General features: G+C 60.1%; 44 protein-coding genes and 1 other RNA gene (2 of these 45 cut by a window edge). 36 read left to right on the top strand and 9 right to left on the bottom strand.

Features of this window, described 5'->3' with window-relative positions; all coding sequences use genetic code 11:
• From PSDT_RS00475 to PSDT_RS00485, 3 genes are all read left to right on the top strand, one after another.
• Positions 1–203: the final stretch of a fluoride efflux transporter FluC gene (locus tag PSDT_RS00475; protein WP_006289438.1), read on the top strand. The gene continues 214 nt to the left of window position 1, outside the view; the window shows 203 of its 417 coding nt (coding positions 215–417); its start codon lies beyond the left edge, outside the window; the stop codon is at positions 201–203.
• Between the two features lie 104 nt (positions 204–307).
• Entirely contained in the window at positions 308–2776 is a 2469-nt protein-coding gene (locus tag PSDT_RS00480; RefSeq protein WP_006289439.1) for an acyltransferase family protein, read from the top strand.
• A complete protein-coding gene (locus tag PSDT_RS00485; protein ID WP_006291418.1) occupies positions 2776–3042 on the top strand; it encodes a hypothetical protein in 267 nt (88 codons plus the stop codon). Before PSDT_RS00480 ends, PSDT_RS00485 begins: the two co-directional genes overlap by 1 nt.
• 71 nt (positions 3043–3113) lie before the next feature.
• Here the strand turns inward: PSDT_RS00485 and PSDT_RS00490 are convergent, their stop codons facing one another.
• Positions 3114–3716: a DUF4235 domain-containing protein gene (locus tag PSDT_RS00490; RefSeq protein ID WP_006289440.1), complete on the bottom strand. Its 603-nt coding sequence runs from the start codon at positions 3714–3716 to the stop codon at positions 3114–3116.
• Positions 3717–3993: 277 nt separating this feature from the next.
• Here PSDT_RS00490 and PSDT_RS00495 point away from each other — a divergent pair, with 277 nt between their 5' ends.
• The 7 genes from PSDT_RS00495 to PSDT_RS00525 all read left to right on the top strand — a co-directional run bounded on the left by PSDT_RS00495 (position 3994) and on the right by PSDT_RS00525 (position 13265).
• Positions 3994–4689 carry a histidine phosphatase family protein gene (locus tag PSDT_RS00495; RefSeq protein ID WP_006291416.1) on the top strand — a complete coding sequence of 232 codons (696 nt, stop codon included), beginning with the start codon at positions 3994–3996 and terminating at the stop codon, positions 4687–4689.
• Between the two features lie 264 nt (positions 4690–4953).
• The gene (dnaK, locus tag PSDT_RS00500) at positions 4954–6840 is read left to right on the top strand and encodes a molecular chaperone DnaK (RefSeq protein WP_006289442.1); all 1887 of its coding nucleotides are present in this window, start codon (positions 4954–4956) and stop codon (positions 6838–6840) included.
• Entirely contained in the window at positions 6840–7565 is a 726-nt protein-coding gene (gene grpE, locus PSDT_RS00505) for a nucleotide exchange factor GrpE (RefSeq protein WP_006289443.1), read from the top strand. Before dnaK ends, grpE begins: the two co-directional genes overlap by 1 nt.
• 94 nt (positions 7566–7659) lie before the next feature.
• Positions 7660–8760 (top strand): DnaJ C-terminal domain-containing protein, encoded by a 1101-nt coding sequence (locus PSDT_RS00510; protein WP_006289444.1) that lies wholly within the window; start codon positions 7660–7662, stop codon positions 8758–8760.
• Between the two features lie 112 nt (positions 8761–8872).
• The gene (locus tag PSDT_RS00515; RefSeq protein ID WP_006289445.1) at positions 8873–9469 is read left to right on the top strand and encodes a heat shock protein transcriptional repressor HspR; all 597 of its coding nucleotides are present in this window, start codon (positions 8873–8875) and stop codon (positions 9467–9469) included.
• A gap of 139 nt (positions 9470–9608) precedes the next feature.
• The gene (gene mgtA, locus PSDT_RS00520) at positions 9609–12293 is read left to right on the top strand and encodes a magnesium-translocating P-type ATPase (protein WP_036737490.1); all 2685 of its coding nucleotides are present in this window, start codon (positions 9609–9611) and stop codon (positions 12291–12293) included.
• 111 nt (positions 12294–12404) lie between these two features.
• On the top strand, positions 12405–13265 hold the full coding sequence (locus tag PSDT_RS00525; protein ID WP_171820996.1) for an aldo/keto reductase: 861 nt from the start codon (positions 12405–12407) through the stop codon (positions 13263–13265).
• A 282-nt stretch (positions 13266–13547) separates the two neighbouring features.
• Here PSDT_RS00525 and PSDT_RS00530 read toward each other — a convergent pair whose 3' ends face one another.
• Genes PSDT_RS00530 through PSDT_RS00545 form a run of 4 tightly spaced genes read right to left on the bottom strand, consistent with a single transcriptional unit; the run spans position 13548 to position 18146 of the window.
• Positions 13548–14234, bottom strand: a complete 687-nt coding sequence (locus PSDT_RS00530; protein WP_006289448.1) for a hypothetical protein — start codon at positions 14232–14234, stop codon at positions 13548–13550.
• A 10-nt stretch (positions 14235–14244) separates the two neighbouring features.
• A complete protein-coding gene (locus PSDT_RS00535; RefSeq protein WP_006290795.1) occupies positions 14245–15411 on the bottom strand; it encodes an NUDIX hydrolase in 1167 nt (388 codons plus the stop codon).
• 19 nt (positions 15412–15430) lie between these two features.
• Entirely contained in the window at positions 15431–17674 is a 2244-nt protein-coding gene (locus tag PSDT_RS00540; protein ID WP_006289450.1) for an RNA degradosome polyphosphate kinase, read from the bottom strand.
• 34 nt (positions 17675–17708) lie between these two features.
• Entirely contained in the window at positions 17709–18146 is a 438-nt protein-coding gene (locus PSDT_RS00545) for a cupin domain-containing protein (protein ID WP_197540482.1), read from the bottom strand.
• A gap of 165 nt (positions 18147–18311) precedes the next feature.
• Here PSDT_RS00545 and PSDT_RS00550 point away from each other — a divergent pair, with 165 nt between their 5' ends.
• From PSDT_RS00550 to PSDT_RS00560, 3 genes are read left to right on the top strand one after another with little or no spacing between them, the layout of a single operon-like run.
• A complete protein-coding gene (locus tag PSDT_RS00550; protein WP_006289452.1) occupies positions 18312–19727 on the top strand; it encodes a M20/M25/M40 family metallo-hydrolase in 1416 nt (471 codons plus the stop codon).
• Positions 19728–19766: 39 nt separating this feature from the next.
• Complete coding sequence (locus PSDT_RS00555; RefSeq protein WP_006289454.1) at positions 19767–20195, top strand: (deoxy)nucleoside triphosphate pyrophosphohydrolase; 429 nt, start codon at positions 19767–19769, stop codon at positions 20193–20195.
• Positions 20192–23572: a DUF3427 domain-containing protein gene (locus PSDT_RS00560; protein ID WP_006290793.1), complete on the top strand. Its 3381-nt coding sequence runs from the start codon at positions 20192–20194 to the stop codon at positions 23570–23572. Before PSDT_RS00555 ends, PSDT_RS00560 begins: the two co-directional genes overlap by 4 nt.
• 252 nt (positions 23573–23824) lie before the next feature.
• Here the strand turns inward: PSDT_RS00560 and PSDT_RS00565 are convergent, their stop codons facing one another.
• Positions 23825–24358 (bottom strand): YiiX/YebB-like N1pC/P60 family cysteine hydrolase, encoded by a 534-nt coding sequence (locus tag PSDT_RS00565; RefSeq protein ID WP_006290792.1) that lies wholly within the window; start codon positions 24356–24358, stop codon positions 23825–23827.
• Positions 24359–24877: 519 nt separating this feature from the next.
• On the opposite strand from PSDT_RS00565, the gene PSDT_RS00570 reads away from it, so the two are divergent.
• The 10 genes from PSDT_RS00570 to PSDT_RS00615 all read left to right on the top strand — a co-directional run bounded on the left by PSDT_RS00570 (position 24878) and on the right by PSDT_RS00615 (position 34192).
• Positions 24878–25933 (top strand): hypothetical protein, encoded by a 1056-nt coding sequence (locus tag PSDT_RS00570; RefSeq protein WP_006289457.1) that lies wholly within the window; start codon positions 24878–24880, stop codon positions 25931–25933.
• Positions 25908–27104, top strand: coding sequence for a CpaF family protein (locus PSDT_RS00575; RefSeq protein ID WP_006289458.1), 1197 nt, complete (start codon positions 25908–25910; stop codon positions 27102–27104). Before PSDT_RS00570 ends, PSDT_RS00575 begins: the two co-directional genes overlap by 26 nt.
• 173 nt (positions 27105–27277) lie before the next feature.
• Positions 27278–28018 carry a hypothetical protein gene (locus PSDT_RS00580; protein WP_223293585.1) on the top strand — a complete coding sequence of 247 codons (741 nt, stop codon included), beginning with the start codon at positions 27278–27280 and terminating at the stop codon, positions 28016–28018.
• The gene (locus PSDT_RS00585) at positions 28009–28644 is read left to right on the top strand and encodes a type II secretion system F family protein (RefSeq protein ID WP_223293586.1); all 636 of its coding nucleotides are present in this window, start codon (positions 28009–28011) and stop codon (positions 28642–28644) included. The genes PSDT_RS00580 and PSDT_RS00585 overlap by 10 nt, the downstream gene beginning before the upstream one ends.
• A 218-nt stretch (positions 28645–28862) precedes the next feature.
• The gene (locus PSDT_RS00590) at positions 28863–29156 is read left to right on the top strand and encodes a DUF4244 domain-containing protein (RefSeq protein ID WP_006291396.1); all 294 of its coding nucleotides are present in this window, start codon (positions 28863–28865) and stop codon (positions 29154–29156) included.
• Positions 29157–29211: 55 nt separating this feature from the next.
• Entirely contained in the window at positions 29212–29583 is a 372-nt protein-coding gene (locus tag PSDT_RS00595; protein ID WP_223293587.1) for a TadE family protein, read from the top strand.
• Positions 29576–30061: an Rv3654c family TadE-like protein gene (locus PSDT_RS00600; protein WP_006290785.1), complete on the top strand. Its 486-nt coding sequence runs from the start codon at positions 29576–29578 to the stop codon at positions 30059–30061. Before PSDT_RS00595 ends, PSDT_RS00600 begins: the two co-directional genes overlap by 8 nt.
• A 9-nt stretch (positions 30062–30070) precedes the next feature.
• Positions 30071–32773 (top strand): DNA polymerase III subunit gamma and tau, encoded by a 2703-nt coding sequence (locus PSDT_RS00605; RefSeq protein WP_006289464.1) that lies wholly within the window; start codon positions 30071–30073, stop codon positions 32771–32773.
• Between the two features lie 156 nt (positions 32774–32929).
• Positions 32930–33541: a recombination mediator RecR gene (recR, locus tag PSDT_RS00610; protein WP_006289465.1), complete on the top strand. Its 612-nt coding sequence runs from the start codon at positions 32930–32932 to the stop codon at positions 33539–33541.
• Positions 33542–33553: 12 nt separating this feature from the next.
• Positions 33554–34192 (top strand): DUF5701 family protein, encoded by a 639-nt coding sequence (locus PSDT_RS00615; protein WP_006290783.1) that lies wholly within the window; start codon positions 33554–33556, stop codon positions 34190–34192.
• A gap of 96 nt (positions 34193–34288) precedes the next feature.
• On the opposite strand, the gene PSDT_RS00620 is transcribed toward PSDT_RS00615, so the two are convergent.
• Both PSDT_RS00620 and PSDT_RS00625 read right to left on the bottom strand, forming a co-directional pair.
• Positions 34289–34951 carry a hypothetical protein gene (locus PSDT_RS00620; RefSeq protein ID WP_006289467.1) on the bottom strand — a complete coding sequence of 221 codons (663 nt, stop codon included), beginning with the start codon at positions 34949–34951 and terminating at the stop codon, positions 34289–34291.
• A gap of 167 nt (positions 34952–35118) precedes the next feature.
• On the bottom strand, positions 35119–36798 hold the full coding sequence (locus tag PSDT_RS00625; protein ID WP_006289468.1) for a PspC domain-containing protein: 1680 nt from the start codon (positions 36796–36798) through the stop codon (positions 35119–35121).
• A gap of 238 nt (positions 36799–37036) precedes the next feature.
• On the opposite strand from PSDT_RS00625, the gene PSDT_RS00630 reads away from it, so the two are divergent.
• The 3 genes from PSDT_RS00630 (at position 37037) to PSDT_RS00640 (ending at position 41711) form a co-directional block, all read left to right on the top strand.
• Complete coding sequence (locus tag PSDT_RS00630) at positions 37037–38386, top strand: ATP-binding protein (protein ID WP_006289469.1); 1350 nt, start codon at positions 37037–37039, stop codon at positions 38384–38386.
• A gap of 237 nt (positions 38387–38623) precedes the next feature.
• Positions 38624–39475 carry a LuxR C-terminal-related transcriptional regulator gene (locus PSDT_RS00635; RefSeq protein WP_006289470.1) on the top strand — a complete coding sequence of 284 codons (852 nt, stop codon included), beginning with the start codon at positions 38624–38626 and terminating at the stop codon, positions 39473–39475.
• Between the two features lie 277 nt (positions 39476–39752).
• Positions 39753–41711 carry a S1C family serine protease gene (locus PSDT_RS00640; protein ID WP_006290781.1) on the top strand — a complete coding sequence of 653 codons (1959 nt, stop codon included), beginning with the start codon at positions 39753–39755 and terminating at the stop codon, positions 41709–41711.
• A 38-nt stretch (positions 41712–41749) separates the two neighbouring features.
• Here the strand turns inward: PSDT_RS00640 and PSDT_RS00645 are convergent, their stop codons facing one another.
• Entirely contained in the window at positions 41750–43846 is a 2097-nt protein-coding gene (locus tag PSDT_RS00645; protein ID WP_006290780.1) for a transglycosylase domain-containing protein, read from the bottom strand.
• A 119-nt stretch (positions 43847–43965) separates the two neighbouring features.
• On the opposite strand from PSDT_RS00645, the gene PSDT_RS00650 reads away from it, so the two are divergent.
• From PSDT_RS00650 to PSDT_RS00690, 10 genes are all read left to right on the top strand, one after another.
• The gene (locus PSDT_RS00650; protein ID WP_006289472.1) at positions 43966–45108 is read left to right on the top strand and encodes an inositol-3-phosphate synthase; all 1143 of its coding nucleotides are present in this window, start codon (positions 43966–43968) and stop codon (positions 45106–45108) included.
• Between the two features lie 237 nt (positions 45109–45345).
• Positions 45346–47538: an LTA synthase family protein gene (locus PSDT_RS00655; protein WP_006290779.1), complete on the top strand. Its 2193-nt coding sequence runs from the start codon at positions 45346–45348 to the stop codon at positions 47536–47538.
• Between the two features lie 37 nt (positions 47539–47575).
• Positions 47576–47672, top strand: an RNA gene (ffs, locus tag PSDT_RS07875) — signal recognition particle sRNA small type.
• Positions 47673–47703: 31 nt separating this feature from the next.
• Complete coding sequence (locus tag PSDT_RS00660; RefSeq protein WP_006290778.1) at positions 47704–48708, top strand: phosphatase PAP2 family protein; 1005 nt, start codon at positions 47704–47706, stop codon at positions 48706–48708.
• A gap of 194 nt (positions 48709–48902) precedes the next feature.
• Positions 48903–51740, top strand: a complete 2838-nt coding sequence (topA, locus tag PSDT_RS00665) for a type I DNA topoisomerase (RefSeq protein ID WP_006290777.1) — start codon at positions 48903–48905, stop codon at positions 51738–51740.
• A complete protein-coding gene (tmk, locus tag PSDT_RS00670) occupies positions 51740–52420 on the top strand; it encodes a dTMP kinase (protein ID WP_006289476.1) in 681 nt (226 codons plus the stop codon). Before topA ends, tmk begins: the two co-directional genes overlap by 1 nt.
• Positions 52417–53613, top strand: coding sequence for a DNA polymerase III subunit delta' (locus PSDT_RS00675; RefSeq protein WP_006290776.1), 1197 nt, complete (start codon positions 52417–52419; stop codon positions 53611–53613). Before tmk ends, PSDT_RS00675 begins: the two co-directional genes overlap by 4 nt.
• 176 nt (positions 53614–53789) lie before the next feature.
• A complete protein-coding gene (locus PSDT_RS00680; protein ID WP_006289478.1) occupies positions 53790–54341 on the top strand; it encodes a YbhB/YbcL family Raf kinase inhibitor-like protein in 552 nt (183 codons plus the stop codon).
• A 153-nt stretch (positions 54342–54494) separates the two neighbouring features.
• Positions 54495–56033 carry a C69 family dipeptidase gene (locus PSDT_RS00685; protein ID WP_006289479.1) on the top strand — a complete coding sequence of 513 codons (1539 nt, stop codon included), beginning with the start codon at positions 54495–54497 and terminating at the stop codon, positions 56031–56033.
• Positions 56034–56153: 120 nt separating this feature from the next.
• Positions 56154–57671, top strand: the 5' portion of a protein-coding gene (locus PSDT_RS00690) for a formate--tetrahydrofolate ligase (RefSeq protein ID WP_006289480.1). The gene runs 51 nt beyond the window's last position; the window shows 1518 of its 1569 coding nt (coding positions 1–1518); its start codon is at positions 56154–56156; its stop codon lies beyond the right edge, outside the window.

Genomic DNA, 57671 nt, shown 5'->3' on the forward strand with positions numbered 1-57671 from the left:
TTGGCCTGGTCGTCTTCAAGACGGTCGCCACCAGCGGCTTCCTGGGCGGGTTCTCCACCTTTTCGACCGCGATCAACGAGTCAAGGGAGCTCCTGCAAAAGGGGAAGAAGGGAACCGGGGCCGCCTATCTGGCTGTGTCCATGATCGGTCCCGCCTTGTGCGCTTGGGCCGGCTACGCTTTGGGGATGGTCCTCAGACTGTAGTTTATTCGAAACGGAAACCGGTCATGCCAAAAGAAAGAAGCCGGAAGAACGACAATCATGGCTGGAGGTGACAGGTCACTGAAGCCGAACGGATATGAGAGCAAATGAGCAAGCACAAGAAACGTAACCTGGCCCTGGATGGCATCAAAGGCGTCGGAATCATCGCCATCATCCTCTACCACTATTTCCGACCGATCTTCCCCGGAGGTTTCATGGGGGTGGAGATTTTCTTCACTCTGACCGGATTCCTCATCGCCAGCTCGATCCTGAGGGACCTGACCGTGCGGTATTCCAGCGACCTGAACCTCGATCTGGGCGATAGCCGCAAGGCTGAAGGCGGATGGAAAGGCGTCCTCTTCTTTTATCTAAAACGCTTGGTCCGCTTGTGGCCCGCCATGCTCCTGATGATTCCCACGGTCACCATCGCCGCCTGGTTCATCAACAAAGACGCTTTGGTAGGGATCGGCCAGCGGATCGCCGCCACCTTGACCTTCTCCTATAACTATTATGAGATATTCCATGGCGGCAGCTACTTCGCGCAGACCGTTCCGCAGCTGCTGGAGCCCATGTGGTTCGTGGCCTTGAGCGCCCAGTTCTATCTGGTCATCCCCGCTTACATGGCCCTGGTCTTCGCTTGGGGGAAGTCTTTGAGGCCGTCCCCTCGCTTGGACGATGGCGGGCTTGAGGATCGGGAGGAAGTCCTTGCGGCTCGGTCAGGTCGGATAGATCAAACAAGCCAGGCGGGTCATCCGGGCCGGACAAGTCGAAAGAACCGGACGAATCGGATAGATAAGAAAAACCGGAAGAATAAGGGAAACCGCCAGGCAAGGCAGAACCGCCAGAACCGGCAATTCCGGCAATTCCGGCAATCCGGGGAAAGGAAGGCGTCCCGCGTCACCCAGGTTAGCCGCACCCTGGAGGCCTACTCCGCCTTCGCCCAGCAGATGAAGTCGGCGGGGGCGGTCGGCTTCGGCCTCTCCCTCCTCCTGTCCGTGGCCGGGGCCGGATTCATGGCCTTGCTCTACCGGGGCGATCCACAAGAGGCCACCCGCGTCTACTTCGGCTTCCTCACCCATAGTTTCGGTCTCCTCCTGGGCGTTTCCTTCGCCTTCCTCCTTCTCTGGTTCCGCAGCTGGCGGATGCGGGCGCAGGCGGAGCAGGCTTTCCTGGAAAGCACCCGGGGGAATAATGAGACCGTGGTGGAGTCCCTCATCAAGAAAATCCAGATCGGACGGTCTTCCGCCGGCAAGATAGCCGACAGCCGGGTAGGTCGCATCCTGCTTCCTCTTCTGTCTTTCCTTAGCCTGCTTGTCTTCGTTTTCCTGTGCTTCGGCGTTCGCCGGGCGGATGTGGCCTTCTGGGGAGGGCTGCTCCTGGTTTCGCTTTTGACCATCCTCATGATCTGGGGATCCATGGGGGACCGTTCGTGGATGCGGGCCCTGTTCTCCTGGGCCCCTTTGCGATACATGGGCCGCTACTCTTTCGGCCTTTACTTGTGGCATTGGCCCCTCTACATCCTGGCCCGCCTGGCTTTGCCGGGCCTGAGGGGACGTTATGACTGGGTCTTGGCCGCCATCGCCTTCCTTCTGACCGTCATCATGACCTTCCTTTCGGGAAGATTCGTCGAAGACCCGGTCAACGATTGGGTGCGTTCCCGCCTGTCCGGTCCGGAAGCGAAGGGTTCCGGCCGGAGGTTGACCGCCTTGATAGCCGGCTTGGTGGTCCTCGCCCTCTGGACGGGGGCTGGCCTGGTTTTGGCCCGGGCCCCTCAGGTGACGTCGATCGAAGCCCAATTGCAGGCTCAGGCGGCCCTTCTGAAGGAATCCCAGAATGGCGTGGCCGGCCGTCCGTCAGGGAAGAAGGGGGCCGATGCTTCGGGATCTTCCTCCTCAAGCTCGTCTTCTTCAAGCTCTTCCTCCTCGGGGACAAAGCAGGCCGGTACGGGTGCGAAAGAGGCCAAGCCCGCGCAGCCGAAGTCGACCAGGCAGCCAAAAGGAGCCAAGCCGTCCAAACCATCCACGCCGACCGATCAGCCGACTCCCCTTCCCTTGCCTCCTTCCGCCATGCCTTCCGGCGACCAAATCACCGCCATCGGGGATTCGGTCATGTTGGGTTCGGCCAGCTCCCTGCAGGAGCGCTTCCCAGGCATCTCCATCGACGCCCAGGTGTCCCGTTTCCTGGTCCAAGGCATCGACATCGTGGCTCGGCTGCGGTCCCAAGGGCGTTTGCGCAAGTACATCCTCATCGGACTCAGCACCAACGGCTCGGGGACGATGGACCAGTGGAACCAGCTGTACGCGGCCGCCGGACCGGGGCATATCTTCCTGGTGGTCAACGCACATATGGACCGGTCCTGGACCCAAGCCTCGAACCAGAACGTCCAGAACTTCGTCAATCAGCACGCCCATGACGCCTGCCTGGTCGATTGGAACGCGGCCGCCTCCGCCCACCCTTCCTGGCTGGCCAGCGACGGCATCCATGCCGCCGGCAAGGAGGGGGCCGACCTCTACGCGCAGACCGTCTATCGGTCCCTTAACATCTGGCTGGGCAACCAGCGGCAGGCAGGGCGGTGATGTATCATTTCGAACCTCAACGCTGTGGCCGGTCGGGGAAAATCATGTATCGGACCCAGGAACAGTGCCTCCAGGCGGCGCGGAAATCCTATCAGGAAAGAGGCGTGCGCCTGTGGGCTTATCGATGCGACGACTGCGGGAACTGGCATCTGACCAGCAGGGCCCCCATCCCGCGGACCCTGCGATTCAAGGCCCCGACTCACGGCTCCACTTGGGGAGGGAAGCCACGCAGCCGCAAAAGAGGGTTCAAGCCCCGCAAACGGTAGCGGTCGGCAGGAGATGACGATCTACGGCAGGAAAGGACAGGAAACCGACAGGCGAGCAAAAGCGGCAGAGACTAGTGCGAGACGGCAGGGGAGACCTTGCTCTCTGTGAAGGTCCTGCTCGTCTTGGACGTCTTGCCCATCTTGGAAGCTTTGCCGGCCTGGGAAGACTTCATAGCCACGGTCTTCCCCTTGGGCTGGTGCTTAGGCTGATGTTTGTCCTGACGCTTATCTTGGCGCTTGTTGACCAGACGCTGCGACTCCTTGGTGGAGACGGTCGACGCGAGGGAGCCCAAGGCCCCGCTCACGGCCGCGAAAAGCATGCCCATGAGGATGCCCTGGCTGGCTTCGTCGCCGGAAATCACTTCGTCCTCATCGACGCCCTCAATCTGGTCGTTTTTGCTGAAACGGCCTTGATGGAAAATCGCGTCCCAACCAAGGGAGATGAGCTTGCTGACCACGAAGCCAGTCACGGCGGGCAGGGCCATCTTGATGAGTTTGTCGACGAAGTCGTCGGGATCGTCTTCCAGCTTCTTCTTCTGCTCGGTGACCATCTTGTCCACTTTGGCGAGGTTCTCCTGCAGGCCCGAAGCTGGGGAGCCGCCTTTGGCTTCCTCGGGCTTGGCTTCCTTAGACTCGTTTTGTTCGTTCGTATCGGGTGCGGTCTTCTTAGTCATAATGACATTATCGCACGCTTGCTTGAGAAGTGGGCGGGCAAGGCCCCAAATTCGGAGGGAGGCGGTCGTTGATGGGCCTCCGGGATCGACTCTGGTAGTTTCGGTCAGGTTCTGGTGAGGCTCTAGGCAGGAGCTGTATTAAGATGGGGAAAAGAGCCGGGGGCCGTCTGGCGAAGAAGCGGGACGTATACCGGGCGAAGGCCGGATGAGGCCAAAAGACGAAGCAGGCGATGGGCCGTCGCCCTGCAAAGACCGACACGATGATGCGAGGTTGACGATGACGAATGACACCCAGCGGGAAAACAAGCCAGGCAAGCTTCTTCTTTTGCGGCACGGGCAGACTTTATGGAGCCAGTCCGGTCAATACACGGGCCGGACGGACATCCCCCTGACCGAGGAGGGGCGGCGGCAGGCCCAGGAGGCCGGGCGGCGATTGGCCCTTCTTTTCCCCGATGATTCTTTCCCCATCTCCCACGTCTTCACTTCCCCCTTGCGGCGGGCCCATGTCACAGCGCAGCTGGCCGGCTTCGGCGACTGCCAGGTGGAGTCCGATTTGGCCGAGTTCGACTATGGCCCGGCCGAAGGCCGTACGCGCGGGCAAGTGGCTGCAGCTTTGGGTCAGGACGACTGGGATGTCTGGTCCCAGGGGCCTTTGACCCTGCCTGCTTCTTTGCAGGGCGAACGGGAGGAAGAGATCCCTGGTTATGGCCCGGTGACGGTGGTCAACGGGGTGGGGGAGTCGGCCGAAATGGCCGCCGATCGCACAGGCGAAGTGATCGAGAGGGCCTTGCCTTATCTGGAGGCGGGCCAGAACGTCCTCTGCGTGGCCCATGCCCATATCCTGCGTCTCCTGACGACCCGCTGGGTGGGGCTGCAGCCAGCCGATGCCCGCATTTTCGAACTGGACACGGCTCATTTCGCCCTTCTTTCCTGGCATCACGCGAACCGGGTCATCGAGCGCTGGAATTTCTGATCTTTCGCCCTCCCCATGGATTCCGCCCTTGAGGATGGATTTCACCTGTGAGGTCCTTCTTACGCGTGGATCGGTGGGATTTCATAAGCCTTTCCGATGGAGTTTCGCGGATTTTTTCGAGACATGCTGGAATAGAACTTGACGAAGCAAAGTTGAGTAAGGTAGACTCAAGTTCAGAGCTGAGCCTTTGTGGCTCAACTTTTGAGTATTCGATAGCATTCGATAAGAGCAACGAAAAAACAAACCCACTCAGGGGAGGAAATAATGGGACGTGCAGTAGGCATCGATTTGGGAACCACCAACTCCTGCATCGCTACTTTGGAAGGTGGCCAGCCCACCGTCATCGTGAACGCCGAAGGCGCTCGCACCACGCCATCCGTGGTGGCTTTCAGTAAGTCCGGTGAGATTCTGGTCGGCGAAGTGGCCAAGCGCCAGGCTGTGACCAACGTCGATCGCACCATCTCTTCCGTCAAGCGCCACATGGGCACCGACTGGACCGTGGAGATCGACGGCAAGAAGTGGACCCCGCAGGAGATCTCCGCTCAGGTCCTGATGAAGCTCAAGCGCGATGCCGAAGCCTATCTGGGCGAGCCGGTCACCGACGCCGTCATCACCTGCCCCGCTTACTTCAATGACGCCCAGCGTCAGGCCACCAAGGACGCCGGTACCATCGCCGGATTGAACGTCCTGCGCATCATCAACGAGCCTACCGCCGCGGCTTTGGCCTACGGTCTGGAAAAGGGCAAGGAGGACGAGCGCATCCTGGTCTTCGATTTGGGTGGCGGCACCTTCGATGTCTCCCTGCTGGAAATCGGCAAGGATGACGATGGCTTCTCCACCATCCAGGTCCAGGCCACCAATGGCGACAACCACTTGGGCGGCGACGACTGGGACCAGAAGATCATCGATTGGCTGGTCGGCGAAGTCAAGAACAAGTATGGGGTGGACCTGTCCAAGGACAAGATCGCCCTCCAGCGTCTGAAGGAAGCCGCCGAGCAGGCCAAGAAGGAGCTGAGCTCCTCCCAGACCACCAGCATCTCCATGCAGTACCTGGCCATGACCCCTGACGGGACCCCCGTCCACCTGGATGAGACTTTGACCCGGGCCCATTTCGAGTCCATGACTTCCGACCTGCTGAACCGCTGCCGCGATCCTTTCAACGCCGTTCTGCGTGATTCCGGCATCTCCGTCTCTCAGATCGACCACATCGTCCTGGTCGGCGGCTCCACCCGTATGCCCGCCGTGCAAGACCTGGTCAAGGAACTGACCGGCGGTAAGGAAGCCAACAAGACCGTCAACCCGGATGAAGTGGTGGCCGTCGGCGCCGCCGTCCAGTCCGGCGTCATCAAGGGAGACCGCTCCGACGTCCTCCTGATTGACGTCACTCCTTTGAGCCTCGGCATCGAGACCAAGGGCGGCATCATGACCAAGCTCATCGACCGCAACACGGCCATCCCGACCAAGCGGTCCGAAGTCTTCTCCACCGCCGAAGACAACCAGCCTTCCGTGCTCATCCAAGTCTATCAGGGCGAACGCGAATTCGCCCGTGACAACAAGCCTCTGGGCACCTTCGAGCTGACCGGCATCGCCCCCGCTCCTCGCGGTCTTCCTCAGATCGAGGTGACCTTCGACATCGACGCCAACGGCATCGTGCACGTTTCCGCCAAGGATAAGGGGACCGGCAAGGAACAGTCCATGACCATCACCGGAGGCTCCGGCCTGCCCAAGGATGAGATCGACCGCATGGTCAAGGAAGCCGAATCCCATGAGGCTGAGGACAAGAAGCGCCGCGAGGACGCCGAGACCCGCAACCAGGCCGAATCCTTCGCCTATCAGACCGAGAAGCTGGTCAACGACAACAAGGACAAGCTGAGCGACGACGTGGCCAAGGAAGTGACCGACAAGGTCAACGCCCTCAAGGAAGCCCTCAAGGGTGACGACATGGAGAAGATCAAGTCCGCCCAAAGCGAGCTCATGACTTCCGCCCAGAAGATCGGCCAGCAGCTTTACAGCCAGCAGGCCGCCGCGGGCGCGGACGCGTCCGCTGCCGGCACCGGGGCTTCTTCCACCTCTAATGGATCCGCCTCCGCCAGCGATGATGACGTGGTGGACGCCGAAGTCGTGGATGATGACGATAAGGACAAGAACTGATGTCTGATTTCAGCAAGGAAGATTACCTGGCTGGCATGGACGAGGTCGACAAGATGGCCGGGAATACCGGCCCACAGCCGGCCTCGGATTCCGCCCAAGGCTCCGATTCCGATCGGGCTTCTGTCCCCGCCACGAGCGAGGGCCCTGCCTCAAGCGAGGGCTCCGCTGATGCTTCCGCGGCCCAGCCTGAGGGCGAGAGCCAGGACCAGCAGGCCCCTGCCGAAACGGATTCCTCGGCTGAGGCCGAAGCCGCCGTCGACCAGGAACTGAACCGGGATGGAAGTCTGACCCCCCTTGGCCAGGCCAAGAAAGAGGCGGCCGACTATCTGGAAGCCCTCCAGAGGGAAAGGGCCGATTTCGTCAACTTCCGCAACCGGTCTCAGAAAGAGCAGGACCGCTTTCGTCAGCACGGCATCATCGACGTCCTGACCGCCTTGCTCCCCGCCTTGGATGACATCGACCGGATCCGCACCCACGGCCAGTTGGATGACTCCTTCGCCGCGGTCGCCACCAAGATCGACAAGACCTTCGAGAAATTCGGCGTGGAGAAATACGGGGCCGCCGGGGAGGATTTCGATCCGACCAAGTATGACGCCGTTTTGCGAAAGCCGGACGCCTCCGTGGACCATGAGGTCATCGACACCCTGGTGGAAGCCGGCTACCGCATAGGCGACCGAGTGATCCGCGCAGCCCGGGTGGTCGTGGCCGTTCCTGCCCAAGAGTAGCCTTGATGGGCCTGGCCGCCGCCGGATGAATTCTTCTGCCGGCGGCGGTCGTTTTATCGCTTCAGAAGAGTTTTAAGGATGGAAAGGAGACGACATGGCAGAGAACGAATGGCTGAACAAGGATTTCTACGCCACTTTGGGCGTTTCGAAGGACGCGAGCGCCGAGGAGATCACCAAGGCCTACCGTAAGCTTGCTCGTAAATACCATCCTGATTTGAACAAGACCAAGGAAGCCGAAGAGAAATTCAAAGAGATCTCCGAGGCTTACGACGTACTCAACAACAAAGACCAGAGGCAGAAATACGACGCCATCCGCCAGTTCGGCATGGGTGGGGCCCGGTTCACCGGCGGCTCCGGGGCGGGCGGTTCTTACGGGAACGCTGATTTTTCCGACCTCTTTGGGTCCATGTTCGCCGGTCCCGGAGGCGGGGGCGGTCAGAACATTCGCTTCAGCACCAGCGGTTCCGGTCCCAATGGGATCAACATCGATGACATCCTGGGCATGATGGGGGGCACGAACGGGATGGGAGGCTCCATGGGGACGGCTGGGGCCGGTCCAGCCGGTTTCGGCCGTTCCGGAAGGGGGTCCGCCGGACGCAGAGGGAACGGCAATCCCTTCGCCGCCCAAGAGGAATACAACCAACCGGAAAAGGGCGGGAACAAAAGCGCCAACATCAGCCTCAGCGTCCGGCAGGCCGCCCGGGGGGCGACGGTCTCCCTCGGCTCCTTGGGCAACAAGTTCAAGGCCCACATCCCGGCCGGAGTACGCTCAGGCCAGAAAATCCGGGTCAGCGGCAAAGGCAAACCGGGCCGCAACGGGGGCCAGAACGGGGACCTGTACATTCACGTGACCATCAAACCGGATCCGGTCTTCAGCTTGGATGGCGACGACATCCGCATGCTGGTCCCGGTCACCTTCCTGGAATCGGTGGAAGGGGGCCGGATCCAGGTCAAGGACATGGATGGGGAAGAGGTCGACTTTTCCCTGCCCGCCGGTTCCGACTCGGGTACGGAAATCAGGATTCCGGGCAGGGGGGTCCATAGTAGGAAGGGGGCCGGGGATTTGATCGCCGTGACCAAGATCCGCGTTCCCGATCGGCCCAACAAGGGGCAGAGAACCGCTATGGCCGCCGCCGGCAAGGCTTTCGAAGGCTTCGATCAAGAGATCGTCGAAGAGCGGATAAAATCACGATGACCAGGCGCGAACTGGGGCGACCAGGTGTGGTTGAAAACAAACGAGCACGAATGGACACGAACGGGCATAAGGCCTCATAAGGTATAAGACTCAAGGCATAAGGAGCAAGACTATGACTCATCGATTGACGGCCGGGGATAAGGAAGCCTATGCCGCGTACGCCATGGGGCTCATCTCCGGTTCTTTCGACCTGGTGGACGCCGAAGACCATGGTTTCGACGCCAACCTGCCTGTTTTCACCGTCGGGCAGACCGCGGACCTGGTGAACGTACACCCCCAGACCCTGCGCCAGTACGATCGGCTTGACCTCATCGTTCCCCGACGCACGCCCGGCGGTGCCCGCCGGTACAGCCTGCGCGACATCAGCCGGCTGGTCACCGCCCAGCACCTGGTCAATGAGGAATCCATCAACCTGGCCGGGGTCTCCCGCATCCTGCAGCTCATGGAGGAGAACCGGCAGCTCAGGCGGCAAGTGCGCCGGCTCAAGAAGATGAAAGAGCTGCGGGTCTTTTCCGCCGAAGCCGATGGCAATGTGACCGAAGTCTTCAGCGACGATTCCCTGGCGGAAATGATGAAGAGGGAACTGGCCGCCCGCCGACGTCGGCTGCGCATGGCCCGGGCCAGGGGGCGGATGCTGCCGGCCGGGACTTACGGGCGGGTCCAGCTCCGCATCACCTCCTACCGCGAGGAGCGCGAAGAAGAGGAGTGAGGGCTGCCTGCCGGGATTCCACAGGAAAATCCGCTGGCAAGGATTGGGGATTCAGCGGGCAATACACGGGAAACGCCTTCCTCCGCTCCTTTGACAGCTCCCCGGGCTGAGCTTAAGGTGGGTGGAAAAGAAGGCGCAAATGGTAAAGATCAATTCGCATGTGACCAAACAAGGGGCGACCAACACCCGGCTGGTCAAGCAGATCGCCCAGGAAGAAGCGGCCGCCACCCTGGCCCGGCTCGGCAGCGACCACGGCGGCCTGAAGACGGATCAGGTGGACCAGGCCCGGGCCGCATACGGTCCCAACCGCATCGAAGGCCACCGTAAGGACTCCCGCCTGAGGTTCCTGGCCGAAGCCTTCCTCACCCCCTTCACCATCGTCCTCCTCTTCTTGGCGACCCTCTCCCTTTTCGCCAACTACATCTTCGTCCCCGCCCCGCAAAAGGATCTGAGCACGGTCATCATCATGGTGGTCATGGTCCTCATCTCCGGCTTGACCAGCTTCGTGCAGAACGTCCGGACCAGCAACGCGGTGGACAAGCTCCTGTCCCTGGTCTCCGTCAACGCCACCGTCATGCGGGACGGCCGCGAGGAGGAGATAGCAACCAGCGAGGTGGTCGTCGGGGACGTGGTCGTGCTCAGCGCCGGCGACATGGTCCCGGCAGACCTGCGGCTTCTGACCACCAGGGACCTCTTCTGCTCATCCAGCTCCCTGAACGGGGAATCCACCCCGGTGGAAAAGGACGCGACATCCAAACCGCAGGACTTGGACGATTATCTGAGCTATCCCAACGTGCTTTACGAGGGGACCACCGTCGTATCCGGAAGCGGGACCGGGGTGGTCTTCGCCACCGGCGACTCCACCGTCTTCGGCCGCCTGGCCCGGGAGATCTCCCAGGAAGGGGTGAAGCAGACCGCTTTCGACAAGGGGATGAAGGACATCTCCCGGCTCCTGATCACCATGACCCTGATCCTGGCTCCCGTGGTCTTCCTCATCAACGGGCTGACCAAAGGCAATTGGCTGGACGCCTTGATCTTCGCCATCGCCACGGCCGTCGGCCTGACCCCGGAGATGCTTCCGGTCATCGTGACCAGCAATCTGGTCAAAGGGTCGGTCGAGATGTCGAAACACGGGACCATCGTCAAAAAGATGAATTCCATCCAGAACTTCGGCAGCGCCGACGTCCTCTGCACCGACAAGACCGGGACCCTGACCCAGGACAAGGTGGTCCTGGAACGCCATTACAACCTGGACCTCCATGAAAACCCGGGGATCTTCGAACTCGCTTACCTGAACAGCTTCTACCAGACCGGCATGCAGGACCTGATGGATAAGGCCATCGTGCAGGCGGCCCAGGAGGAGCTTGATGTGAGCCGCATCCAGAAGGATTACGTCAAGATCGACGAGGTCCCCTTCGATTTCACCCGCCGCCGGATGAGCGTGGTGGTCCAAAAGAGCGACGGGGAGCATGTCCTGGTGACCAAAGGGGCGGCGGAGGAGATGCTGGCCGCCTGCGACCGGGCCGAGATCGACGGGCGGGTGGAAGCCTTGACCGATGAGCGGCGGAAGAAAGTCCTGGCCGATATCGAAGAGATGAACGAAGACGGGCTGAGGGTCATCCTCATCGGCTACAAAAGCGATAACGAGCCGGCCGGGAGCGCCACCGCGGCGGACGAGGACGACCTGATCCTCGTCGGCTACCTGGCCTTCCTGGACCCGCCCAAGGAGAGCACCCGCGAAGCCTTGCAGGATTTGGAAAGCGACGGGATCAAGGTCAAGATCCTCACCGGGGACAACGCGGCGGTCACGAAAGCGGTCTGCAAGCGGGTGGGGTTGCCGGCCGCCAAGGTCTACACCGGCTCCCAGCTGGAAGAAGCCAGCGAGGACGAACTGGCCGGCATGGTGGAGGAATGCGACATCTTCGTCAAACTCTCCCCGGAACTCAAGACCCGGATCATCACGGCCCTCAAGGCCAAAGGACACATCGTGGGCTATATGGGGGACGGGATCAACGACGCTCCGGCGATGAAGGCGGCGGACGTGTCCGTATCGGTGGATACGGCTGTCGACATCGCCAAGGAATCGGCCGACATCATCCTCCTGCATAAGGACCTGCGCATCCTGGAGAACGCCGTCCGCATCGGCCGCAAGGTTTTCGGCAACACCATGAAGTACATCAAGATCACCCTCAGCTCCAATTTCGGCAATATCCTGTCCATTCTGGTGGCCTCCTGCTTCCTCCCCTTCCTGCCCATGCTGCCCCTGCAACTGCTGGTGTTGGACCTGCTTTACGGCACTTCCTGCCTCTCCATCCCCCTGGATTCCATGCCGGACAGCTATGTGAAGACCCCCCGCGCCTGGACCACCAAGAAGCTGCCCAAGTTCATGTTCTGCTTCGGGCCGGCCTCCTCCTTGTTCGACGTCATCACCTTCGCCCTCTTGTACTTCTGCGTTTGCCCGGCCATCATGGGCGGGTCCTTCACCGGTCTGAGCCCCGCCGGCCAGATGGGGTTCATGGTCGCCTTCCATACCGGCTGGTTCATCGAGTCCCTGTGGACGCAGGAGATGGTCATCCACGCCTTGAGGGACAGGGGGATCCCCTTCATCCAGCAAAGGGCCACGACCCCGGTCCTGGCGGCCACCATCGGGGCCGCCGCCTTCGGCACCTGCCTCTTGTACATACCGGCGGTCGCCCGTCTGCTCAAATTCACCCTCTTGCCCGCCGGCTACCTGCTTTTGGTGGCCCTGCTCCTGGTCTGCTACATCGCCGTGACCAGTCTGGTCAAAAGGTTCTACCTGAGGACCGAGAAGTTCCTGATCTGAGCTTGGTCTTGGGCTGAATAGGGGGCTTTTGCAGGAGTCTTGCAGGAGCCTCGCAGGGACTTCAGGTAAGCTGGGAATAAAGCGAAGATGATATCTGACAAAGGAGCGACCATGCAGACGATCAAACTCAACGACGGCAACGAAATGCCCCAGCTCGGATTCGGCGTTTTCCAAGTGCCGGACCTGGCTGTGGCCGAGGAAGCGGTGGCCAACGCCTTGCAGGTGGGCTACCGCCTCATCGACACCGCCACGGCTTACGGCAACGAGGAGGTGGTGGGCAAGGCCATCGCCGCCAGCGGGCTGGACCGGGAGGAGGTCTTCGTTACCTCCAAGCTGTGGGTGTCGCAATTCACCTACGACAAGGCCAAGGAAGGCATCGATCAGTCTCTGGCGAAGCTGGGCTTGGATTACATGGACCTCTACCTGCTCCACCAGCCTTACGGGGATGTCGCCGGAGCTTGGAAGGCCCTGGAAGAGGCCCAGGAGGCCGGGAAGATCCGCTCCATCGGGGTCTCCAACTTCTACGCAGACCAAGTCAAGAACCTGGAATTGATGGCCAAGGTCAAGCCCGCGGTCAATCAGATCGAGATCTCCCCCTGGTTCCAGCAGGAGGAGGAAGTCGCCTTCCTGCAAGGGGAGGGGATAGCCGCCGAGGCCTGGGCTCCTTTCGCTGAGGGGAAGGATGGGATTTTCACCGCCCCGACCATCGCTTCCATCGGCTCCCGCTATAGGAAGAGCAACGGTCAGGTGATTCTGCGGTGGCTGCTGCAGAGGGGGATCGTGGTCATTCCCAAGAGCGTGCACCGCGCCCGTATGGAGGAGAATTTCGACGTTTTCGACTTCCACCTGACCGATGAGGAGATGGCCCTGATGGCCGGTTTGGACCGCAAGCAAAGCCAGTTCTTCGACCATCGGGACCCGGCCGCGATCGAGGCCATTTTCGGGAGCAGCCTGAAGCAGCTTGAGGTCTGAGCCTTCGGGATTTGTGGGCTTTTGGGAAGCTCGAGCTTTCGAGGGCCTTGGGCTTTCGTGCTTTCCGATTATCGATTTGGAAAAATCAATATGGACAATCCAATAAATTTGGAAAATATGGAAAAAGACAGGGGGAAACGCTGAACTGCGAAAGCGCCTGTCGGCGCGCAGGCCGCTCGCAGCGGCAAAAAATGAAGCCCGGGGCTTAAGCACAGTTCAGCGCGTAAACCATCATACGCCATCTTCGGATGGAAAGATAGAGGAAGGCGAACGTGTCGCGCTTCAGTAAAGTCCGCCTTCCCGCCAGGCTTTCGCCCCCTGGGCGAAGGCGCGCGAAGTGGCGGCCAGGTTCCGGGCCGTCCTTGCCAGAGCCTGCCCTTGCCTTCCTGCCCCTTCCCTCTGGGAGAGGCGGGCCAAGGCGGAGCTGATGACTTCGCAAAAGGCCCCGGACCGTTCCAAGGCGACGGCGAAATCGCCGGTGAAGGCCCCGGCCAGAATGGAATCGGCCGTGGAGGCGATGTCGTCAGGAGTGGGGTCCGCGTCAATCCCCGCGATGGCCGAGGCGGCCGTCTCCCGCGGCTCTTCCAGCCGCCACAAACGCGAGATGGTCTGCCCGTTCCTTCGCATCCACAAGCGCATGGTGTACAGTCGCCACAGTATTCCCGCCAAAGAGTCGGAATCAGCCTGGCTCCACAACTCGGCGATCAGGTCCAAGCCTTCCTCTTCAACCAGATGAAGGACCCGGGAGACGACTTGGGGATCCTGGGTGTGGCGGACGTGGTCCAAGAGGGCGGCGGCGGTGGCATGGGCCACCTGGCTGACTTCCTGCGGGTCCAGGCCTCCATCGAGTTGGGCCAGCAGGGCGGGGTCCAGCTGGCGGGGACGGGTGAAACGAGCCGAGCCTGACCGGTAAGAGGCGAAGGCCGACCCGGCGGCTCGTACCGAGGGGGAGCCGGGGGTGGAGGTCATTCCAGAATCGTTAATAGACAAAAGGGGTCACCTCGTAAATGTCAATGATGGTGATGCTGTTGTCGCCGTCGCCGCTGCCGTCTCTATCGTCGCTGCTGATGAGGCTTCCTTCAGGGGAGGCCTGGGGCTCAAAGGCGGTCAGACGAGCGGGGGCAAGGGCCAGGACCAAAGCCTGCCCAGGGGACAGGTAAGGGTTTTTCCTCGGAATCTCGCGGGCCGTGGCCGAATCCTGGCAGAGGTCGCTCAGATGATCCAGCATAGCCCCTATCACCGGCCGATGCATGCAGATCGCCGCCGATTCATGCTGGGCTGAAAGATCGCGCAGAAGGGCCTGGAGCCCGTCCCAGGTCCTCCGGGGGTCGGCCGCGCAGGCGTCTTCGGTCTGGGAAGGCAAAGGAGTCACAGACAGACCGGTGGAAAGGGAATAAGGCTCCATGGTCTGTTGGCAACGCAGCCAGGGGGACGAGTAAAGCCGGGCCGGGGCGTAGGCGGCCAGCTCTTTCTGCAAGGCGTGGGCCTGGCTGGCGCCCACAGGGGTCAAAGGCCGGTCAGCCTCTTGGCCTATCCAGTTTTTCCTGTCCTCCGCCTTGGCATGGCGGGTCAAAAGAACGGTGGTCGAAAAGAGCAGGCCGGCGGAGATTTGCTGGGCGAAGACGTCGGCGATGGCCTTGTCCGCCTTCTGGGTCAGCAAGTGCCGGGCGTGGTCAAGGGGGAGCCACAAGACTTGGTTGATCTCTTCCGGGTCGGGCTGGCGGATCGGTCCGATGGCCGCTTTCCGGGCGCTCGCCGAATCAGGGTCCAGAAGTCGGGCCGACCAATAGAAGCAGTGCTTCGTCTGCTTGTCCGTGGATCGGCGTTTGGACTCCTTCTTCCCCTCGTTGAGGAGGGGGTAGGAGGTATGGCCCAGGAAGGCGCCCAAGGCGATGGGCAGGCCGATTTCCTCTTGGACTTCCCGAACGGCGCAGTGGACGATGGATTCATGGGCTTCCAGCTTGCCCTTAGGCCAGCTCCAGTCGTCGTAGCGGGGTCGGTGGACCAGGCAGACTTCCACCCGGCCTTGGTCCAGCCTCCAGACGACGGCCCCACCGGCCAAAACCACGGGGGCCTTCTTCCCCATGTAGGCATACTGGTGATAGCCGGTCCGGAGAATCTGACTGAAATCAGAGAAATGATCCATGGAAGGATGCGTCATGCGTCTACTTGCGCGGGCGGCGGGAATGCTGAGCGATGAGCAGGCTCTGGCAATCGATCAGGGGCTTTCCCTCGGCGTCGACCGAATGACGGATGTACCCGCCGTCGGCCTGCATGTGCCAGGAACTGGTGGAATCCGCCATCTGCAGGTCCACGTAGTCGATCAACTGCTGGATTTCCGTCGGATCGGTGATGCGGACCAAGGCTTCCACGCGCCGGTCCAGGTTGCGGTGCATCAGGTCGGCGGAACCGATCCAGACTTCCGGGCCGCTGACGGGGCCTTCCCCGATTTGCGGGCCTTGCGAGTTGGCGAAGGCGAAAATGCGGGAATGCTCCAGGAAGCGCCCCAGGATGGAGCGGACCTTGATGTTCTCGCTCAATCCGGGGACGCCGGGCTTGAGGGCGCAGATGCCGCGTTCCACGATCTCGATCTTCACCCCTGCCTGGCTGGCCCGGTAAAGGGCGTCGATGCAGCGTTCATCCACCAAAGAATTGACCTTGATCTTGATCCAGGCCTCTTTGCCGTCGCGGGCGGCCTGCTCCTCGCGTTGGATGCGTTCGATCAGGCCCGAACGGACCGTGCGGGGGGCCACCAGGAGGCGGTGGAAGGAAGAGTTGGGGGCGTAGCCGGACAGTTGGTTGAACAGGCGGGTCATGTCCTGGCCGACCACGGGGTCGCAGGTGAGCAGGCCCAGGTCGGTGTACTGGCGGGCGGTCTTGGGGTTGTAATTGCCGGTGCCGATGTGGCAGTAGCGGCGTAGGCCGTCGTCTTCCGAACGGACCACCAGAAGCAGCTTGCTGTGGGTCTTGAGACCGACGATTCCGTAGACCACGTGGACGCCGGCGCGTTCCAGCTTCCGGGCCCATTTGATGTTGGCCTGCTCGTCGAAGCGGGCCTTGATCTCCACCAGGGCCAGGACCTGTTTGCCGGCATGGGCGGCGTCGATCAAGGCGTCGATGATGGGGGAGTCCCCGGAGGTGCGGTAAAGGGTCTGCTTGATGGCCAGGACCTTGGGGTCGGCCGCGGCTTGTTCCAGGAAGGCCTGAACGGAGGTGGAGAAGGAATCGTAAGGATGATGGAGGAGGATGTCATGGTCGCGGATGGCGGCGAAGATGTCCTGCTCATGGCTGGACTCCACTTCGGCGATCTGCCGGTTGGTGGTCGGCACGAAATTGGGGTACTTGAGGTCCGGCCGGTCCACCCCGTGCAGCTCGAAGAGGGCGGTCATATCGAGGGGAGAGGGGAGGCGGTAGACCTCTTCCTCGGACACGCCCAGCTGGGTGATCAGCAGGCGGGAGAGCTGCTCGGACATCTGCTCGTCCAGCTCCAGACGGATGGGAGGTCCGAATCGGCGACGCAAAAGCTCGCGCTCCATGGCGTTCAGCAGGTTTTCGGCGTCGTCCTCTTCCACGTCGATGTCTTCGTTGCGGGTCACGCGGAAGGCGTGGGCTTCTTTGATGATCATGCCGGGGAAGAGGGTGTCGATGTGGGCCAGGACCAGGTCTTCCAAGGGAATGAAACCGTTGCGGGTGGATTCCTGGGGGTCGTCCAGGCTGTCCGAGACCTCGTTGACCGGATAGAGCCGGGGGAGGTTATCGGGGATTTTGACCCGGGCGAAATGGGTCCGGCCGGAATTGGCGTTTTCCACCAAGACGGCCAGGTTCAAGGATTTTCCGGAGATGTAAGGGAAGGGGTGGGCGGGGTCCACGGCCAGAGGGGTCAGGACCGGGAAGATGAGGCGGCGGTAGATCTTGGACAGGTGCTCCTGCTCGCCCAGGGTGAGGTCCTCCCACTTCATGATGAGGATGTTTTCCTTGCGCAAGGCGGGCATCAGGGCGTCGCGGAAGTAGCGGGCGTGCTCATCCTGCAGCTGGTGTGCCTCTTCGGCGATTTCCCGCATCTGCCGGCGGGGGCTCATCCCGGAGGCGCTGGGCACGGCGATGCCGGAGTTAATGCGGCGTTTCAGGCCGGCCACGCGGACCATGAAGAACTCATCCAGGTTGCTGGCGAAGATGGCCTCGAAATTGGTCCTCTCCAAAAGGGGGAGGGTAGGGTCCTGAGCCAGTTCCAAAACGCGCTTGTTGAACTTGAGCCAGCTGATCTCGCGATCGAAGAAGCGATCGTCGGGCAAAGGCTTGTACTGGGAAGTCAGGGCTGTGTTCTTTTCGGCCTTTTCGATTTCTGCGATATGCTCCGCGATCTGGCTACGGAGGATCTCTTTGCTGGGGCCGGTAAACTTCTGTGTCATACCCTACATTGTACGGGGAAATCTGCCAAAAAGCTCAGCCTTTTTGCCCCTCAAGACGCATCTTCACCACCATGAACTCGGACGGTTCCAAGGCGCGCATGGCATGATGCTCCCCTGGGCTCATCCTGACCAGCATCCCGGGCTGGACCACCTGGCTGCTGCCGTCCTGCGTGTCGATGAATTCGACCCGTCCTTTGGTGGGGACCACGACCACGTCGAAGTCCACCCAATGCTCGGGTGCCTCCTGCCCGGCCGCGAAGACCAGGTGGGTGACGGTCAGGGATGGCTCTTCGATCAACTGCTCGAACAGGTCGATGTTCTTGTTTCCGGTGATGTAGCGCATGGGTTCCTCCTTGATGTTTTGCGGCGCCTGGATGGCGGCATGGCCCTGGCCCTGGCGACCGGGCGACTGGGCGGGGTCCATACAGTCGTGTTGACCATACAGGCCGTGTATATGCCATCTATTTGCCATAGGGACCATACCGACCATATAAGCCGCATAGGCCATGATGAAGTACCGATGTTACAATGATGGCACACGAAGACGGCGACGCGCAATGCCTGTGGCTGCTGGCTTCCGCCCGCCGCTGCGTGGGGGGGGTCGTCGGGCCTAGGCGCGAATTCAAAGGAGTTTCTTATGGTTGCTTCCCAAGAGGGGATTTCCCAGGGCAGGATTTCTCAAGAGGCGGTTCGGGCGAACGTCCATGCCCAGATGGGGGATCTGGTGGATTTCCTCAAGGCGAAAATCGCACGGAAGGCCGTTTCCGCCCAAGGGGTGGGATCCCCGGCCATGAAGGCGGACGCCGAGTTCGTGGCCGAGAACCTGCGAGCCGTGGGGATTGACGCCAGGGTGGAGCAATCCATGGGTCAGGACGGCAATCCCGCCGCCTGGGAAGTCGTCGGATCACGGGTGGTGGATCCGGCGAAGCCGACCGTTTTGCTCTATGCCCATCACGATGTGCAACCGGCCCCCAACGATGACGGGGTCTGGAAGACCGACCCCTTCCAAGGAACGGTGAACGAAGAGGATGGCCGGCTTTACGGGCGCGGGGCCTCCGACGACGGGGCCGGCATCGCCATCCACCTGGGGGCCTTGAAGGCCTTGGGCGATGACCTGGGCGTGAACGTGAAAGTCTTCATCGAAGGCGAGGAGGAGATGGGGTCGGCGACCTTCATCCCCTTCGTCCAAGCCCATAAGGAGGATTTCGAGGCGGATGTGATGATTGTCGCGGATTCGGGGAACTGGTCGGACAGCATCCCCAGCCTCACCACCTCTTTGCGGGGGAACGCGGCCATGGATGTGACGGTGAGCGTTCTGGAGGCCCCGCGGCATTCGGGGGTGGCCGGAGGCCCCGTCCTGGACGCCAACACCATGGCCGCCTTGCTCATTTCGTCCATGTATGACGCCGATGGGGAATTGGTCGTTCCCGGGGTGGAATCGCAGGAAGTGGTCGGCGGTCTTCAACGGGACCTGGACGAGGCCCAGTGGCGGGCCGACGCGGCCGTCCTGCCTGGGGTGCGGCTGGCCGGGACCGGCTCGCTGGCTTCCCGGGTATGGGTCAAGCCCAGCGTCACCGTCATCGGTTTCGATGCCCATCCGGTGGAGGGCTCCTTCAATGTGATCGCCCCCAGCTGCCGCTTCCGCCTGTCCATGCGGACCGCCCCCAGCCAGGATCCCCGCCAGGCCATGCGGGCTTTGGGGGATTTCCTGGTGGAACATGCGCCTTTCGGTTGCGCGGTGGAGTGGAAAGAGGTGGACGCCGGACAAGGCTGGGCCATGGACGCCGACTCCCCGGTCAGCAAGATCGCCGAGCGGGCTTTGGCCAGCGCTTTCCGGACGGACTTGGTCAACCAGGGCCAGGGCGGATCCATCCCCTTCATCCCCGATCTGTGCCGGATCTTCCCCCAGTACCACGTCTTGGTCACCGGGCCGGAGGACCCCAAGTCGAATGCGCATAGCCCCAATGAGAGCCAGTCCCTCTCCCTGTTGGAAAACAGCGCCGTGGCCGAGGCCTACATGCTGCGCGATTTCGCCGAGTTGGGCATCGAATAGGGGATGGCTGGGAATACGAGCGAGGACAACGAATAAAACATGACAAATAATCTCATTGCTGTTGTTGGAGCTGCAATTATTCAAAATGGTCGGATTCTCTGTGCTCAAAGAGGTTCAGGCAAACAGCTAGATGGTCTGTGGGAATTTCCGGGAGGAAAAATTGAAGCTGGGGAGACTCCTGAAGTAGCACTTGAGCGAGAGATTCGTGAGGAGCTTCTCTGCCATATTGAAGTTGATCGGAAAATTTGCACGAGTCAATACAGGTACTCTTTTGGGACCGTTGAATTGACGACTTTTGTTTGCCACCTTCTCGACGATAAGCCCCATCTTACTGAGCATAAGAAATTTGCATGGGTGGAGCCCAACCGTCTTTCCGACTTGGAATGGGCTCCGGTAGATCAGGAGGCGGTTCGTCTGCTTTCTGAGAACCTTCAAGGGGCAGATGTACTGGATGAGGAGGGAAAGTGAGTCCTGATTTGTCAGAGGAGGACGATCAAAGCGCTTTCTCCAGCAAACTTGAGGATCAGATGAAGCTGGCTCTCACGAACGGCTTTATTGACACAAATCGTGGCAGTGAGAGCTCTCTTTCTCCGCGGCTCATCGCGAATCGGGAAGGGTATGCTTTTGGCGATATCATCCAAGATGAGATTTCTTCGAGCACAGATTTTGAGATTTCTGTCGCTTTTGTAACATCTGAGGCGATCTACAAACTGCGGCAAAGCTTTATCGACTTTTACTCTCATTATCGTCAGTCTCAAACCGTTGATCCTCAGCATTCTCACGGATTACTTATTACATCAACATATAATTATTTTAATTCTCCTCAAGTTTTTCAAGAATTACTCAAGCTGAAGAGAGACCAGCATATTGATGTGAGAGTCTGGCAGGGGACCCCTATCAATGATCAATCAGTCCTTAAACTTAAACTGGGCCGGAACTATGATGTGCCCTATCATCCTAAAGGATATGCATTCACTCATTCTCGTGGTGAGAATCGCGAGATCATTCGTACGTTTTTTGTAGGAAGTTCCAATCTAACTTCGCGGGCTTTGTCGACCAATCAAGAGTGGAATTTGAAAGTATCATCCACGGATCAAGGAGATCTGACCCGTCAAATTGAAGATGAATTTCACAGGCAGATGGAGGAGTCCGTTCCTCTGGATGAAGATTGGATTTCTGATTACGAGAGAGAGTTTGAAGGGTATTTTCGTGTCAGAAAAGAACAAGAAAAAGTCGCTGAGCAGGAACTGAAAAATCGCCCGATTGAGCCAAATAAGATGCAAAAAGAAGCCTTGCAAAATCTGGCAAGACTTCGGAGAGAAGGCGAGCAAAAAGCTCTTGTAATATCAGCTACAGGAACTGGGAAAACGTATCTGGCTGCCCTTGACGTTAAAGCAGTGCATCCGCGTCGTTTATTGTATATTGCAGGACGGCAAGAAATCCTTAAAAAGTCATTGGACTCTTTTAAGCGCATTTTGGGTTGCCAAGATGAGGACCTTGGTCTGCTCTCAGGGGAGGGAAAAGAAACACAAGCGCAGTATCTTTTTGCCACGGTACAAACGATGAGCAAGCCGAATATTTTGCATGGATTTGCTCCTGATGCCTTTGACTATATTTTGATTGATGAAGCTCACCATGCACAGGCATCAACGTATAGGGTCATCGTTGACTATTTTCATCCTCAGTTTCTCTTGGGCATGACTGCGACTCCGGAGAGGCAGGACGAACGAAATATTTTTGAGCTTTTCGACCATAATGTCGCCTATGAGATTCGGCTGCAGAAAGCGCTTGAAGCTAACATGCTGGCACCGTTCCACTACTACGGAATTGCTGAATATCTTGATGGTGGTGAAAGCGAAATCCAGTCGACAAGCCCGCAAACCTTAGGGTTTGAATTATCGCAGTTTGTTTCTAGGGAGCGTGTGAATTATATTATTCAAAAGCTTCAGGAATATAGCCCTGCGAGTGTTCTTGCTCGCGGACTAATTTTTTGTTCCCGGATCGAAGAAGCTCAAGACCTTTCTCAATTATTTAATCAGTCTTATAATCTCCAGGCCGAGCGTTTATACCGGACCGTTGCCTTGAGCGGGAAAGATAGTGCCGAAGCTCGTCTGACTGCAATTGACCAACTTGATCATGGGGAGCTTGACTATATTCTGACCGTCGACCTTTTTAATGAAGGTATTGATATTCCTTCCATCAATCAAGTAGTCATGTTGCGTAGCACTCAGTCCAGCATTGTTTTTACTCAGCAGCTAGGGCGTGGTTTGCGTAAAGCTCCGGGTAAAAGCTCTCTGATTGTTATTGATTTTATCGGGAATTATGCAAACAACTATTTGATTCCACTGGCTTTATATGGGAATACAGGAGACGCTGACCGAGCTCGGAAAAATATGCGACAGAGGTCCTTGGGCTTGTCCTCAATTACCTTTGATGAGATTTCTAAAGAGCGTGTATTTGAGTCGCTGGATAAGGTCAACCTATCCGATCTGGGTAAACTTACCAGCTACTACAACGATCTTCGAATCCAGCTTAATCGGGTTCCGATGCTTATGGATTTCATGTCAAGAGATCCTTCTTTACCGTGTACCCTTGCCTCAGCTTCGCTGAATGGGGGAGGAGGCCGTAATTATGCGGATTTTGTTATATCAAGGGAAAAGATACTTGCTCGTAAACTTGTGAAATTCCATGGGGAAAATAAAGAAAATCAATCAGACAGTTCAAACAATGCGAGAGCAGGCGGGTCGGCTGTCTCGAGAAGTAGTCTCAATAAAGGAATCAGCTTTGACCCTAATTCTTATTCGCTGACTTCTTATCAGCGGGGCCTGCTCAAAATGGTCACGTCTTGTTTGCTGCGGGGATTGCGACCTCATGAATTGTATGCTGTAGCCCTCCTAGCAAAGGTTAATTTATCCTCTTTGCCTGAATTTGAATGGCTTCAGGAGAGAATCTTTGACGGCGGACAGGGCTTTGACGGTAATTCTGACGGTGAAGGTAGTTTTGGCAACGAGGGTGACCGGCGTGAGTTCAAAACCCTTACTGTCGAGCAGCTTGCTATGTGCGTCTCCCACGACTTTGCGAGTATTTATTGCGATGAGACCAATCTGCGGTTTTCTGAATCTGCTTTGAATGTTCTGGACTTTTCCTATTTCTCTCAGCCGAATTCCCAGCGTTTTGGCAACGCGTCTTTTGCGGAAAGATTTGCTTCTCAAGAGGACGGGAAAATCAATTATCGATTGAGCCGTCTTGCAGCTCAAGCTTTGGATGATCCTATCTTTCGGCAATTTTTTGATGATTCAATATGCTGCGGCCTGGCTTTATGCAGGCAGCTTTTCTTGGGGGCAATTCATGAAGGAAGAGCCATCGATCGTGGCTTTATTTATGGCGAGAAATATACTATTGCCGATGTCATGCGATTGTGTTGCTGGCCGGTAGAATTGATTCCTCAAAATGTTGGTGGGTATCGTTTGAGTCGAGAGACGAACACTATGCCGATTTTTATTAAGTATGAGAATTCTCAGTATGCAGATTGCTTTAAGGATGAGCAAAATATTGATTACTTCAGTAAAAATCAGCGCCATCTTAAATCTCCCGAGTTTCAGTGGCTCAGAGATCAGCACGAAGGAGATTTCATTCCTATATTCATTATGCGAAAGGCAGATGCAGCCAGTAAATCTTATTACTATGTTGGTTGTGTTCAAAAGGCGCAGAATATGCATGAGATTTCCCACCAAAATCTGAGTGGCAAAGAGGTTACCCTTGTCGAATCAACGTTGCGGCTCAAACGACCTGTCGATTCTGAACTTTTTACGCATTTAACTGGGAAGTCCTTAGCCGAATTTTAGGTATTGCAGTGGTATCGCTGCATCTGTAACCAAGCGTTGATACCTTTGCTTATCACGCCTGTTCTTCATCGCTGGGCGTCGATACGTAGGACACGGCATATTCTTCGCTTCACACATCCTGGTATGAAAACAAGAATCACTTTCTCCAGACCATAACGAGCTCAACACGTTCAGTACAGTTTTATCAACGACTTTCGTCCAACCTCGAGTTCGACCCTCAATCAAATAAAATACTGGTCAAGCCTTTACGGCTCAACACCGGTCAACGGGGGCAGTATCCAGCCTTCCTAAAAATCGCAAATGCGGTGATTTGGCCAGCTGGCTGGGATTGCTGCCGGGCTGTCCTACAGGAACGGGGACTCCCAGTTTTGCATAGTAGGATTTCCAGAATGGGGAGATTTCCTGGCTGGAATCCCCAAACCGCATAGGGATTGTGCCAAAAATCGGCAGTATCGCAGCTATGTACTGGGAGCAGTAAAAACTTTCCGTCCCAGGACGAAAACTCACATTGTAGGGCTTGCCTAAGTGCTTCTTCGCATTGGCGAGCGTCTGCTGACAGTCGATCCGCGGGTAGCGGTACACGAATACGGCGTCCCCATAATCCGTTAAAAAATCGGATAGTTTCTGCCTGATGACTCCGTTTTCCTTCGTGGCATGGTAGACCTGACTTTCCAGGTAAATCGCGATATGACTATATTTTCCCGTCGATTCCTGGATCGCCTGGGACATGTCGGATGAGTCGCGGGACAGCAGCAGATCGCCGCACTCCAGGTCCTGGATTTTCATGGCTTCAGTCTAGCACGGGGTGGGCTCGCAACAATGTTGACGGTGACGGTGATTGGGCGGGAAGCGTGCCGCGGCGCAGGGGCGTGGCTGAGGCATGTCCAGGAACATAAAAAGCCGGTCCCGAAGGACCGGCCTGCAAGTCAAACCTTAGCGGAAATCTCGCACAACATCATCGTCATGGCGGTAAGTCTCATATAAATCCGCCCAACATCTAGACCTTACGTGATCTGTACTCTTGTGGGCTTCCGCTTTTAAGTTTTCCTTGTACTTAAATTATCCCTCGTGTACGGCAAAACGCAAAATCGAAACACTGAATCTTCACAATTTATTTCGCCATCTTTTTCCTAGCAAAGGGGGTCGAGGAAGATAAGAAGAGGATGAGCGCGCGCGTTCCTTTTTATCCACATCCCATTCGTGGCTGTCTGTGGATATCGGTGGATAAGTCCCGAGAAAGGCCACATTCGACCACATTGACTTGCAAAGATGGATTTTCCCTCGGAGACCGGATTCAATGATGGTATGAACACTCAAATCATCTCGGAACAAGGCCCTCTGCGGGTGGAAGAACGCTATTATTTGCCGACGCCGGTGGATTCGCGGCGGCAGGGGTCCGGCGACCAGGCTTTTCGGCGGTTTCCGGCGGAGAGGGGGGCGCGGGCTTCCTCCGGACCGCGGGCGGCTTATCAGGGAGGGCAGGTCTACCTTTTCTCATCGGCGACGGGCGGTTGCGGGACAAGCACGGCGGCGGCGCTTTTCGCCTCGTATCTTTCTGCGGGAGGGGAGCGGATCATCCTGCTGGACCTTGACCTATCCCGGGGAGGGATGGACGTCCTGTTGGGGCTAGAGCAGGAGGAAGGCCTGCGTTGGTCCCAGGTGAAAGCCCCGCTGGGGATGATCGACGGCCTGGCTTTGACGAACGAGTTGATCCAGTGGGATGGTTGCCCCTTGCTCAGCGCGGATCCGTGGCGGGGATCCCCGCATCAATGGTGGGAGATCGCGGCCGTCATCCGTGCCTTGTGCGATTACGCAGACGCGGTCGTCTGCGATTGCGGGACGAACCTGGCCATCATCCGGGGGCTGCAGACCTACTTGGAGGGGACGCGGTCGGACTCGTCCCAAGCGAAGGATTGGTATCAGATTTGGGATCGGGTCGGGAACAGGACGCATATCGCCGTAGCCCTTGTGGTGGATTTGACGGTTCTGGGTCTGATGCGGGCGCAAGGGGCGGCGAGCAGGTTGAGCGGCCGCTCACAAGCGCTGAATCTTGCGCTTCTTGGAATATTGCCGGTGGCGGCGAGCCTGGAGGCGCGGAGGGGGTTCGCCCAGCGGCGTAAACGTTCACAAGGAGGCAAGGGGATGGTGTCCGCTCAGGAAGCGAGTGACCATTTAGGCCAACCGATCTACGGTCCTTTGCGCCCTGACAGGGGTCTGGACCTCAGCATTCGCCAAGGTCGGGGATTGGAAGACGCGCCGAGAGAGTATGAGCGGATATTCGCGGATTTGGAAGAGGGCCTGAGCTCCTCTTCCCCGGCGTTGAGTGGAGGGCATCATGACCTTGCGCCTCGGACCGCTTGAGGCCATCGCTGAGCGGGAGCATGTCACCGATATCGTCGTCACGAGCGACGGAAGAGTCTGGTCCGATAGCGGGGCCGGCTTGAAACAGGAGGTGGTGGAATCCGGGCTGGATTCCCCGGAAGTCATGCGGGACTTCGCCGTGCGCCTTTGCGCTCAGTTGGGACGGCGCTTGGATGATTCCTGCCCGATTGCGGATGCTTCCACCGCTCAAGGAGTGCGCATCCATGCCGTGATAGCGCCTTTGGTCCCGCAAGGGGCGGCCTTGTCCATCCGCTTGCCGGACGCACGGCGGACCAGTCTCGAAGATTTGCAGGCCTGTGGATTTTGCCCCGGTCCTTGGATTGACTTTCTTCGTGGGCTTGTGCGCGCTCATGCTTCGATCCTCATATCCGGGGGAACCGGGACGGGGAAGACGACCTTGCTACGTGCCCTTTTGGGCGAATGCGATTCGGACGAGCGCATAGTTACTGTGGAGGAAATCCGGGAGCTCGCCATTCCACCGAAGCAACATTGCGAGTCCTTGGTGGTTCGCGAACCGAACATAGAAGGTGCCGGAGGCGTTGGTTTGGAGGATTTGGTCAAAGCCACGGTCCGTATGCGGCCTGACCGGATCGTTTTGGGGGAATGCCGAGGCGAAGAGATCGCCGACCTTCTCCGCGCCTTCAACTCCGGCCATAAAGGTGGCATGGTCACCATCCATTCCGATGGGATCGAAAGGCTGCCGGCACGTCTGATTTCCCTCGGTTTGTTGGCTGATATGCAACCGGCCGCCACCGCTTTCATGGCCCAAGGCGCTTTCGACTGTCTGATTCACCTCTCTCGCGCTGGCGGTTTGAGATATATCGAACAAATGGGGCGCTTCCTCTGCCGCGGCGACGGGTCTTTGACTGGGGACGTTGTCGCTCGGTGGAACGGCCAATCGGCTCCCTGGTATTCTCCTGCCTGGGATTCATGGCGCAGGGAGGTGCTGGGGGCGGGCGACGAACAAGCCCCGTACGGTAGTGGAACCATACAGGGGAAGAACGATGACGACAAGACGGCGGTCTTCCCCCGAGTGAAAAATTCCGATTCGGCACAGGCCACACGCGCTGGGATGGACCGGTTAGGCGATGGAATGCAGCCTTTGACCGAGGCAAGGAAAAGGGCAGGAAAAGAGGACGAATGGATATGAACGGTTTATGCGCTCTCATGTTTGCGCTCGCCTCTGCCGGGCTTTTCCTCATCGCCGGGTGGAAGCCTGAATCGATACGGGTGCGAACCATGGGCCTTCCCCGCTTGAGGAATCCTGCGGGTCCCGACAGTTATAGTGGCCTTCGGCCGAGTGGAGGCCAAGGAGATTCCAGCATGGGGAAGAGCGCAGGATGGGCGAGCGGAGGAAGGGCAAGGCTGAGAGTCAAGAAGACCGACGCTGGTGACTTCATCGCCGAGCTCATCTCGCTTTTGCACAATGGCAGCGGCATGGTGGACGCTTGCCAAGAGATGGGCGGGATGGTCTTCGCCATCCCCGAGTTGACCGATGACCGTATGAAAGCCGTCCTAGCGAGAAGATGCGGCCACGGCCGTTCCGACAGAGCTTACCTGACTCGTCTGGCACGTCAGCTCGTCGCGTCCTGCAAGTTGAGCGCGACTCTCGGTTGTTCCGCCTCGCAGTGCCTGGAAGCGGTCGGCGTGGAGCATAAGCGTTATCTTGCCGTGGCGGATAAAAAGCGATCGGCCTTATCCATTCCCCGGCTCACCGTGAAAGTGCTGCTCATCCTCCCCCTGCTGGTCCTAGGCGGAAGCCAGCTGACCAGCGCTCGCACGTTTCAAGTCCTGTTCATGCGACCGGTCGGATGGCTCTGTCTGTCCTTGGCGGCGATCTTATACGGTTTAGGCCTGCGGTGGGTGAAACGCCTCTTGCGGGATTTCCACCGGGAATGCGGGAGAAGCTCCGGCTCCGGATCTGGATCTAGCGGCCATCCGGGTAGGCGCGGGGTAGATACAGCTACGAACGGGGGAGATACGGGAATGAAGGCCCGGCGGGCCATAGGCCTTTCTTTGGAGTCAGGGGAACCGGGAAGATTCAGAGGAGCAGCATGGGAATGACGACTGTCAGCGTGATCTGTTTCTCCCTCCTGTGTGGCCTCCTATCCGCTTTATGCAAGGACGAAGAGCACTTTCTTTCGTCCGACCGCCGCTTGCGGGCCCTCCGCCGTTCTTACCTTTCAGAAAGGCGATGGCAAGAGGAGGGAGGGGAAGGGGAGAAAGAAGATGAGTCCGATTTCCCAGCCCAGCTTGTCTTGGAAATGCTGATCGTATCAATCAGCAATGGGGCTTCCATCCCCCGCTCTCTTGAAGCCGTGGGGACCGTCATGAAAAATCCGGTGGGGAAGGCCTTCAAGGAGGTGGCTGAAGCGCTGTATCGTGGTTCCTCCTGGGCCGACGCCTGGGAACTGGGAAGGCGGGGGATAGGCGACGAGCGGGGGAGGGAGGTCTTCGACGTGGTCGACCGGGCCCTTGAGCCTTCCTGGCGGCATGGCCTGTCTCCCCTCAACAGGTTGGAGACGACCATCGAGGAGGCCAACCGTCAGCAAAACAGGCGTCTGGATGATGCCGTGAGCAAGCTGTCGGTGAAGATACTTCTGCCTTTAGGTCTTTGCTTCCTCCCCGCTTTCATCGTGGTGACCGTCCTCCCCTCCTTGGCCGGATGGATCACCAACATCATGGGGTGAAAGCGGCGATGGAGACGATGGGCTTTGTGGATTGATGTGGATAAGTCCCGAGAAAGACCACATTCGACCACATTCGGTTTTGAGTATGGTCGATTCCGCTTTCCCGGTCCACAATGGAGATACCCGACGGGAAGCCTGAGCGGAAGCGGTCGAAGAAGACCTTTCCAGCAAGGCTTTACGGGGCAATCAAAGAAATGGAACAAGCGAAAGGAGTTCCCATGAAAAATCAAGAAGCGATTCCTCTCCCGGGAGAGGGGGAAGGGCCAATCGGCCGCCTCGGAACGGGTCTTCAAGGGATCCGGATGAAGGCGACGGAGGCCCTCTGCCTTGCTGACGCCCGGTCCCGGACCTTCCTGGAAGGATCTGACGAAGGCATGGCGACGGCTGAATACGCCATCGTGCTGGTCGCCGCGACAGGCTTCGCCGGCCTATTGGTGGCGATCCTGAAATCGGATATGGTCAAGGACACTTTAGTGAATCTGGTGAAAAGTGCGCTCTCCGTCCGGGCCTAAGACTTCCGCCGCCTTCCGCAGAGAGCAGGCTCTTCGCAAGGTCGATCCAGGAACGGTGACCGCGGAATTCGCCATCGTGCTTCCCGCGGTCACCGCCCTGACCCTGCTGGTCCTCTCCCTGAGCCAGGTCATCGTGACCAAGGTGTCTTGCCAGGATGCCGCCCGAGAAGGGGTCCAAGCCTATCAGATGGCCCTCGTCTCCCAAACCGGCCCTGCCTCAGCCTCCACGGGTGGGGGTGGCCAGGGGCGAGCGGAAGCGGTCGTCCATCAGCGTGCGGGGAACGAAGCTCGGGTCGTCTTCACCTCCCAAGGGGATACGACTCGGATCGATGTGACTTGCCCCGTCAGACTGGGAACGGTTCCGTTCTTCCACCTGTCCCTTCACTCGGAAGCATACGCGCTGAAAGTGGGCGAAAATCATGACTAAGGAATCCTCAGAAGGACGTCTTTCCGATGGAAGGCCTCGGCTCGTTCAAGCATCTGCGCGGCTGGCGGAGGGGTGGGAAGGTGTGCCCAGCCGGTCGCGGAAATGGATCAGGGAAAGCGACCGGGGGAGCGGCACCGTCGTCGGCATAGGGCTTACGGCTCTCGTGGGCTTCCTGACGGTTCTGGTCGTCTTCCTCGGGAGCGCTTTCTGCGCTAGGGCCGATGCTCAGAACGCGGCCCAGCAGGCGGCCTTGGCCGGGGCCTATCTAGTTGTCTCCCCAGGGTCTGCGCCTTCGAACGAGGTTTGCTCGAAGGCGCAGAGGATAGTGGAGGCCAACCATGGTCGCCTTCTTCGGTGCTCGCTTAAGGCGAGCGATGTGGTGGTGGAAGTCGGTATTCAACCGTCCGTTGGGATCCTTCCTCAAATGACCGCATGGGCGAAGGCGGGACCGGTGAAATGTGTCTCAAGAAATGGATAGCCTAGGACTATGGCACTTGCACTCTATAGACGTTATCGTCCTGACACCTTCGACGGGGTCGTCGGACAGGAACAGGTCACCATCCCCCTGAAGAGGGCTCTGGATGAGGGCAAGCTGACCCATGCCTATCTTTTCTCCGGTCCGCGGGGGTGCGGAAAGACCAGCTCCGCCCGCATCCTCGCCCGTTGCGTGAACTGCGTCAAAGGCCCGACCAGCCATCCTTGCGGCGAATGCGACAGCTGTCGCGATTTGGCCACCAACGGCCCCGGTTCCATTGATGTGATCGAAGTGGACGCCGCCAGCCATAACGGCGTGGAAGACGCCCGCGAACTGAGGGATCGAGCCGGCTTCGCCCCCGCCCGGGACAGGTACAAGATCTTCATCCTTGACGAGGCCCATATGGTCACCCAACAGGGGTTCAACGCCTTGCTGAAAATCGTGGAGGAGCCGCCTGAGCACGTCATGTTCATTTTCGCCACCACCGAACCGGATAAGGTGATCGGGACCATCCGTTCCCGGACCCACCATTATCCTTTCCGCTTGGTTCCTCCGGAAGTGATGGGCCCCTACTTGGAAGGCATCTGCAAGCAGGAGAAAATCCAGCCCCAGCCGGGCGTCCTCAAGCTGGCCATGCGGACCGGAGGCGGGTCCGTCCGCGATACCCTGTCCGTCCTCGATCAGCTGATGGTCGGCTCCGTCGATGGGACGATCAGTTATGACTCCGCCGTCACCCTCCTTGGCTACACTCCCGACGCCTTGATTAGCGAAGCGGTGGATGCGGTCATCGACCATGATGGGGAGAAACTCTATAGGGTGATCGAAAAGATCGTCATCGGCGGTTACGACCCGCGAAAATTCGTGGAAGACCTGCTCTCCCACGTCCGCGACCTGTTGGTCCTCACCTTGGCTGGCAAGAGCGCTGAAAAGACGTTGAGCGACCAAGCCGCGTCCGAGGACCTCGGCAGCCTGACCCGGCAGGCCCAAGCGCTGGGACTGCAGCATATCACGGCGATGGCCGAAATCATCAACCGAGCCTTGGCTTCGATGTCGGGAACGACGTCGCCTCGCATGCGTTTGGAACTGTTGGCAGCGGAGCTTCTCGTTCCCAATGAATATGGGGAGGCGAACGCCGCTGGTCCCGCTCTTGGGGCCGCTTCCTCTTCCTCTGCGGCCGCTTCTACGGCTCTGGGGCAGAACTCGGCAGCTACCGGTGGCTCAGGCAATGGTCTGGGGGCAGGGTCAAGAACCGGTCAAAGAATCGGTCAAGGCCGGAGTCGCGGCGGTTATCAGAGGCCAAGCCAATATTCTCCCCAAGGGCGGCTGGCTCAGCAAAGGACGGAACAGGACGCAACCCGGAAATATGGGGAGGCGACCGAACAGGAGACCAAGCGGATGCAGGCGCCCATACAGGCACAAGCGCAAGAATCTGCGCCGGTGCAGGAACAGAAGCAGGAGCAGGCACCCGCGCAAGTGCAAACGCGGACGCAAACGCAGACAACTGAGCAAAGGCCAGAATCGCCGCAGCCGGCAAAGCCGCAGATCGCAACACCGCAACCAGACCAACCGGAGGCTCCGGCAGTCAACCCACAGCATACGCAGGCGGCGAGCCAGGACCATGCCCAGGCTTTGTCCCACCCCGAAGAGGCGTGGGCGCGTCTCGTCTCCTCCTTGCCCAGCGACATCCAACAGTATGTGAACACGGACCGCATCCCGCAAATCAAGTTGGTCAGTCGCGGAGACAAGCACCGGGTCATGCTCACGTTCGCCAATCCACTCAGCCAACATGCTTATGCCATAGCCGGCGCCAAACAGGAAATCGATGGCTGTTCATCCGTTAAAGACATCATCGCCCATAAATGCCAAGAGGTCTTTGGAGCCGGGGTTCTTGCCGCGCCGGCCCGTCTCACGGCTTCGGGCGAGCGAGTGATCCCCATGAGCAAGATGTCCCCGCAAGACCAGCAGAAGATCAAGGCCCAGATCGCCGCCCTCGCGGTCGCGGGAGCGAAGAACCTGGCCGGAAAAGTAGCCGAACCCAATCCTGCCTCTCAAACGAGCCGGTCAGGCCGTGAGACCGCCGTCTCCAGCAAGGACAAGGCGCCCGCCGCTGAAGACAAGGATGACGACCCCCATCGAGAGCCGGTCATCCCTGATCTCGATGAGGAGGATCCCTGGTCCAAGCCTCTGACTCATCCGCAGTCGGATCCTGTCCGTCAAGGCGGTACTTCTTCCTCGGGGGGTTCGTCAAGGAAATCGAGAAGCCGGCCTGGCCCGGCAAAATCTTCCGGCTTCCCTCCCGCTTCTTCCTTAGCGAATTCGGCTGAGTCATCAGAATCATCGAAGTCGCCAGAGCCGTCAATGCCACTAGGGTCATCAGGGCTATCGGATTCATCGGATTCGCTGGGACCACGGGGGATGCAGGGGCCGGATGCGGGTTCGTCTTCCTCGTCTTCTGTCACACCTTCGGCCCCAACGGCTCTATCGCAAGCGGCTCCATCACGGGCGGCTCCATCACGGGCGGCTTCCTCTCAAGCATCGCCGTCTCCGGCCGCTTCATCCTCGGAGGTGCAGCCAGAGGGCCCGGATTCGCCTGCGGATTTTTCGGCTGATGACGCGCATGTCAACGACCAAGGCCGGATGACGGTCGAAGAGGTCGCCGCCTTCTTCGACGCGCGCCGGGTGGAAGAGTCGGCCCCTTCGTCCGATGAAGGATGATGGTCGTGAAAGGCCGCAAGAAAGACCGAAAAATACAAACGATGCCCAAAATACAAAACAGTATCAATATTAAGAATGAAGAAAACCAAGAAATAACGTCAAGAAAACCAAGAAGCAATAGCAAGAAAAACGAATCAGGAAAGAACAAGGACAACTATGGCAATCGGCTATGAAGGCGCCATCCAGAACGTGATCGACCGCTTCGCCTCCCTCCCCGGCATCGGCCCCAAAGGAGCGCAACGCATCGCCTTTCACCTCCTTTCGGTCTCGCAGGAGGACGCCCAGGCCCTGGCCGAATCCATTCTGACCATGAAGGAGAAGGTCCGTTTCTGCGAAATCTGCGGGAACGTCTGCGAAAGCAGCCCATGCCCGATTTGTCTGGATCCCCGGCGGGACAGGACGATCATCTGCGTTGTCCAGGAGCCGAAAGACATCATGAGCCTGGAAAGGACGCACGAGTATCGCGGCCTCTACCACGTCTTGGGCGGGGCCATCGACCCCATGGCGGACGTGGGGCCACAGGACCTGCACATCACCGACTTGCTCAACCGTTTGAAGACCGACGAGGGCAAAGAGATCAAAGAGATCATCTTCGCTTTGAACCCCGATATCGAAGGCGAGGCGACCACCACCTACCTCAGCAGGCTCCTGGAGCCGTTGGATATCAAGTTGACTCGCCTGGCTTCCGGCCTGCCCATGGGGTCCGACTTGGAATACGCGGATGAAATCACCCTGGGGCGGGCCCTATCCGGCCGGCAGGCGGTGTGAGATACTAGAACTATGACACAGTCCGTGACGCAGTCCGTGAGTGAAATCGAAAAGCAGCTTGATCGCATGATCGACTTGGGATATCCGGATATAGCCGACATGACCGCCGGCGCTTTCTGCTCCTTGGCCGACCCCCTTCTGCATGCCCTGGAACAGGTGGATCTGGGTACCGACATCCTGCTGGTCCCCACCCGCGAGCTGGTTTCTCCGGAAGTGTTGATTTCCCGCACCAGCATCCAGCGCAGGGGCGGGTTCACCACCATGCCTCCCCGCGATGTTCTGGGCTTCCTGCCCCAAGATGGTTTCGAGCCGCCGGAAGGGCCCTTCTACCTGGTCGTCGACCCGCATACGGGGACCGCGTACACCAATCGCGAGCCTGATGTGGCCCGCCGGCTCATCGATTCCGACAATCGGCTGCCTTTGACTTTGGAGGAAGGCCTGGCCATCGCCACCCAGCATCCGGATTGGTTGACGGAGAAGAACGGTTTCAATCTTCTGGGCTCCCGCAGCGCGGACGGCCGGTATCCCAGCGTTTGGCTGAGCCAGGGGGCTCCGCGCTTGGGGGCCGTATGGCCGAACAGTAGGCATTCCTGGCTGGGGAACGCCTACTGCCTTGGTCGTCGCGGAGTGTCTCTCTTCATCAATTCATGAGTCCATGCGCATGAGTTGATACCCACGAATCTGTACTCATGGATCCTTGTTTTTTGTGTTCATGAATCTGTGTTCATGGATTTTTCGGGATGCTTGTCAGCGATTTTCGCCGTTGATAGCGCCGTTGACGTCAGCGTCGTAATAGCTGTCATAGCCGCCGTTGCCGGCATCGTAATTCCCGTCGAAATCCCCTGCGCCGTCACCGTCCCCCTGTCGCCCGCCTTTGGCGACGGCGACGATACCCGCGATGATGATGACCAACCCCAGCAGGCCGCAGATGGAGACAATCGCAATCACCGTGTAGGTCTTGGCGAAGAGGCCGTTGAAGCTCAGGGTGGTCAGGAGAAGGCCGATAGCCCCCAGCAGGAGAAGCGCCCCCCATACGACGGTGGCGACGGAAGTGCCGGTCCGGTATTTCACGGTCGGTCGGACAGGCTGCGGGCGGTAAGGCTGGCCGTTGGCGGAATACTGGGACCAGCCGGGGTACTGTGGCCCGGGACCGAGCGGCGCGCCACCCGTTGAAGAGCCTGGATAGCTGTTGCGCTCAGCCTCGCCGGCATAAGCGGCCGAAGCCCGCTGCTGATCGGCCCAGGCCTGCTCCTGGGAGGCGGTTTCCGAGGAAGAATCCCCCTGGAAAGAGGTTTGTTGAGAGGAATCCCCCTGAGAGGGATCCCCTTGGGATGAGGGCTCCGCGGAGAGGAACTCCGTCCGGGCCGCGTCATCGCTGGCTGAGTCGGTGGTGAAAATGTCGTTTTCCATGATCGTTGTCCTTTATCGTCCTTGGATTGATCATCCATGGATTCGGTTCATAGGTTCGAATCTGTCTCAAAATAAAGTCCGGAATGTGGGAGGGCTCCTGGTCTGCTGTGCTGCCGAAGCAGTCTAGATGGTCCGGGCGGTCCAGACGGCGTGAACAGTCTGGGCGGTCAGTCCACATCCACATCCTCGCTCCCCCAGTCCGCGGTCTCACCGGTATTGCTGATCCATTCGCGAGGCAGGATGGATGAAGCATTCAGGTCGCTCATGAGGAAGGAGCCATCGATGGTGAGAATCCTGCTGCTTGGAACCCCCTTAGGCTGGTTGTCGCTCAGGAACTCCCCGGTGGAAGTCGCCACGGTGCGGATGCTCCCGTACTGGACGTAGCATTTCTTGGGCACTTGGATGGAGATTTCCGACATGACGGCGTGGATTTTGATGTGGCCGGTCGGGCAAGGGCTCGTATGGCTCTTATCCCACGTATTGAGGTTGATGGTGACGGAGGAGGCGGTGCTGGTCAGGCCGCCTTTCTTCAGCTGGTCGAAGGAATTGGGACCCAAGGTCACTTGGCTGGCGATGACGTTGACGGACCCCGGCAGGGTCGGGTTGTCCGGCTTGACCAGACCCGACGCGATGGCTGTTCCGCTCGTGGCCAAGACGGCCATGATGACGAGCAGGGAGATGGGGATGAGTCCGCCGGATTTACGCCCCCGGATTCCCAGGATGACGATCAGCAGACCGAGCAGGGCCATCACGACGCAGGAGTAGATGCCCGTGACTTCCATGGCGTTGTACACGTTCATGTGGGTCAGGTAGATGGTGGCGGCCAGAGCGGCGGCGCTGATGATGATCAGCCCTAGGGTGATGGAGACGATCGCCGGGCCGGCGGGTTTGCGCCGCCAGATGGTCCGGGGGCGGGCGACCGCGCCTTGGTAGCCCCGATAGCCTTGGTAAGACCGGTAATCCTGGTAGGGGGAACCGGGGTCGGAATAGGCGCCACGTCCAGGGCCAGCGCCTTGGCCAGGGTCTGCCTGCTGGGTCGGACCATACCCGCTGTTTTGGCTGGCCTGGCTGGTCTGGGACTGGCCAGGCTGACCAGATTGCCCGGGCTGGCCTGACTGATCGAACTGATTCGACTGATCGGACTGGCCCGGTTGGTCGGCCTGCCTCTGGTAAGCGGAGCCTGCGGAGGCGGAGGCGGAAGCAGGCGTCTGGCCGGCGTATCCCGCAGACTCATTCATTTTTCCCTCGGCCCCCGGCCCGCTGGGTCTTCCCGGATCCTGCCGGGAAGTGTCATAGACGGTGTAACCGGTGTAAGGGGCGTGGGAGGCGTAGGGGGAGTAGGGATTCCCGTTCCCTCCTTGCCCATAAGGGCCGCGTTTGGACGCCTCCCCGGACCGGATGGCGATGAAGGCGCCGACCAGGATGAGGACGAGCATGGTTCCCGCCCAGCCCAGGGGAACCAGGATATTGAACCCGCCCGAGAAGGCGAAGAGGATCAGCGCCCACCAAAAGGGTGCGCTGGTGTGCCCATGGAAAAGGGCCTCCTCGACGAGGATCTCGTTGTTACGGGCGTCCGGCAGGAAGAGCCAGAGGAGGGAGTAGGCGATGATGCCGCTTCCCCCCAGCAGGCAGAGGGCCAGCCAGAGGATGCGGATGACCATGGGATCCCATCCCAGCCTGTAGGCGATGGCCCCGGAGACCCCGCCCAACCAGCGGTCATTGCTGCGGTAGAAACCCAGGGAACGGATCCACTGGAAGAATTTGTTGCCCACCGGCTGCTGGGGCCTGTCGCCGGGGCGGCCACCTTCGGGCCCGCCTTGGGGGGCGTCGTAATAAGGGCTTGTCATGATGTCCCGATCCTTTGTTCGTTATCGTATTTGTCTTTTTTGATGTGTGGTCATCCGCGGCATCTCGGACTATGCCGAGGCCCCGCTGATGTTTTTGTTTCGATGATTCCATTACAGCATCAGCGAGGAAAGGAATCTATGAGGGTTTCCCCTGATTTTTCCCTTTCCTAGCCCCGATTGACCCTGATTTCCTGGGTTTTTCCTTTCCCGGACGGTCTTTTTCTTTACAATGGAGACTATGAATCGTGATCGTCGCCAATCATCCGAGCAGGGATGGTCCTCTTACGCTCCCTACGGCCCTGACGGCTTTTCTGAGCAAGGGGACCCGCTGCAAGGCGTGCCACAAGGCTTTCCTCAGGACTTCACGCAGGGATACCCCCAAGGGTCTCCTCCTCCGGTTGATACCCCGCCCTCGGGTCCGCTCCGCCATACCACTTTGCAGCAGATGGTGGGGCAGGCCAACCGTCGCCAATTCGAAGAAGGGGGCAGAAAGCGGCGCAAAAAGGGGAGGGTCGCCTCCCTCATCAACCGGATAGCCATCCTCGGTCTTCTGTGCGTCCTCCTGGCCCTCGGCGGAATCCTCAACGGATACCCGAATCGGGTCATAACCGGAATCATCATCCTCTTCCTAGGGGTTTCCGCTTCCTGGACGCAGACACAGGCCCTGACCGGGAGCGATGGTCTCGATTTCGTCAACGACATCAAACAAGGGCGTTTCACCGGATCCACCGGCTTCCGTTACCTGCTCGTCGCCATCGGCATCGCCATTTCCTTCATCGGGGTCTTCATCGGCTTCAGCGCCTGGCTCACCCCTTCCCGCCTGGCCATCGGCATCGCTGCGGGATTGATCCTCATCACGGTCCTGGCCATCATCGTCGCCCCCTGGTGGATCGGCCTGATCTCCGACCTAGGCAAGGAGCGGGCCTGGGCCGCCCAGGAAGAGCTCCGGGCGGACATCACCACCCATCTGCATGATTCCGTCCTGCAGACTTTGACCCTCATCCAGCTCAATGCCAATGACCCCCAGGAAGTGTCCGCCCTGTCCCGGTCCCAAGAGAGGGATCTGCGCGAATGGCTTTACGGGGATGGTCTGAATTCGTCAGTCCCCGCTTCCCCCGGAGCGGACGGCGGCCCAGCTGATTCCTCCTTCACCTCCTTTGCCTCCGGCGCAAGTCAGCCTGGCGGCCAGAAGGCCCCCACCGTCAGCGCGGAGCTCAAAAGGACCATGGCCGCCATCGAAGACTCCTCCCGCGTTCCCATCGACGTGGTCACCGTCGGGGACGCCCGTTACCGGCCCCAGTTCGACTCCCTCATCGCCGCGGCGACGGAGGCGGCCCACAACGCCGTCAACCATGGCCGCCCCCCGGTCTCCGTCTATTGCGAGGTCGACCCGCAAGGAACCCATACCATCACCGTCTACGTCCGCGACCATGGCGACGGGTTCGACCCACAGGCCACCTATCCCGGTCATCTGGGGGTGAGCGAATCCATCGTCGGCCGTATGAAGAGGGCCCAAGGCCAGGCGGTGATTACTTCCCGGCCTGGTTGGGGGACCGAGGTGGCCCTGACCTTGCCTTTCACCGCTTAGCCCGGCTATGGCTCCTTAGGGAGTGCGGTGGTTCCTTGGGGAGTCGAAAGGCGGCGAAGTCGGGGGATGGGGGAAACAGGGAAGTCGAGGGCTGGTGAAGTCGGCGAGACGGCCTCCTGATGGATATGGATATAGGAAGATCCAGGAAGACCTAAGGAAAGCATAGAATGGGCGCGGGGATAGACGATAAGCATAATCCGCAAAGGGATAGGCTCTCGAGGCAGAAACGAGGAACCAATGGAAGCGAAGACAATCCGCGTCGCCGTTGTTGACGACCACGAGATGTTCCGCAAAGGGGTCATCTCCACCATCGGGAACGTCTTCCACGTCATCGGGGAAGCCTGGAGCGTGGAAAGCGCCATCAACCTCATCAGCCAGGCCAAACCCGACGTGGTCCTCCTGGACGTCCACCTACCCGGCGGCCAAGGCGGGGGAGGGTCGGAGATCATCCTGAAAAGCATGCCCCTGGCCCCGCATACCTTTTACCTGGCCCTATCCGTCTCCGACTCGCCGACGGATGTGGGGGCCGTCATCCGTGCCGGCGCTCGCGGCTATGTGACCAAGACCATCAACGCCGAAGACCTGATCGCCTCCATTGAGCAGGTGGCCGAAGGTTACGCGGTTTTCAGCCCCCGTCTCGCCGGCTTCGTCCTCACGGCATTCCAGGGTACGGACGAAAGGCCCACCCCATCGGGACCTTTCGGGCAGGCCGGCCTGACCCGGCAAAATCAAGCGGGTGGCCCGGGTCTAGCCTCCGCTGGATCGACGATAGCGGGTCCATCGATGACTCGACGAGCCCAGGAGCCCCAATCAAGCCAAAACGGGCGGGGAAGGCCCTCCGGGGCATCTCCAGCCTTCCTCGACCAAGACGAGGACGATTTCGAAGACATCAGCGTGGACGTGCTCACCTCCCGGGAACGCCAGGTGATGCAGCTGATCGCTCGTGGCTACACATACAAGGAAGTCGCCTCCGAGCTCTTCATCTCCATCAAGACCGTGGAGACGCACGTCTCGCGGGTCTTGCGCAAATTGCAGCTGTCCAACCGGGGGGAGCTGGCCTTGTGGGCCGCCCATCAGCGGATCGTCTGAAAGCCGAGAAGATGGGAAGAAGCTGGTAAGCCCCTGCGAGAAAAGGTTGGAAAAGTGTCTAAAATAAGGGGATAAAGGCGGATTCAGGCAATCCGTAGAGGATTATCGTTAAAATGTGCAGCATATATTCAGAAAAGCGTCAGCTTCATCCTGTTGGTTATGAAGTGAGCTTTTCTTCAGAGATCATGGGTTGAAGAAGAAGGCCCTACTCTCTGACGATAACGGATCCCAGCCGCTTGCGGCGGCTCACGGATAGCAAGACCCATGAGGAGCTTCTATGGAAAACGAAAACGACAATGAGAACGAGAGCCGATCGTTTGATCAAACGCAGCGGTTCGCTTCGTCCGACGCATCTGCCGCCAATCAGCCGACGGAGCGGTTTCAGATGAATCAGCCTTATCAGCCGGGACAAAACCAGGGCCAAGGCCAGGCTCAAGGTCAGGGCCAGTTCCCCGGTCAGAATCCTGGACAAAGCCAAACCCGGCCATACCCGGCCCAAGGATATCAGCAGTATCCTGGTCAGGGGCAGTACTCCGGCCAGCGGTATTTCGGACAGCAGTACGGCTCTCAGCCGGCTCAGCCGATCCAGCCGATTCAACCAACTCAGCCAATCCAGCCGGCGCAGGTCCAGGGGCAGCCGCGATTCCCCCAGCAGCAGTCCCCGCAATTTCAGCAGCCTGCACAGCCGCAGCGGCAGCCGACTCAGCCGCGACCAGTTCAGGCCCAGCCTCTGGCCGACTATCCATCTCAAGGGCAGTATCAGTCGGCTCAATCAACTCAGCCGGCTGGATTCCAGTCTCAGACCCAGGCTCCGGCCCGGCAGGGGGATCAGTTCGCGCAGTCCTTCCAGACCGGCTCCCAGTCCCAGTACCGGGATTCGATCCCCCAGCTCGCTGATACCGACTACAGCAATCCTTACGTGAACCCGGCTGCCGGAAGCAGCTACACCCAGGCTGGCTCCTCATCGGCCAAGTCGGCCAAGAAGGGCCTTCCCGCCTGGATAGCTTCGGCCATCACCGCCCTCATCGTTTCCCTGGTCGTCTTCGGCTTGGGCTGGCTGATCGTCGGCGGCAGCCTGCGTTCCCCCCAAGGCGGTGGCAGCATCTCAGGCAACGGCATCTCCTCGTCCACCGGCGGGGCCGGCAGCTCCTCCAACGCCATCGCCGGTTCATCCACCTGGCAGACCGTGGCCAAGCGGGTGGCCGCCTCCGTGGTCTCCATCACCGTCACCTCCGGCAATTCGGAAGTGATGGGGTCCGGGGTCATCATCGATAAATCCGGCAATGTGGTCACCAACAACCACGTGGCCACCACCCTGAATGGCACCATCAGCATCACCCTGTCGAACGGGGACATCTACGAAGCTTCCATCGTGGGAACCGACCCCACCACAGATCTGGCCGTGCTCAAAATCAAGAACCCGCCCAAGAACCTGACCGTGGCCAGCTTCGCCGATTCCAGCCAGCTCGCCGTGGGCGAGAACATGATGGCCATAGGCAACCCTCTGGGCTTCGAGAACACGGTGACCACCGGCGTCGTCTCCGCCTTGAACCGGCCCGTCACCCTCAACGAGAAGTCCGGGTCCTCCCAGAGTTCCTCATCCAATACCGTCTACACCAACGCCGTCCAGATCGACGCCTCCATCAATTCCGGCAACTCCGGCGGCCCCTCTTTCAACGCCTCCGGCAAAATCATCGGCATCAATACCGCCATCGCCTCCACCGGCTCCTCGACCACCGGCTCCAACTCCGGCAGCATCGGCATCGGTTTCGCCATCCCCTCCAATACGGTCAAATGGGTGACGGCCGAGCTGATCCAGAAGGGGAAGGTGCAACACGCGCAACTGGGCGTCACCATCCAAAGCGGGTCCAGCAAGCTCAATGGCGCCACCCGCCAAGGGGCCGTGGTCCGCAACGTGGTCTCCAACTCCTCCGCCTCCGAAGCGGGAATCAAGTCCGGCGACACCATCATCGCCTATAACGGGAATAACGTGGGCAGCATGGAAAGCGTCCTCGGTTATGTGCGGGCCACCAAAATGAATTCCAAGGTGACCGTGACCGTCATCCGCGACGGGCAGACCAAGGAATTGTCGGTGACGATGAATCACGCCGAATCCAGCACCACCCCCAGTTCCCAGGAGAGCCAGAATTCCAACGACGGCTCTGGCAGCCAGGATAACCAGGACAATCAGGATAATCAGGACAACAACGATGATGATTGGCCTTGGAATAACTAAAGTCTGACAGTCGTCAGCGGCTGCCTCGTTCCTGAAAGCTAATCCCCCCAGCTTCCCTTCGGTCCCCCGATCCTCCCCAGGTCGGTGGCCGGAGGGAAGTTTTCGTTGGGGGTCCCGGCCAGGACTTGACGCATGTAGTCCCCGAAAAGACGGGTGGGGTAGCCTTCCCCGGCCGAATAGGGGCCGAAGGAGGGCAGGACGGCCGAAGACCCATCCGCGGCCGGACTCCATATGGCGAAGGAAGTGACCAAGGACGGTGTGTAGCCGACGAAGGCGGCCGCCTTGTTATCGTTGGCCGTCCCGGATTTCCCGGCGATGGCATGGCCCGCCACCGCGGCGGGTTTGCCCGTCCCGTCGGTCATGACCTTCTGCAAGGCGTGGGTCAGCAAGGCGGTATGGCCGCTGTCGAAGACCCGCGTCCCCCGGTCGGCCGACCGGTAGAGGATGGCCCCGTCCGGCCCCTGGACCCGCTGGACCAGGTGCAGCCCCACCTGGACCCCTTGGTTGGCGAAAGTGGCGTAAGACTGGGTCAGCTCGCGCAGGGTGATTCCATCGATCCCCAAGGCGTTGTAAGGGGAGGTGGCGGACAGGCCGCTGTCGATCCCGGCTTTTTTGGCGATGAGGGCGGTGTTTTGCGGCCCCACCTTCTGATTCAGGTCCACGAAGACAGTGTTGACCGAGTGGGCCATGGCCTGGTAAAGGTCGATTTTCCCGTAGGAGCTGTTGCCGTAATTCCGCACCGGGGTGGGCAGTCCGGGGAAGGTCCGCGGGGAGTCGCCGTTGAAGCGGGTGCTCAGGTTGCATCCTTGGCTGATGGCTGCCAGCAGGGTGAAGACCTTCATGGTGGACCCGGGCTCGAAGGTGGCTTGGGTCGCATTGTTCAACTGCTTGCTCAGATAGTCGTCGCCCGCGTACAGGGCCAGGATCGCGCCGGTCCGGGGGTCGGCCGACAAGCCGCCTACCTGGACGGAATCGGGGACGGCGTTGGCCCCCTTCCCCCTGTCCACTGTGGCCCTCATCAAGGCCTGCTTGTTTTTATCCACGGTGGTGATGATCTTATCCCCGCTGTTGGTGATGGCTTCCTCGTTCATCCCGGCCGTTTTGTTGGTGAGGAGCTCCCGGCGGACCATGGCCATGAGATAGCCTTTCTCTCCCGCATAGGAGTTGGCCGTGGCGGCCGAAGTCGCTGGGGCGGTGTCTGGCATGGCGGCGGTTTGGGCTTGGCCCTGGCTGATGTAGCCGTCCTCCTTCATGATGCGGATGACCCTGCGGAAGCGGGTCTGGGCGAGCTGGGGGGAGATGGCCGGGTCCCACAGGGAGGGGGCGGGGATGATTCCGGCCAGGAGGGCCGCTTGGTCGATGGTCAGGCTCCGGGCGTCCTCATGGAAGTAGGTCTGGGCGGCGGCTTGGATTCCGTAGGCTCCGCGGCCGAAGTAGATGGTGTTGAGATAGTTGCACAGGACCGTCCCCTTGTCTTGCGTCTGGGCGATTTTCAAGGCCAGGAGGGCCTCTTTGACCTTCCCTGGGTAGGAGGTGGTCTCCCCCAGATAGTAGCGCTCGGCGTATTGCTGGGTGATGGTCGATCCCCCTTGACGGCTGCCGGTGGTCACGTTGTTGATCAGGGCCCGGGCGATGCCCCGCAGGTCGATGCCCGAGTCGGTCCAGAAAGTTCGGTTCTCCGAGGCGACCACGGCGTTCCCCACGTAGGATGGCAGGGTGGCGCAGGGGATGATCTGCCGGTTTTGTCCGGAAAAGCTGCCGATGGGGGTGACCCCGTCGCTGTAGTAGACCGTGGTTTTCTGCGCCAGGGCGATGGATTCGGGCGAGGGGATGGTCGTCCGTGTGTAGGCGATTCCCAGGAAGCCGGTCACGCCCAGGAAGAGCGCCGCGAGGAGCGGAAGGAATCTACGGAAAAGATGGAAAGATCCCCGCCGGGATTGGACCTTTGCCTGGCCTGTCTGTTTTTTCGTCGGCTTTTGAGTCCGCTTTCCCGACGTCCTCGTGCCGGTCATCGCTCCCTTTCGCCTGCCGCCGGCCGAAGTCCGCCGGGCCCCGCCGCCGGTCTTTTTCCCGGCGGATCGGGCTGCCCTGGTGGTCCTGGCGGGCTGCGAAGGCTTGTTCTTTTCGGGGATCATGCGCTCTAATCTAATCCCTGGCCTGCCTTTCCCGGGCCTGGATTCCCCCTTAGTTCGTCCTTGGGAGTATCATAAGCGGTGATATCCCGTGTGGATACGATGGGTAAATAAGGAGTATTATGACTATTCGCGTTGCTATTGCCGGCTTGGGCAACTGCGCTTCCTCCCTTGTACAAGGCGTCGAATATTACAAGGATGCCAAGGATGAGGACAAAATCCCCGGAATCATGCACCCTAACTTCGGCGGCTATCGGATCCGCGACATTGAATTTGTCGCCGCTTTCGATGTGGACGCGGCCAAGGTAGGCAAGGATATCTCCGAGGCCATTTTCGCTTCCCAAAACAACACTTACAAGTTCTGCGATGTGCCCGCCACCGGCGTGCTCGTGCAGCGTGGCCCCACCATGGATGGCCTGGGGATCTATTACCGTCAGATGATTGAAGAGTCCGAGGCTGAGCCTGTGGACGTCGCCCAGGTCCTGCGCGACACCAAGGCCGACATCCTCATCTCCTACCTGCCTGTGGGCTCCGAGGAAGCCGACAAGTACTACGCCCAGGCGGCCATGGACGCCCATTGCGGTTTCGTCAACTGCCTGCCTGTCTTCATCGCTTCCGACCCCGAGTGGGCCCAGAAGTTCCGCGACGCGGGCGTGCCCATCGTCGGCGATGACATCAAGAGCCAGGTCGGCGCCACCATCACCCACCGCGTGATGGCCCGCCTCTTCGAAGACCGCGGCGTCCGTCTGGACCGTACCTATCAGCTCAACGTGGGCGGCGACATGGACTTCATGAACATGCTGGAGCGCTCCCGTCTGGAATCCAAGAAGATTTCCAAGACCCGCGCCGTCACCTCCATCGTTCCTCACGACATGGATCCCCGCAATGTTCATATCGGTCCTTCCGACTATGTGGCCTGGCTGGATGACCGCAAGTTCGCTTTCGTCCGCTTGGAAGGAACCACCTTCGGCGATGTCCCCCTGAACTTGGAATACAAGCTGGAAGTGTGGGATTCCCCCAACTCCGCCGGCGTGGTCATCGACGCCGTCCGTTCCTGCAAGCTGGCCATGGATCGTGGCCTGGCCGGCCCTATCCTGGCCCCCAGCTCCTACTTCATGAAGTCCCCTGCCGTCCAGCATGAGGACAACGAAGCCCGTGAACTGGTCGAGTCCTTCATCAAGGGCGAGGTTGAGGGCAACGAGGCCGAACTGACCGATGACGTGGCGGCCGCCAAGGCGGCCGGCAAGGACGTCTGGCACGCTTAAGCCCGGGAAATCCGACCGGTCGGCCGGATCGCTCACTTGGCCCTGAGCCGTAAAGATCAGGTAAAAGATCGAAAAAGAAAGCCACTATTGCGCGGCGATTTTTCCATCATCGCTGTACCATGGTGGCTATCGTTTTAGAAGAGCGCACACGTGGATATGGCGAGAAACGGAGGCGTCCCGGGGCGTCCGGGACGCCGGTGAAGCCGCCGCACGGGCGGCATTGAGGAGCAGGTCTCGATGGCAGATGCTGAAGATCAAGGTCAAGATCGAAAGAGTGACCAGGAGCAGGAGCCTCCGCGCCAAGGGGAGGTGATCCCGCCAGCGCAAGCCGTGGCCGACGCTCCCTCGGAAGAATCCGAGACGGAGGCCGGGAAGGCCGAGAAAGTCAAGAAGGATCCAAAGGCTGATACAAAGGCCAAGAAGGATAGAAAGAATAAAAAGCCTCGCGGCCTGTTCACGGTCCCTTGGTGGGGTTACGCCCTGGTCTTCATCCTGGTCAACGCCTTCGCCGTCATCGTCATGCAATGGGTGGCTTCAGGCCAAATCAAACAGGCCTGGGAATTCTTCTCCAAGATGTTCCTCTATCCCCGAGGTGAATTCCAGTTCGTCAACAACTTCCTCATCCTGGGCGTCATCTACCTGGTCCTCATCTTCCTCATCAACCGCTTCTGGGCGGCCTCCGGGGTCTATCTCAGCCTGATCTGCCTGATCGCCTTCATCGACCGCATGAAGGTCCTGGTGCGCAACGAGGCCATCACCCCCGCCGACCTCACGTTCGTCTCCGGAGGGGACACGGGCAACCTGACCCAGTTCATCCCGGCCGGGTCCGCCCGCCCCATCATCTGCGTGATCTGCCTCATCCTGGGCGTCATCGTCGCGGCCGTCCTCTGCGGGAAAATCGACAAACGCAAATCCCTGATCAACCCGGCCAACAAAGGCCTGGGCCTCGTCGCCCGCCTGCTGGTGGTCGTCTTGCCGGCCGCTTTCGGCTTCTCCTTCGTCATGGCCATGTCCACCACGGATTCCTGGGCCAACAAGGCAATGGCCAGCCTGGACGACAAGGCGCATCAGTGGAACAACCTGATCGACGCCAACGACAACGGCGTGGTCGTCACCTTCATGCGCAACGTCAACCCCAAGATCATGACGGAGCCGGACGGCTACTCCCAGGAGACCATGACCCGCCTGGCCCGCAAATACTCGGCCCAGGCAGTGGAGATCAACAAGACCCGCAGCCAGAATCTCAACGATTCCACTGTGATCGTGGTTCTGTCCGAGTCCCTGGCCGACCCCACCCGGGTTCCGGGGATTTCCTTGAACAAGGACCCTCTGCCCTACATCAAGTCTCTCAAGGCTTCGACCACGTCCGGCCTCATGCTTTCCTCCGGTTACGGCGGGGGCACGGCCAATCTGGAATACCAGACTTTGACCGGTCTTTCCATGTCCAACTTCGATTCTTCCCTGACCGCCCCCTACCAGCAGCTGGTCCCGGGAGAAGCCTGGACGCCGACCTTCAACCAGGCTTGGCCGTCCAGTCAGACCTTGGCCGTGCATCCTTACGTGTCCACCATGTATTCTCGCCGGACCAACTACAAGAAGTTCGGCTTCTCGGCCTTCTACACCAAGGACGGCCCCCAGTACGTCAAGTACAAAGGGACCTTGGGCACCTCCCCCTATGTCAGCGACGAGCAGGCCTACAAGGAGACCCTGGAGAAGGTGCATGGGGCGGCCGACGCCAAGTCCCAGTTCATCCAGCTGGTCACCATGCAGAACCACATGCCTTATAACCAGTGGTATAAAGACAATGAATTCGTGGTCAAGAGCTCCACCGACCAGCCTTTGAGCCAGCAGGAGGCCTCCAGTATCCAGACCTACGCCAAGGGGGCGGAGATCACCGACCAGGCCACCCGGGGCTTCATCGAAAGCCTGGATAAGATGGACAAGCCCATCACCGTCATCTTCTACGGGGACCACCTGCCCGGCATCTATTCCACCGCCTCCCAGGACAGCAGGAACTCCGTCATCCTGCACGAATCCGACTACTTCATCTGGTCCAACAAGGCCTCCAAGGTAAACAAGCGCCTGCCGGAGAACCTGGCCGCCTACACCTCCCCCAACTTCTTCATGGCAGAAGCCACGCAGCAAATGGACGCCAAGGTCAGCCCTTACACGGCCTTCCTGACCAAGATGCATGAGCAGGTCGCCGCCATGGAGCCCCCGGTCATCAATCAGATCCAAGGCTGGACCCGCATCCCGGCCGGTCAGGCCCTTTACCTGGACCCCCAGGGTAAGCTCATGGACATCTCCCGGGCCCCGCGGAAGACCAAGGAGTTGTTGGAGGACTACAAGCTCATTCAGTATGACATCACCGCCGGCAAGAACTATCTGGAAGGCACCGGCTTCATGGACTACCCCAAGGCCGGCAAGTAGGGCCGTTTGGCTTTCTTCCGGTCTCTGTGTATAATCGAGAATGCTCCTCCGTGGCGTTACGTCACCGAATCCCCCCAGGGCAGGAATGCAGCAAGGGTAAGTGGCCTCTGACGGGTGCGGGGGAGTTTTCCGTAAGTGGGGAGATATGTTACTGGGAGGACCGTCATGGCTGGGTCAGAGCAAAATCCACAAAATCCACAGAGCGGAGCCGGAAGGAGACAAGGGCCGGATCCGTCCGGAAAGGATGGGCAGGAAGCTTTGCTGACCCGTCCCCGGTGGTCCGCCGTCATCGGCTCCCTGATTCTGGGCCTCCTCTTCCTGGCGGCCTCCGCGGCCACCTGGTGGGCCGGGGTACGCACTTATCACGGGCAGAAATTCGATGACTGGGTCTGGAACTCCTTCGACCGCACGTACGCTCGGGCCAACGCCCTCAACCGTCTCTTCGCCAACTCCCACTTGGTCATCGGCCTGTGCGGGGCCATCGTGGTCCTGTCCGTCCTGGTGGCCGCCCTGCGTCGCCGGTGGCGGCTGATCCTGCAGATTGGCGTCTTCGGCGCCCTGGCCTTCCTCGTCGCCTTCGGCCTCAAACGCGTCCTTCCCCGGCCGGTTTTGGATACGACCATCAGCAACCCGCAGAATTCCGCCCCTTCCGGCCATACGGCCTTGATGATGGCTGCCGGGGTCATCTTGGTCATGGCCATGCCCCGGGTCCTACGCGGGCTGAGTTCCCTGGTCGCCAGCCTCCTGGTCCTTTTGGTCGCCTTCAGCGTCATCTCCGATAAATGGCACCGTCCCACCGACGTGATCATGGCCATCCTCCTCATCGCCGGCCTGGCCTTGATCGTCTTGGCCTTTACCCGGGGCTCCGGCATGGACGCCCCTGGCAAACGCGCTTCTTCGCCCAGCCTGCAAATCATCGCCACGATCATGATCAGCCTGGGGGTGATGATGCTGGCTGCCACCGCCTACATGGTCTGGCAGCTGTGGCCGTCGATCACGGTGGAGGCTCTGGCCTACACCCGGCAGGTCAACGTCACGTCCATGCTTTCCATGGGGGGTAGCGCCTTCCTTTCCTTCGGCATCTTGGCCTGCATGAGGCAAGCCACGGCTTCGCCCTTGTCCCGTGCCGGATTGGTCGGGGCTCCGCCGGCTCCTCCCAAAGAGTGGTGACCGGCCTGCGGTAATCGCTGACTGGCGGTGATCAGTCTGCGGGTCGCCCGGTAGCCACTGTCTGCTATAACCGAGCTATAAGCCCTTCCGGCCGGGAGGCTGACGCTTCCGGCGGGGGAGACTGCAAGTACAGAGGTGTGCTAAAGTATGGGCGGAGAAAAGTTCAGCGGTTTTCCGCTGTGAAAGGGGTCTCAATGACTGGGAACAAACTTGTGATTGTGGAGTCTCCGACCAAAGCCCGGAAGATCGGTGGATACTTGGGCGATGGTTACACGGTGATGGCTTCCGTCGGGCATATCCGCGACCTGGCCCAGCCCTCGCAAATCCCCGCTGAGGACAAGGCCAGGTATGGCAAGTTCGGCGTCGACGTGGACGACGGCTTCCTCCCTTACTACGTGGTCGGCAAAGACAAGAAGAAGACCGTCTCCGACTTGAAGAAGGCTTTGAAAACAGCCGATGAACTTTACCTGGCCACTGATGAGGATCGGGAAGGGGAGGCCATCGCCTGGCATCTGGTCCAGACCCTCAAGCCCAAGGTCCCAGTCAAACGCATGGTCTTCCATGAGATCACCAAGAACGCCATCGCCGCTTCCCTAGGCAAGACCCGGCAGGTGGATGACAACATGGTGGACGCCCAGGAGACCCGCCGGGTCCTGGACCGTCTGTATGGGTACGAGCTTTCCCCCGTTCTCTGGCGCAAGGTCGGCCCGGGCCTATCCGCCGGCCGCGTCCAGTCCGTGGCCACCCGGCTCATCGTCCAGCGGGAGCGGGAACGCATGGCTTTCGTCCGCACTGCCTACTGGGACATCGTGGCCACCGTCGCCTTGGGCGGCGGAGTGGGAGTGAACGCTCAGGGTCAGAAGGTGACCGGCGACGAGGCCGTGGATACCTCCTTCAAATCCCGGCTGATTTCCGTCGGCGGCCGGCGGGTGGCCACTTCCAAGGATTTCGACGCGCAAGGCCAGCCGACGCCGACCATGGTCAAAGATCAGGCCCTGGCCCTGAACCAGGCTGACGCCGACCGCATCTGTCAAGCCATCGCCGGCCAGGATTTCACGGTCATGTCTTTGGAGACCAAGCCTTACCGCCGCCGTCCCGTGCCGCCTTTCACCACTTCCACCATGCAGCAGGCGGCGGGCAACCGGCTGGGCATGTCGTCCCGCGCGGCCATGAGAGCGGCTCAGGGCCTGTATGAGAACGGTTACATCACTTACATGCGTACCGACTCGGTCACCCTTTCCTCCGAGGCCATCGCCGCCGCCCGCGAAGAGGTGGAGAAGAAGTGGGGGGGCTCTTACCTATCCGAGAAGCCCAAACAGTACGCCACCACCTCAGCCGGGGCCCAGGAGGCCCATGAATGCATCCGTCCGGCCGAGGCCCATTTCCGCAGCCCCGAGTCTTTGGAGGGGAAGGTCCCGCCTGATCAACTCAAGTTATACCGGCTGATCTGGCAGCGGACCTTGGCTTCTCAGATGGCGGACGCCACCGGTTCCACGGCCACGGTGAAGCTTTCGGCCGCCGCTGGCCTGGACGGGGAAGTCGTTTTCCAGTCTTCCGGGACCGTCATCGATTTCCTGGGATTCCTGAGGGCTTATGGGGAAGGCCGGGGGACCGGCTCTTCCCGTTCCTCCAAGTCCGATTCCGCCGATTCGGCTTCCTCTTCGGACCTCAATGATGACGAAGTCCTGCCCGCGATGAGCGTGGGGGACGTCCTCAGGGCCATCCACGTGGATCCGGCCGGGCATGAGACCCAACCTCCGGCCCGCTACACCGAAGCCTCCCTGGTCAAGACCCTGGAAGCTAAGGAAATCGGCCGGCCTTCCACCTATGCCAGCATCATCTCCACCATCATCGACCGCGGTTATGTCTACGAACGCGGCCGGGCCCTCATCCCCTCCTGGCTGGCCTTCGCCGTCATCAAACTGCTGGAGCAGAATTTCCCTCAGTATGTGGATTACGCCTTCACCGCCCGTATGGAGAACGGCTTGGACCAGATCGCCCAAGGCAAGGAGTCTGGCAAGCAGTGGCTGTCCGACTTCTACTTCGGCTCGGGCAAAGAGGCCGCCCGCGACGCTCAGGAGGCCCATGAAGGCCTGCATGACCAAGTGGCTCAGTTGGGTGAGATCGACGCCCGGATGATCAACACCATCGAGATCGGGGACGGCTTGCAGGTGAGGGTGGGTCGTTACGGCCCTTACCTGGAGGACACCAAGAACCTGGATTCCGACGGCAAGCCGAAGCGGGCCTCGATCCCCGACACCATAGCTCCCGATGAGCTGACGGTGGACGTGGGGCATGACCTCATCGAGCACAATTCCGCCGGGCCCCGCGTTTTGGGGACCGACCCGGACACCGGGGGCGCGGTGGAGGTCCGCTCCGGCCGGTTCGGCCCTTACGTCGCCTTGGTCGTCGAAGGGCAGGACAAGCCGAAGATGGCCTCCCTCTTCAAGACCATGGATCCGGAGTCCGTCAGCCTCGACCAGGCCCTGCGCCTCCTCTCCCTGCCCCGCCTGGTGGGGACGGTGGAAGAGACCAACCAAGAGACGGGCGAAGTCTCCCCGGTGGAGATTCTGGCCAACAATGGCCGTTACGGTCCGTACCTGACCAAGACCGGGGCTGACGGCAAGTCCGAGACCCGTTCCCTGGCCAGCGAAGATGAGATTTTCACGGTCGACCTGGCCAAAGCCCAGGAACTGTATGCCCAACCGAAGTACGGCCGTCGGACCCGGTCCGCCGCCAAGCCTCCCCTGCGCGAGTTGGGGGCCGATCCCGAGACCGGGAAGGCCGTGACCATCAAAGACGGTTTCTACGGGGTCTACATCACCGATGGGGAGACCAACCGCACCCTGCCCAAGCAGTACACGGCCGAATCCATCGAGCCGGCCGAAGCCTTCCGCCTTCTGGCCGAAAAGCGGGCGGCTGGCCCTTCCAAGCGGCGTACCCGTCGGGGGACCAGGAAGACAGCAACCGCAGCCAAGAAGACAAGTACGACCAAGAAGTCCGCGCCCGTCTCCAAGGCCAAGGCCGCCTGATGCCTGGCTTCTTCATCTCCTTCGAAGGAGTGGACGGGGTGGGCAAATCCACCCAGGTCAAACGTCTGGAAGCCTATCTGCTCGAACAAGGCAGGTCGGTTCTGGTGACGCGCGAGCCTGGCGGCACCCCGCTGGGGGAGCGGATCCGCCAGATCCTTCTGCATGGGGAGGATGAGGCTCCCCGCACGGAGGCCTTGCTTTACGCGGCTTCCCGGGCCCAGCACGTAGCGCAGAAAATCCGACCCGCCCTGGACTCCGGCGCTTTGGTCATCTCGGATCGTTACATCGACTCCTCTTTGGCCTACCAGGCCGGCGGCCGGGAGCTGACCCTGGCTGACGTGCGCCGGCTCAATTCCTGGGCCACCGGCGACCTGTGGCCGGACCGCACCTACCTCTTGGACATGTCCTTCCAGCAGTCCCGCCAACGCTTGCAGGGAGAGCCGGATAGGCTCGAATCCTCTGGAGGCGCCTTCTTCGACCGTGCCCGGCAGGCCTTTTTGGCCTTGGCTGAGGGGGAGCCGGACAGGTTCCGGGTCATCGATGCCAGCCAGCCGATCGACCAGGTGTGGCAGGCCATCAAGACGGATGCGGATGGGCTGCTCGCCGGGCTGCCTTCGCCCCTTGCCTCATCTTTTGAAGCTGACGAACCGGGAATGGAAACCGACGGACGGGGGAGATGACCATGGCTTCTTCCGTCTGGGATTCCATCATCGGGCAGAAGCCCACAGTCGACCTCCTCTCCCGCATCGCCTCCGCCTCCCATCAATCCATCTCCCATCAGGCTGAGGGGGGAGGCAAAAAAGACCTGTCCCAATCCTGGCTGATTTGCGGGGCCCCTGGCTCTGGTCGCTCCCAAGTCGCCCGGGCTTTCGCCGCCGCCTTGGAATGTCCGCAAGGCGGTTGCGGCCAATGCCCGACCTGCCTGCAGATCATGAAGGGGGAACACCCGGACGTGACCATCCTGGCCACGGACAAGGTGACCATCTCCATCGACCAAGTACGCTCTTTGGTGACCAAATCCGAGCAGATGCCGGCGACCGCCCCCTGGCGGATCCTCATCATCGAAGATGTGGACCGGATGCTGGAGCGGACCACCAACGTCCTCCTGAAAGAGGTGGAAGAGCCGGCCGACCGGACCATCTGGCTCCTTTGCGCCCCCAGCTCCCAAGACGTCCTGCCGACCATCCGGTCCCGCACCCGGGTCGTCAACCTAGCCATCCCCCCCGTGGCGGCCATTTCGGGTTTCCTCCAGAAGACCGACGGGGTGGAGAAGCCTTTGGCCGACCGTTGCGCCCGCCTGGCCCAGGGCCATATAGGCATCGCCCGGCTTTATTCCCGGGATGACCAAGCCTTGGCCGACCGCGACGAAATCGTGGTTTCCCTGCTGGATTTGCGCAAGGCTTCCGACGCCGTCATCCTGGCCGCCTCCATGGTGGACAGGGCCCAGTCTCAGGCGGCCGCTTCCGTCCAGGCGGATGTGGATAGGCGGACGCAGGAATTCCTGGCCGTCAATGGGCTCGGCCCTCAAGACAAGGTCCCTGCCGCTTTGCGAGGCGACTTCAACGCCATCGGCAAGAAGGAGGATGTCCGCCGGCGGACCACCCGTCTGACCCGGGACGTGCTTGACCGTTTCCTGACCACAATCTCCAGCGTCTGGCGGGACATGATCATCGTCCAAAACGGGGCCGAGGCTTCCTCCGGCCTAGTCAATAAAGAGAACGCGACCGCCATCATCAACATGGCCGCTGGCCTGAGCCGTCAGCGGGTCATCGCCAACATCCGCTCCGTCGATCTGGCCCGCCGCCGCTTGGCCCGCAACGGTTCTCCTCTTCTGGTGGTGGAGGCTTTGCTTTGCTCTTTCCTGTCCGCTTGATGCCGGATGATTTCCTACCGGCGTTTTCGCTTTTTGCCAAATGAGGAAGTGAAAACCTGTCAAATGCGGAAATGGCTTTCTATCGGCCTGTTCGGATAAAGTGAAAGGAAGTCGGCCTGACGGTGACTGTCAGGTCTGGTCCTATGATTGACGGCTCTCTAGGAAGGCGGCGCATGATGCGAGTGTCAACGGATTTTACGACGATCCCCGATGACTATGGGAAGGCGGCCCCTGCGGCCAATCTGACTGAAGGGATTCCTACGGTCTCTTTCCCCTTCTACCTGGATGGGGTGAACCCGGCCGCTCATTATCTGCATTGGGAATTCGTGGATGATGATTCCATTCCCGTCTGCGGCTTCCAGTGGATCCACTGGTCGGTGGCCAACCTGCCCATTGACGCCCTTATGTTCGATTTCAACGATTCCCACGCCCTGCACATCCCGGAGAACTTCTCCAACCAGTTGCAGTCCATGGTGCCGGAAGCGGTCCAAGGCCGCAATTCCCAGGCCTCCCGCTTTGTTGGCTCGGATAATCCGGCCGTCTATCAGCGCTACAATGGCCCTCAGCCTCCGGACAAGCCCCATGATTACATGCTGACCGTCTACGCCACCACCAAACCCCTGCCAGAGCTCAAGGAAGGCTTCTGGCTGAACGAGTTGCGGGATGGGCTGCGGATCTGCCGGGACGTGGTGGACTCCGACGCCATCTGGCTGACAGGCCGCAATTAGACCCTGGACCTGAACCCTACCCTTGGCTCAAGGACTCCCGCCTCTTTCTGTTTCCTATGGCTGAGGCCTGAGTCCCTGCGAGACATGGCGCAAGGGATGGCCGTAATTTTTTGGTTTTTGGATTTTCGATAAACACAAAGGAGAATGAAACCGATGGCATGCACCACTGTTTTGGTCGGCAAGAACGCCAGCTATGATGGCTCGACTATCATCGCCCGCAACGAGGATTCGCCCAACGGCGAGTTCACCCCCAAAGAATTCGTCCTCGTCAAGCCGGAAGACCAACCCCGCCATTACCGGGCCGTCATCAGCCATGCCGAGCTGGACCTACCCGATGACCCCCTGCGTTACACGGCCGTCCCCGACGCCTTGCGCGCCCAGGGGATCTGGGGATCCCACGGCGTCAACGAATGCAACGTGGCCATCTCCAATACCGAGACCATCACCAGCAATGAGCGCGTGCTCGGCGCCGATCCTTTGGTCGAGCTGCGGTCAGCGGTCGGCAAGGAAGGGGAGGAAGACTACCAGCCTGAAATCCCCGGCGGCATCGGCGAAGAGGACATCCTCACCCTGGTCCTGCCTTACGTCCGCACCGCACGCGAAGGGGTCAAGCGCTACGGCGAGATCCTGCGCACCGTTGGCACTTACGAGATGAACGGCATCGCCATCTCCGACGTGTATGAGATTTGGTGGGTGGAGACCGTAGGCGGTCATCATTGGATCGCCCGCCGCGTGCCCGATGACTGCTACGTGACTATGCCCAACCAGCTGGGCATCGACGAATTCGACTTTGACGACGCCTTCGGCGAGCAGAAAGACTTCATGTGCTCGGAAGACATGCGGGAGTTCATCGCCGACAATCATCTGGACCTGGCCTTGGAACACGGCAGCCTTTTCAACCCCCGCTGGGCCTTCGGCTCCCATTCCGACTCCGACCACGTCTATAACAGTCCACGCGCCTGGTATATCCAGCGCTTCTTCAACCCCCTGGACGCCTCCTGGGACGGGATCGACGCCGACTTCACCCCGGCCAGCGACGACATCCCTTGGTGCCGCCAGCCCGAGCGGAAAATCACCATCGAAGACGTCAAATACGTCCTCAGCTCCCACTATCAGGGGACCGACTACGACCCCTACGGAAAACTGGGGACCGCGGCCACCCGTTCCCTCTTCCGGCCCATCGGCATCAACCGGACCAACCACCTCTGCGTCATCCAGCTGCGGCCTTACATACCGGAAGCGGCCTCCGCCATCCAGTGGACCTGCTTCTCTTCCAACGTCTTCAACGCCCTGGTTCCCCTCTATCCCAACGTGACCACCACCCCGGCCTACTACCGCGGCGAAACCGCGGCCCCCAGCACGGATAACTTCTACTGGGCCAACCGCATCATCGCCGCCTTGGCAGACGCCCAATTCAACGACAATACGGCCAACATCGACCGCTATCAGGAAAAGCTGGGCGGCCTCTCCCACGCCTTCGTGGCCAAGACCGACGCGGCCGTCGAAGAGCTGGTGGCGTCCGGCTCCGTGGAAGGCAACGACATGGGATCCCCCGCCATCCATGATTTGTTGGAGAAGGCCAACGAGGACTTCTCCCAGGTGGTCAAGCGCGAGACCGATGACCTGCTGGCCAAGGTGCTCTACACCACCAGCATGGGCATGAAGAACGGCTTCCACCTGTCCGACCACTGATTCGCCGATTCTCCTCCTCTCTGCGGGCTTGTCCACTTGGTGGATAAGCCCCTCTTTTTCATCCCCCAGAGCCGATAGATTGGAAATACCGACCTAGGAAATTCACGCAAGGATACATCGATGACCATTTCCTCCGCACAATCGTTCCCCGCTTTCGCCGACTACGTCACCCCCTACGGGGGACTCGATAAGATCGACGCTTTCGACTACCTGGATTATCTGAAAACCCACGAAGACGCCCCCCGCAAAGAGGGCAAGGTGATCCTGGTGACCGCCGACACCCCTTTGAAGGCCTCCCGCGGGGAAGGCAAGACCACCACCACCATCGCCTTGATCGACGCCTTGCGCGCTCGCGGGGTGGATGCGGCAGCCGTCCTCAGGCAACCGAGCATGGGTATCACCGCCGCCGGGTCCAAAGGCGGGGCTTCCGGGGGCGGCAAGGCCAGCCTGTCTCAGGCGGAGCTGGCCGATTGGGGTCTGACCGGGGAGATGGCCCGTATCGCCGACGCTCAGAACCTCCTGGTCGCCTTCTGCGAGAAGGCCGTGGATGAAGGGGTCTTGGACCGGATTTTCATCCCCCGCGTATCGGAGACCCCTTCCCGTTCCCTGCGTTCCATAGGGGTGGACGGGGGCAAGCTGCCCGAGCGGGTGGTCATCACCCCAGCCTGCGAGCTTATGCAGATCGTGGTCCTGTCCCGTTCGGCCCAGGAGCTGGCAGACCGCATCGGCTCCATATTGGCCGGCAGCAAGGAAGGCAAACCGATCGCCGTGCGTGACTTCGTGGATGTGGACCGGATCGTCCGCGTGGTGGGCAACGCCGTGCAGCCCGCTTATATGGAGACGGCCGAAGGCAGCCCGGTCTATATCCATTGCGGGCCTTTCGCCAATGTTTCCTTGGGCATTCCCGGGCTTTCCGCGGTGGACCTGGCTTGCTCCCTGCATGATTTGGTCGTGGTCGAAGCCGGGTACGGGGCCGACGCCGGGGCCCAGAAATGGCTGGATATCGCCGCCCGGGAGAGCGGGGCCCAGTGGCCGGCCGCCGCCGTGGTGGTCACCCGGGCTTCCACCTGGCGCGATGACCCTGCCCTCCAGTGGCGCTACCCCTTCCATGTGCGCCGGTTGGAATCCTTGGGCATCCCCACCTTCCCCCTCATCAATCTCTGGGCAGGGGAGGACGACCAGGTCCCGGCTCTGCGCCGGACGGCCTCCGATTTGGGCTTTCGCGATCCGATCATCGGCAACCTTTTCCGCGATGGGGGAGAAGGGATTAAGGCCCAGTTGGATGATTTCATCTCGGCTTCAGGTCCGGCTTCAGCTTCGATTTCCGACTCCGGCCACGGCTTCGGCTCCGATACTCCCCATGCCTCCCACCGTGGCATGCCTTTGTTGGACAAGGTCGCCTGGACCATCGAAAACGCCTACGGGGTTCCGGCGGACCGGATCCGTCGCAAAGAGGGGTTCGATGAGTCTTTGGCCATCGCCCGGAACCTGGCCCAGCAGGCGGGCATCGCTTTGGATGATTTGGCCTTGTGCGCCATCAAATCCCCGGCCACCATGACCGATGACGATTCCGCCTTCGAGGGGGAGCGCACGGTCACTTTGAAAAAAGTGTCCATCAACGCCGGCTCCGGCGTGGTC

This window comes from Parascardovia denticolens DSM 10105 = JCM 12538 (assembly GCF_001042675.1).
Lineage (GTDB): Bacteria > Actinomycetota > Actinomycetes > Actinomycetales > Bifidobacteriaceae > Scardovia > Scardovia denticolens.

Bases quoted from the DNA above. Each gene is read 5' to 3' on its own strand.
- PSDT_RS00480 (WP_006289439.1), top strand. From the start codon at position 308: ATGAGCAAGCACAAGAAACGTAACCTGGCCCTGGATGGCATCAAAGGC.
- PSDT_RS00485 (WP_006291418.1), top strand. From the start codon at position 2,776: ATGTATCATTTCGAACCTCAACGCTGTGGCCGGTCGGGGAAAATCATG.
- PSDT_RS00490 (WP_006289440.1), bottom strand. From the start codon at position 3,716: ATGACTAAGAAGACCGCACCCGATACGAACGAACAAAACGAGTCTAAG.
- PSDT_RS00495 (WP_006291416.1), top strand. From the start codon at position 3,994: ATGACGAATGACACCCAGCGGGAAAACAAGCCAGGCAAGCTTCTTCTT.
- dnaK (WP_006289442.1), top strand. From the start codon at position 4,954: ATGGGACGTGCAGTAGGCATCGATTTGGGAACCACCAACTCCTGCATC.
- grpE (WP_006289443.1), top strand. From the start codon at position 6,840: ATGTCTGATTTCAGCAAGGAAGATTACCTGGCTGGCATGGACGAGGTC.
- PSDT_RS00510 (WP_006289444.1), top strand. From the start codon at position 7,660: ATGGCAGAGAACGAATGGCTGAACAAGGATTTCTACGCCACTTTGGGC.
- PSDT_RS00515 (WP_006289445.1), top strand. From the start codon at position 8,873: ATGACTCATCGATTGACGGCCGGGGATAAGGAAGCCTATGCCGCGTAC.
- mgtA (WP_036737490.1), top strand. From the start codon at position 9,609: ATGGTAAAGATCAATTCGCATGTGACCAAACAAGGGGCGACCAACACC.
- PSDT_RS00525 (WP_171820996.1), top strand. From the start codon at position 12,405: ATGCAGACGATCAAACTCAACGACGGCAACGAAATGCCCCAGCTCGGA.
- PSDT_RS00530 (WP_006289448.1), bottom strand. From the start codon at position 14,234: ATGACCTCCACCCCCGGCTCCCCCTCGGTACGAGCCGCCGGGTCGGCC.
- PSDT_RS00535 (WP_006290795.1), bottom strand. From the start codon at position 15,411: ATGGATCATTTCTCTGATTTCAGTCAGATTCTCCGGACCGGCTATCAC.
- PSDT_RS00540 (WP_006289450.1), bottom strand. From the start codon at position 17,674: ATGACACAGAAGTTTACCGGCCCCAGCAAAGAGATCCTCCGTAGCCAG.
- PSDT_RS00545 (WP_197540482.1), bottom strand. From the start codon at position 18,146: ATGGCAAATAGATGGCATATACACGGCCTGTATGGTCAACACGACTGT.
- PSDT_RS00550 (WP_006289452.1), top strand. From the start codon at position 18,312: ATGGTTGCTTCCCAAGAGGGGATTTCCCAGGGCAGGATTTCTCAAGAG.
- PSDT_RS00555 (WP_006289454.1), top strand. From the start codon at position 19,767: ATGACAAATAATCTCATTGCTGTTGTTGGAGCTGCAATTATTCAAAAT.
- PSDT_RS00565 (WP_006290792.1), bottom strand. From the start codon at position 24,358: ATGAAAATCCAGGACCTGGAGTGCGGCGATCTGCTGCTGTCCCGCGAC.
- PSDT_RS00570 (WP_006289457.1), top strand. From the start codon at position 24,878: ATGAACACTCAAATCATCTCGGAACAAGGCCCTCTGCGGGTGGAAGAA.
- PSDT_RS00575 (WP_006289458.1), top strand. From the start codon at position 25,908: ATGACCTTGCGCCTCGGACCGCTTGAGGCCATCGCTGAGCGGGAGCAT.
- PSDT_RS00580 (WP_223293585.1), top strand. From the start codon at position 27,278: ATGGGGAAGAGCGCAGGATGGGCGAGCGGAGGAAGGGCAAGGCTGAGA.
- PSDT_RS00585 (WP_223293586.1), top strand. From the start codon at position 28,009: ATGGGAATGACGACTGTCAGCGTGATCTGTTTCTCCCTCCTGTGTGGC.
- PSDT_RS00590 (WP_006291396.1), top strand. From the start codon at position 28,863: ATGAAAAATCAAGAAGCGATTCCTCTCCCGGGAGAGGGGGAAGGGCCA.
- PSDT_RS00600 (WP_006290785.1), top strand. From the start codon at position 29,576: ATGACTAAGGAATCCTCAGAAGGACGTCTTTCCGATGGAAGGCCTCGG.
- PSDT_RS00605 (WP_006289464.1), top strand. From the start codon at position 30,071: ATGGCACTTGCACTCTATAGACGTTATCGTCCTGACACCTTCGACGGG.
- recR (WP_006289465.1), top strand. From the start codon at position 32,930: ATGGCAATCGGCTATGAAGGCGCCATCCAGAACGTGATCGACCGCTTC.
- PSDT_RS00615 (WP_006290783.1), top strand. From the start codon at position 33,554: ATGACACAGTCCGTGACGCAGTCCGTGAGTGAAATCGAAAAGCAGCTT.
- PSDT_RS00620 (WP_006289467.1), bottom strand. From the start codon at position 34,951: ATGGAAAACGACATTTTCACCACCGACTCAGCCAGCGATGACGCGGCC.
- PSDT_RS00625 (WP_006289468.1), bottom strand. From the start codon at position 36,798: ATGACAAGCCCTTATTACGACGCCCCCCAAGGCGGGCCCGAAGGTGGC.
- PSDT_RS00630 (WP_006289469.1), top strand. From the start codon at position 37,037: ATGAATCGTGATCGTCGCCAATCATCCGAGCAGGGATGGTCCTCTTAC.
- PSDT_RS00635 (WP_006289470.1), top strand. From the start codon at position 38,624: ATGGAAGCGAAGACAATCCGCGTCGCCGTTGTTGACGACCACGAGATG.
- PSDT_RS00640 (WP_006290781.1), top strand. From the start codon at position 39,753: ATGGAAAACGAAAACGACAATGAGAACGAGAGCCGATCGTTTGATCAA.
- PSDT_RS00645 (WP_006290780.1), bottom strand. From the start codon at position 43,846: ATGATCCCCGAAAAGAACAAGCCTTCGCAGCCCGCCAGGACCACCAGG.
- PSDT_RS00650 (WP_006289472.1), top strand. From the start codon at position 43,966: ATGACTATTCGCGTTGCTATTGCCGGCTTGGGCAACTGCGCTTCCTCC.
- PSDT_RS00655 (WP_006290779.1), top strand. From the start codon at position 45,346: ATGGCAGATGCTGAAGATCAAGGTCAAGATCGAAAGAGTGACCAGGAG.
- PSDT_RS00660 (WP_006290778.1), top strand. From the start codon at position 47,704: ATGGCTGGGTCAGAGCAAAATCCACAAAATCCACAGAGCGGAGCCGGA.
- topA (WP_006290777.1), top strand. From the start codon at position 48,903: ATGACTGGGAACAAACTTGTGATTGTGGAGTCTCCGACCAAAGCCCGG.
- tmk (WP_006289476.1), top strand. From the start codon at position 51,740: ATGCCTGGCTTCTTCATCTCCTTCGAAGGAGTGGACGGGGTGGGCAAA.
- PSDT_RS00675 (WP_006290776.1), top strand. From the start codon at position 52,417: ATGACCATGGCTTCTTCCGTCTGGGATTCCATCATCGGGCAGAAGCCC.
- PSDT_RS00680 (WP_006289478.1), top strand. From the start codon at position 53,790: ATGCGAGTGTCAACGGATTTTACGACGATCCCCGATGACTATGGGAAG.
- PSDT_RS00685 (WP_006289479.1), top strand. From the start codon at position 54,495: ATGGCATGCACCACTGTTTTGGTCGGCAAGAACGCCAGCTATGATGGC.